Origin of the sequence: Achromobacter sp. 2789STDY5608621 (genome assembly GCF_001299375.1) — a bacterium.
Classification (GTDB): Bacteria; Pseudomonadota; Gammaproteobacteria; order Burkholderiales; family Burkholderiaceae_B; genus Achromobacter; species Achromobacter insuavis.
Genome location: NZ_CYTU01000004.1, coordinates 36,515 through 81,433, shown reverse-complemented (window position 1 = coordinate 81,433; position 44,919 = coordinate 36,515). Strand labels below are relative to the sequence as shown.

Sequence of the window (44,919 nt, the reverse complement as noted above, 5' to 3'; positions counted from 1 at the left end):
GCGCCGATGGAAGTCGGGCAGGCGCGGCACCAGCCAGGCGCTTGCCAGGGTCGGCACGCTCGACAGCGTCAGCCGCAGGCGGCGGTCATCGGCGCGCAGTTCGGCGCTGAGCGCCTCGATGGCCTGCAGCGGCGCCAGGCCGCCATCGTAGAGCTTGCGGCCGGTCTCGGTCAGGGTCAGCCCGTGGGCGTTGCGGCGCATCAGCGGCTGGCCGAAATGGGCTTCGAGGCGGGCGATGGCGCGGCTGACGGCGCCCTGGGTCACGCACAGGGTTTCGGCCGCCAGGGTGAAACTGCCCAGGCGCGCCGCCGTCATGAAGGCGTGCAACTCGGACATGGACGGCGAATGCAGGCGCATGGCGCGGCGGGTTCCGGGAGGCCGCGGGCGCGGCTTCAGCATGAGCGTTGGTAATGAAGGCGTGCAATATAGTCGTTTGAAAGCGGATCGTAAAGTTCGGACACTGGCGGCCTCGCAGCAAGACCTGCACCTTTCCCGGAGTCGCTCCATGTCCCGCCGCTTTTTCGGCTGTTCCGCGCGCATCGCGCTTGCCGGCGTCTGCGCCGCGCTGTCTTTCGCCGGCCCGGCGCAAGCCGCCGACTATCCTTCCCGTCCCATCAAGCTGGTGGTGCCGTTCGCCGCGGGCGGTTCGACCGACATCGTGGCGCGCCTGGTGGCCGAGTACGCCGGCCGCGACCTGAAGCAGACCATCGTGGTCGAGAACAAGGCGGGCGCGGGCGGTTCGCTCGGCATGGAGCAGGTGGCGCGCTCGACCGCCGACGGCTACACCATTGGCATGGCGACGATGAGCACGCACGGCTCCAATCCGGCGGTCTACCGCAAGATGAACTACGACCCGCTCAAGGACTTCGAGCCGGTGGCCAATGTGCTGGCCGTGCCCAGCATCTTCGCGATCAATCCGCAGATCCCGGCCAGGAACATGGCCGAGTTCGTCGCCCTGGCCAAGGGCCAGGCGGACAAGTACAGCTTTGCCTCGCCGGGCGTGGGCTCGCTGGGCCACGTGAACATCGAGAACTTCATGATGCTGGCCGGCATCAAGCTGCTGCACGTGCCGTACCGCGGCGCGGGCCCGGCGCTCAATGACGTGATGGGCGGGCAGGTGGACGCGATCACCGACAATCTGTCCTCGACCCTGCCGCAGGTGCTGGGTGGCAAGCTGCGGCCGCTGGCGGTGCTGGGCGCCGAGCGTTCGCCGCTGCTGCCGGACGTGCCGACCTACATCGAGCTGGGCTACCCCGACATGGGCACGGGCGGCTGGTTCGGCCTGGTGGCGCCGGCCGGCACGCCGCCGGCGGTGATCGAGCGCCTGAACCAGGCCGTGCGCGCGGCGATGCAGGATCCCGAATTCCGCAAGAAGGCCGAGGACGTCGGTGGTACGCTGATGCCGACCACGCCGCAGGAATTCAAGATCCAGATCGAACAGGCCCTGGCGCGCTACGCCAAAGTCGCCAAGGCCGCCAACATCCAGGCTGACTGAACGATGACAAACGCCGACTTCCAAGCCGTTTCCGTGCACGCCCCGACCGCGCCCGCCTTGCCGCTGGTGTGTGATTCGCCGCACAGCGGCGAGCAATACCCCGCCGATTTCGGCGCCGCGGCCAGCCTGGCGCAGTTGCGCCAGGGCGAGGACACGCACGTGGACGCCTTGTGGTCGGCGGCGCCGGCGCTGGGCGCCACGCTGGTGGCGGCGCACTTTCCGCGCGTCTACATCGATCCCAACCGCACGCTGCGCGATCTCGATCCGGAGCTGCTGGCCGAGCCGTGGCCGGAGCCGCTCGACCCCGGCGAGAAGACGCGCCTGGGCAAGGGCCTGATCTGGCGCCGCATGGACAAGGCCACGCCGATCTACGACCGCAAGCTGACGCTCGAGGAAGTGCGGCACCGCATCCAGGCGTACTACGAGCCGTACCACGCGGCGCTGGCGCAGGCCATCGAACAGGCGCAACGCGATTTCGGCGCGGTCTGGCACCTGAACCTGCATTCGATGCCGAACGATGCGTATGAGCGGCTGGGCCGCGAGAGCGCGCATCCTTTGGCGGACTTCGTGCTGGGCGATCGCGACGGCACCACCTGTGAGCCGGAATTCATCGCGCTGATCGAGACGGCGCTGCGCGACCGCGGCTACACGGTGGCGCGCAACGATCCCTACAAGGGCGTGCAGCTGATCGCGCAGATCGGCCAGCCGGCGTTGAACCGCCACAGCCTGCAGATCGAGATCCGGCGCCCGCTGTACATGGACGAGGTCACGCGCGAGCGCAACGCGGGCTTCGAGCCGTTGCGCGCGGACCTGTCGCAGGTGTTGGCGCAGGTGGCGCGGTATGTGCAGTCGCGCACGGCGGCGCTATCGTCGACAAAATAGACTCGGTTGAATATTGTGTGGTTGCGCGGCCGCGATTGATGTGTATCAATCGCGGCCGCCGCGCATGCGCTTAAGTTTCCGGGTGGCGGGCCGTTGTCGCTAACAACGAGCTGCGCCGCCGATTGGCGCAGCCTAAAGGAAACCGGTATGGCCGAGAAGATCATCAATGGTTTTTCCGTCGTGGCGTACGCGACGCAACCCGAGGGGCGGATTCCGGCGCGCGCCTTCCTGGAAACCCGACGGTTGCCGGCCAAGGGCGATGCCGCGGCCAAGCCCGCGCCGCAAGCGGATCAGGTCGAGGACGGCGAGACGCAGGATGACGCGGATGAACCGGAAAGCCTGGCCTTCGAGATTTTCGTGACGCGCCGTTTTCGCGGCGCGGTCGAAGCGATGTCGGCGGCGCGCAACGCGCTGGATCGCGTCAAGTCCGTGGATGAGCACGGCGTGCCGGATCACCTGCCGGACTGACGCCGTCCGTGGGCCGGGGCGGCCCGGCAGGCTGCTTGCGCGTCCCGATGCGCGCTGGCGGCGCGGCCGCCGCCCATATTGTTATCCCCACTTTGTATTTGTCGAACGCCTGAGCACGGGCCGATGATGCCGCATGGCAAGCATCGCCATTCACAGTCTGCTCAAAAGGAAGGTTGATGAATACGAACGTCCAAACGCGCGCCAATCCGGCGCGCGGTATTTCGCGCCGCTCGTTGCTGCGCGCGGCATCCCTGGCCGGCCTGGCCGCGCCGCTCGGCATGCTGGGATCGCGGGTGCTGGCGGCCAATGGCGCGCCGCGCACCTACAAGATCGCATGGAGCCAGACCGCGGTGTGTCAGTCGCCGGTTTCGGTGGCGCTGGAGCGCGGCTTCTTCGACAAGTACAACCTCAAGGTCGAGCGCATCAATTTCAGCGGCTCCACCGATCAATTGCTCGAAGCCATCGCCACCGGCCACGCCGATGGCGGCATCGGCATGGCGTTGCGCTGGCTCAAGCCGCTGGAGCAGGGCTTCGACGTCAAGCTGGCGGTGGGCACGCATGGCGGCTGCATGCGGCTGCTGACGGCGGCGGATTCGCCGGTCAAGAGCGTGCAGGACCTGAAGGGCCGCCGCGTCGCGGTGTCGGACCAGGCCAGCCCGGTGAAGAACTTCTTCGCGATCCGCGTGGCGCAGCTGGGCATCGACCCGGAATCGGTGGACTGGCGCCAGTATCCGCAGGATCTGTTCGGCGAGGTGCTGAGAAAGGGCGAGGTTGATGCGATCGCGGGCGACGATCCGCTGATCTACACGCTGCGCGAGGACAACAAGCTGCGCGAGATCGCCACCAACATCGAGGGCGACTACGAGAACCGCACCTGCTGCGTGCTGGGCCTGCGCGGCGACCTGGTGCGCAACGACCCCGAGTCGGCCGCGGCCATCACGCGCGCGGTGATCGACGCGCAGCGCTGGACCGCGTCCAATCCCGACGAGACCGCGCGCATCTTCGCGCCGTATGTGCCGGGCAAGGTGCCGGCCGAGCGCGTGGCGGCGATCCTGCGCAGCCACAGCCATGGCCATGCGTCGACCGGCTCGGCGCTGCGCGAGGAGATCGTGGGCTATGCCAAGGATCTGAAGACGATCAAGGTGCTGAGCGCCAATCTCGACATCAACAAGTACGCGCAAGCGGTGGTGCCCAATGTCCTCGGCTGACGCGCTGGCGGCGGGCGGGTTGCGCGGCGCGCCGGCCGTCGCGCAACCGTGGCGCCTGTGGAAGACCGGCGTGGTCGCGGCCGCGCTGTGGGCCGCGGTGGGCGCGGTGACGCTGCGCTGGCCCAATGTCGAGGTGGGGTTCGTCTCGTGGGGCTATACGCGGGAATTCGGCATCGCGGCGCTGGCGCTGGCGGCGTTGCTGCTGCTGGTGGCGGTGGCCGGCGCCGGCCAGCGCCGGCCGGTGCGGGCGCTGCATCGCGGCGGGCCGTGGCTGGTGCTGCTGGCGCTGGCGGTGGGGGCGTGGGAGATCGCGACGGCCAAGCTGGCGTGGCTGCCCAGCCCGTTCTTCGCGCCGCCGCAGTCGCTGATCGAAGTCTACGTGACCGACTACAAGCGGCTGGCGGACAGCCTGGGCAATTCGCTCTGGCTGCTGTTCAACGGCTTCGGCCTGGGGGCGGCGGCCGGTTTCCTGACGGGCGTGGCGATCGGCTGGTCGCGCGGCCTGGGGTACTGGGTGCATCCGGTGCTGCGGTTCCTGGGGCCGGTGCCGTCGACGGCGTTGCTGCCGATGGCGTTCTTCTTCTTTCCGTCGGGCTGGTCGGCGGCGGTGTTCCTGATCGCGCTGGCGACGTGGTTCCCGGTCACGGTGCTGACGTGGTCGGGCGTGGCCGGCGTGAACCGCGCCTATTACGACGTGGCGCGGACCCTGGGCGCGAGCGAGTGGTTCCTGGTACTGCGGGTGGCGATTCCGGCGGCGTTGCCGCAGGTGTTCGTCGGCCTGTTCATGGGCCTGGGCGCGTCGTTCTCGGTGCTGGTGGCGGCCGAGATGATGGGCGTCAAATCCGGGCTGGGCTGGTACCTGTCGTGGGCGCAGGGCTGGGCTTCGTACGCCAATCTATACGGCGCGCTGATCGTGATGGCGCTGGTGTTCTCGGGCCTGATCACCTTGCTGTTCGTGGGCCGCGACCGCCTGCTGGCGTGGCAGAAGGGAGTGGTGAAATGGTAGCGGCGCCGCAGGACGCGGGAACGGCCGGCGCGGCGCGCGGCGCGGCGCTGGCGGTGCGGGGCGTGAATCATCGCTTCGACCTGGATGGCGCGGCGCTGCCGGTGCTGGACGATATCGACCTGGAGGTGCGGCCCGGCGAGTTCGTCGCGCTGCTGGGCCCCAGCGGCTGCGGCAAGTCGACCCTGCTGCGGCTGGTGGCGGGGCTGGAGCCGCCGGCGCAGGGCGATCTGCTGGCCGATGGCGAGCCGATCGACGGGCCGTCGCCGTCGCGCATCGTGGTGTTCCAGGATCCGACGCTCTATCCCTGGCGCACGGTGTGGCACAACGTGGCGCTGGGCCTGCAGGCGCGCGGGCTGCTCAAGACCGAGCGCGGGCGGGTCGATGACGCGTTGCAGCGCGTCGGGTTGACGGCGTTTGGCCAGGCCTATCCGCACCAGCTGTCGGGTGGCATGGCGCAGCGCGCGGCGCTGGCGCGCGCGCTGGTCAACGATCCGCGCATCCTGATCCTGGACGAGCCGCTGGGCAAGCTCGATTCGCTGACGCGGATCGCGATGCAGTCCGAGCTGGTGGAACTGTGGCAGCGCAGCGGCTTCACCGCCTTGCTGGTGACGCACGACGTGGAGGAGGCGCTCTTCATGGCGTCGCGCATCATCGTGCTGAGCGAACGGCCGGCGCGGATCAAGGACGAGATCGTCAACGACCTGCCGTATCCGCGCCATCGCGGCGATCCGCGCCTGGCCGAGTTGCGCCGCCGCGCGCTGGCGCTGTTGGGACTGGATGCGACGTGGTGAGCAACGCGGGGTTGGCGCTGGCCGTCGCGGCGGCGCCGGCCGGCATGCTGGCGTGCTTGGCCGCCGCGCGCCGGCGCCCGGACGGCCATGCGATCGCGGTTGGCTTGCCGTTGTCCGGGTTGGCGGCGCTGGCCCTGGCGGCCGCGATCGGCGTGGTGGCGCTGGGCTGGCAGCGGACGCTGGGCGCGCCGGGGCTGTTGGGGTCGCGGCTTGGACACCTGGCGCTGACCGCGGCGGCGGTGCTGTTGCTGGCGGCGCTGGCCGCCGCCTGGCTGCACAGCCGCGCGCCCGAACGCGCGGCGCGGCCCGCGTGGCGCCGGGCCGGGTCCATGTTGCTGGGCGCGTTGGCGCTGCTGGCGGCGTTGCTGGCCGCGGCGATCGCCTGGCAGCCGGACGAGGCGCTGGCGATCGCGCATTGGCCGTTCGCCTGGCGCTACGACGCCGACCTGCCGGTCAGTGGCCATACCTGGCGCCGCCTGTGGCTGGCGCTGGGGCTGACGCTGTTGGCGCTGGCGTTGTTGACCGCGGCCCTGTTCGCGCGGCGTGGCCGGCTGGTGTTGCTGACGGCCGCCGCGGGGCTGCTGGCCAGCGCCAGTTGGCCGGCGCCGCGGCTGCTGCTGACGGAGGCGACGCATACGTCCTATCAGCGGTCGCCGCTGGTGTTTTCGGATGACAACCTGCAGCGGGGCGCGCGTCTTTACCAGACGCATTGCGCCGCCTGCCACGGTGCGCGGGCGGATGGCCGCGGCGTGCTCGCGGCCGGTCTGCCCGCCTGGCCCAGCGTGCTGGGGGCGGCGCTGTTCGACAACCGCCTGGAGGGCGAGCTGTATGCGCGCCTGGCGCGCGAGGGGACGGCGCACGGCGGCGCGATGCAGGCGCCGGGCGAGGCGCTGACGCCGGACCAGATCTGGCAGGTGCTGGATTATCTGCGGCTGCAGGCCTACGGCGCCGGCGGCGGCGCGGGCATGCCGGCGATCCCGGCGCCGGTGGTGGCGCTGACCTGCCGCGACGGCCGCGCCGCCACGCTGTCGGGCCTGCGTGGCCTGCCGGTGCGGGTGGCGGCCTTCGCTCCTGGCGCGCCGCCGGAACCGCAGGATCCGCGCCTGCTGACCGTGGCGTTGACGCGCGGCGGCGCGCCGGCGGCGGACGCCGATTGCGTGGCGGCGGACGCGGCGGCATGGGAGGCCTATGCGCTGGCCGCGGGCGTGGCGCCGGCTGACCTGGCGGGCGCGCAGTTCATGGTGGACCGGCGCGGCTGGCTGCGGGCGCGACGGCTGCCGGGCGCGGCGCCGGCCTGGACCAGCGCCGACAACGTCTGCGGTCCGGGCGGCCGCATGGAGAACGCTTCGGCCCAGGGGCTGGGCGCGCTGCTGCTGGCGATGGATCGCGCGCCCATCGAGATTCCGGATACGCGGCGCAGGCAGTGATGCGCCATCGCCCGGCGTGGCGGCCGGGCACCTTTTTTCCTTTCCCTTTCACTAACGCGAGGCAGGCAAGATGAGTACCTTGAATGAATACCTGGGCCAGAAGCGCGAGGCGGTGCTGGCGCGCAATGCGCGTGATCCGGGCACGGTGACGCCGGTGAAGCTGCGCGCGCATGTCAGCGCCGAAGGGCGCAGCGGCGTGCGCCGCATCCGCATCCGCGACCATCAGGTGGTGAGCGACAGCCCGGCGGATTTCGCCGGCTACGACCTGGGGCCGAGTTCGCCGGAACTGCTGCTGGGGTCGCTGGGCAGTTGCCTGACGCATATCTTCCTGATCAAGGCGGCCGAGCTGGAATTGCCGCTGGAATCGCTGGAGGTCGAGATCGAAGGCGACCTGGATCCGCGCGGCGGCAAGCCGGGCTACGAGAAGGTGCCGTTCTTCCCGCACAACATCCGCTATACGGCGCACATCGTGTCGCCGGCCGATCCGCAGGCGGTGCGGGCGGTGCACGAGGCGGTGGAGCAGTGGTGCCCGATCCTCAACCTGCTCAAGCAGCCGCAGCCGCTGGAAGGCAGCGTGCGGCATACGCGGCCGGGGGCTTGAGCGGCGGCCATTCGCACCGCGCGCGCTGGCGCGTCAGGCGGCCCGGCCGACGGGCCAGGATTCAGGTCAGCGAGCTGCGCATCAGGATCTCGGTCAGCGCCCGGGTGGGCTTGTTGGGCGCGGGCGCCGAGATGACGATGAACTCCACCTGCGGCAGCGCCGGCAGGGCCAGCGCGCCGGCCGGCGCCGCCAGTCCGGCGGTGGACAGGTGCGAGGGCTGCACGGTGATGCCCAGGCCGGCACGGGCCGCCGCCTGGCAGCCGGCGTAGCCGGTGCTGGTGCAGACGATCTGCCAGCTGCGGCCGGCGCGCGCCAGCGCGTCCAGCGCCAGGGTGCGGGTGACGCTGGGCTCGCGCAGCAGGATCAGCGGCAGCGGCGCGTCGGGCGCCAGGCGCAGGCCTTCCTTGGCGCGCCACAGCAGGGCTTCCTTGTGCAGGGTCTGGCCGCGACGGTCGCCGCGGCGGCGCTTGCCGATCATCACGTCCAGGCCGTTGTCGTCGAGCAGGCGGTAGAGATCGCTGGTGACGCCGATGGTGATGTCCAGCTCCACTTCGGGATGCGCCTGGCGGAACGCGGCCAGCACGTCGGGCAAGGGCCCCATCGCCAGGTCGTCGGAGGTGCCGAGCCGCACGCGGCCGCGCAGCCGCGGGGCGTCGAACAGCCGCTCGGCGCGTTCGTGCGCGTCGAGGATGATCTCGGCGTGCACCAGCAGGCTGCGGCCGTCGCTGGTCAGGGCCAGCGAGTGGGTGTCGCGCAGGAACAGGCGGCGGTTCAGCGCCAGCTCCAGCTGGCGGATGTGCTCGCTGACGGTGGGCTGGGTCAGGCCCAGGCGGCGCGCGGCCTCGCTGAAGCTGGGCGAGGCGGCGGCCGCGGCGAAGGTCTTGAGCCAGAGCGGATTGAGCATGGCGGCCTGCCTATAGGGAATTCCGATAGCAGTTAAAGTAACCAGTGGCCTTCACGATAGCAAGCGCCGCGCCTATAGTTTCCGCGACCTTCCCGGAAACTTCCCGCCATGCGCCGCTTCCTGCCCGACCAGTTCACCCTCATCCTGATCGCCACCGTGGCGTTCGCCAGCTTCTTTCCCGCCGTGGGCAAGGGCGCGTCGTTCATGATGGTGGCCAGCAACCTGGCCATTTCGCTGCTGTTCTTCCTGCATGGCGCGCGCCTGTCCACCGACGCGATCGTGGCCGGCGTCAAGGACGTGCGGCTGCACGCGCTGATCCTGGGCTGCACCTTCATCCTGTTCCCGGCGCTGGGGCTGGCGCTGCGGGCGCTGTTTCCCGGGTTGCTGACGCCGGCGCTGTGGCTGGGCGTGATCTTCGTGTGCACGCTGTCGTCGACGGTGCAGTCGTCCATCGCCTTCACCTCGATGGCGCGCGGCAACGTGCCGGGCGCCATCTGCGCGGCGACGGCTTCCAACCTGCTGGGCACGGTGCTGACGCCGCTGCTGGTGGCCGTGCTGCTGCATCGCCAGGGCGGCGGCCATGGCCTGGCCGACGCCGGCCGCATCCTGCTGCAATTGCTGTTGCCGTTCGCGGTGGGCAGCCTGCTGCGGCCGTGGATCGGCGCCTGGGCGCAGCGCAACAGCCGCGTCCTGTCGAAGGTGGACCGCAGTTCGATCCTGCTGGCGGTCTACACCGCGTTCAGCGAAGCGGTGGCGCAGGGCATCTGGCACGCGTTCCCGGCGATCGACCTGGCCACCATGGTGCTGGTCAATGCGCTGCTGTTGGGGGCGGTGCTGCTGATCACGACCTGGGGCAGCCGCAAGCTGGGGCTGTCCAAGGAAAACGAGATCACGTTGGTGTTCTGCGGCTCGAAGAAGTCGCTGGCGTCCGGCATTCCGCTGGCCACGGTGCTGTTCGGCACCTCGCAGATGGGTATCGTCGTGCTGCCGCTGATGATCTTCCACCAGATGCAGCTGATGGTCTGCGCGGTGCTGGCGCGCCGCTATGCCGATCGCGCCGAGCCGGCGCAGACGGCCGCGCCGGCCCGCGCCTGACGCCGCGGCGGCCCCCGCCTGACGGGTCAGCCGCCGCTGGCGAGCGGCTGGATCTTGCCGCTGGGTTGCCAGTAGACGGCGCCGTCGCGCTCCTGCACCGTCAGCACCGTGAGGCGGCCGTTCTTACAGGGGCCGCCCACGCACAGGCCGGTATCGGGCTGATAGGTGGCGCCGTGGCGGGCGCACATGATCAGGTCGCCGGCGCGCGTGAAGAAGCTGCCTTCCCAATCGAGTTCGACGCCCACGTGGGCGCAGCGATTCAGATAGCCATGGACCCGGTCCTGGTAACGCACGAAGAACGCCGTGGTCTGCCCCGCGCTGTCGGAGACCGGCAGTTTGACGCCCAGCCCGCCATTGACCAGGTCGGTGGCGGCGCAGACGCGGACTTCGGGAGCGATACGGGAATCCTGCATGGAAGGCCTTGGAATCAAAGGGTGCGATCTTGGGTCAGGGGGCGGGGCTTGTCAATCGGCCGGCGCGGCGGTGTTTTCCTGCTGCCGCGCCCACATCGCGGCATACAGGCCGCCCGCGGCCAGCAAGTACGTATGGCGGCCGCGTTCGGCGATGCGGCCATCCTCCAGCACCATGATCTCGTCGGCGTCGGCCACGGTGGACAGGCGGTGGGCGATGATGAGCGTGCTGCGGCCGCGGCTGACCTCGCGCAGGTTGGTCTGGATGTCGCGTTCGGTGCGGGTGTCGAGCGCGCTGGTGGCTTCGTCGAACAGGAAGATGGCCGGGTCCTTGAGCAGGGTGCGGGCGATGGCTACGCGCTGCTTTTCACCGCCGGACAGCTTGAGGCCGCGCTCGCCCACCATGGTCTGGTAGCCGTCGGGCATGGCCATGATGAGGTCGTGGATGTGCGCCAGCCGGGCCGCGTGCTCGATCTCGGCGTCGGAGGCGCCGGGCCGGCCGTAGCCGATGTTGTAGCGGATGGTGTCGTTGAACAGCACGGTGTCCTGCGGCACCACGCCGATGGCGGCGCGCAGGCTGGCCTGGGTGACGTCGCGGATGTCCTGGCCGTCGACCAGGATGGCGCCGGCGTCGGCGTCGTAGAAGCGGAACAGCAGCCGCGCGATGGTGGACTTGCCCGCGCCCGAGGTGCCCACCACGGCCACGGTCTTGCCGGCCGGCAGGGTGAAGCTCACGCCCTTGAGAATGGGCCGGCGCTCGTCGTAGCCGAAGCGCACGTCGCGGAACTCGACTTCGCCACCGGCCACGCGCAGCGGCTGCGCGCCGGGCCGGTCGGCCACTTCGCGGTCCTGGCCGAGCAGCTCGAACATGCGCTCCATGTCGATCATGGCTTGCTTGATCTCGCGGTAGATGAAGCCGAAGAAGCTGAGCGGCGAGTACAGCTGCAGCAGGTAGGTGTTGACCAGCACGAAGTCGCCCAGGGTGTAGCGGCCCTCGGCGATGCCGTTGGCGGCCATCCACATCACCAGCGTGAGGCCGGCGGAGATGATGACGGCCTGGCCGACGTTGAGGATCGACAGGCTGACCTGGCTGCGCACGGCGGCGCGTTCGTAGCGGGTGAGCGAGGCGTCGTAGCGGCGCGCTTCGTGTTCCTCGTTGCCGAAGTACTTGACGGTTTCGTAGTTCAGCAGGCTCTCGATGGCCTTGGTGTTGGCCTCGGAGTCGGTTTCGTTCATCTGCCGGCGGAACTTGGCGCGCCATTCGGTGACGGCCAGCGTGTAGGCCATGTAGAGGATCACCGTGGCGCCCGTGGCCAGCGCCAGCCAGGCGTCGAACATCTTCCACAGCACGATACAGACCAGGCCGATCTCGAAGAAGGTCGGCAGGATGTTGAACAGCAGGAACGACAGCAGCGTCTGGATGCCCTTGGTGCCGCGCTCGATGGCGCGGGTCAGGCCGCCGGTCTGGCGCGTCAGGTGAAAACGCAGCGCCAGGCCGTGCAGGTGGCGGAAGATGCGCAGGCCGACCGAGCGGATGGCGTGCTGGCCGACGCGGGCGAAGAGGGCGTCGCGCAATTCGGAAAACAACAGGGACAGAACGCGCGCGCTGCCATAGGCCAGGATCAGGCCCAGCGGCACGGTCACGCTGCCCGGCGCGCCCTGGCCCAGGGCGTCGATGGCGTGCTTGTACAGCAGCGGCGTGTAGACGGTGGCCGCCTTGGCGGCGAACAGGCACAGCAGCGCGGCGACGACGCGGGCCTTCAGGCCGGTCTGGCCGGGCGGCCAGAGGTAGGGAAACAGGGTGCGCAGCGTGGCGAAACCGCCACGGCCGGGCGTGCGGGAGTCAGGGGTTGTCATAGGGGCGGCAAGGGCAAATGGCGTGGGCCCGCGCGGGGCGCGGGCCGGGTATGGAGGCGATTATCCGGCACCGGCGCTATTATTTAACTGAAAACCCCTGGGACGGATGGGCCACGCGCAGGCCGCTCCCGGGGGTTTTCCATCCGGTTTTCGCATGCGGGCGCAGCAGGGCGGGCCCGTCATCCACTGTCGACCAGGCGTACGCCCGGCAGCATTCCTGGTCGCGCGACCTGGCGCGTTTTCGCCGTGCAAGTGTTGCGTTGCAAGCTTCGGAGGGTCATATGGCGAAGGTACCCACAGTCAAACTGAACGACGGCAGCAAGATTCCGCAATTGGGCCTGGGCGTCTGGCAGGTGCCGGACGAGCAGGCCGCCGCCAGCGTCAAGGAGGCGCTGGCGGCGGGCTACCGTTCGGTGGACACTGCCGCGATCTATGGCAACGAATCCGGCGTCGGCGCCGGCCTGCGCGCGGCGGGCGTGGCGCGCAAGGATCTGTTTGTCACGACCAAACTGTGGAACGACAGGCATGGCTTCGATTCGGCCCACGAGGCCATGAACGATAGCCTGGAAAAGCTCGGCCTGGCCTATGTGGACCTGTACCTGATCCACTGGCCGGTGGCGGGCAGCGAGAAGTTCGTCGACGCCTGGCGCGCGATGATCGAGATGAAGGAGGATGGCCGCGCGCGTTCGATCGGCGTGTCCAACTTCACGCGGGCCAACCTCGAGCGCCTGATCGACGCCACCGGCGTGACGCCGGCGGTCAACCAGATCGAACTGCACCCGGGCTTCGCGCAACGCGAGCTGCGCGCCTTCCATGACAAGCACGGCATCGCCACCGAGTCGTGGAGCCCGCTGGCGCAGGGCGGGGTCACCAAGGAAAAGACGATCGTGGACCTGGCGCGCAAGCACGGCAAGTCGCCGGCGCAAGTGACGCTGCGCTGGCACTTGCAGCACGGCCTGATCGTGATCCCGAAGTCGGTGACGCCGGCGCGCATCCGCGAGAACATCGACGTGTTCGATTTCGAATTGTCGAGCGCGGAGATGGCGGCGATCGACGCCATCAAGGAAGGGGCCCGCCTGGGGCCCGATCCGGAGAAGTTCGGCAAGTGAGGCGCGCGGCGGCCGCGGGCCGCCGGCTCGCTACGCGTCGGGTTGCGCGGGCGGGAAGAACCAGTAGCGCACGATGACCACCAGCAGGATGGTCAGCGCGGTCCAGGAGGCCCAGTGCCAGCCGCCGGTGCCCAGCAGCGCGGCCAGCAGGCCGAAGACGCTGAGCACGCCCAGCAGGATCGGCACGCCCCAGACGAACAGGAAGCCGCGGGAGGATTTCTTGCTCATGCGGGGCTCCGTTGCGGGGTGGCGGCGGCCTGGTGCTTGCGCACCAGCTCGGCGATGCGGGCCTCGGTGGCGCGGCGGCGCGCCAGCCACAGGTAGAGGCCGCTGACCAGCACCACGATGGTGATCAGGTCGAGCACGGCCCAGATGATCTTCAGCGGCAGGCCGCCGTAGTCGCCGAAGTGCAGCGGACGCGACAGCTCCAGCGCGGTCAGATACCACGGCATCTTGGCGACGGTGGTCAGTTCGCCGTTGCGGCCGTCGATCAGGACCGGCGTGTTCATCTTGGAGGTCAGCGGCGTGGCGCCGCGCATCCAGGCGATGTAGTGGTGCGGGCTGCCGAAGGCGTTGCCGGGGAAGGCGATGAACGACACTTCGTTGCCCGGCAGGGCCTTGCGGGCGGTGTCCGCCGCGGCCTGGGCCGAGGACAGTTCGGCCGGCACGCCCTGGCCCTTGTAGGGTTCGAGGATGCGCACCAGCTCGGTCGATTGCCACAGCCGGAACAGCGGCGTGGACAGCTCGTTGATGACGCCGGTGAAGCCGACCACGAAGGCCCACACCAGGGTCACGATGCCGAGCAGGTTGTGCAGGTCGAGCCACTTCAGGCGGGTCGAGCGGCCGGCGCGCACGGTGCCGAATTCCAGCTTCTTCATGAAGGGGCCGTAGAGCACCACGCCCGAGACGATGGCGATGCAGAACAGCAGCCCCATGAAGCCCAGGAACAGTTCGCCCGGCAGGCTGGCGAACAGGTCGACGTGCAGCGACAGCATGATGCCCATGAACGAGAAGCGGTCCTGGGTGTAGAGCGGGCCGTCGAGCAGCACGTCGCCGGTGCGGCCGTCCATGCGCACGGCGTGGCCGGAGACCTGGCCGTCGCCGGGCTTCTTGGCCATGCCGACGTAGACCTGGGGTTCGTCGGGGTCGAAGAACAGGTAGTCGACGACTTCGCCGGGGTACATCGAGCGGGCCTGCGTGACCAGCTTGTCGAGGTTGGCCGGCGGCGTCGAGGCGGGCACGTCGGACAGCGGCTTGGCGTCGTCGAGCCAGTGTTCGATCTCGTGGTGGAACACCAGGGGCAGCCCGGTCAGGCAGATGATGAGCAGGAAGATCGTACAGACCAGACTGGTCCACTTGTGGACCAGGTACCAGGTTTTGATGGTGGAGGCGGCGGTCATGGCGACGGCGGGGCGGCTCGCGCGGCCCCCTTCAGGTTGGATTTTGGGAAAGACGGAACATTATCACGAATAATAGCTATTCTCGTAACGCCGTTCATGAGATCGCGCGTGAAAGCCCGGTGTAATCGGGGACTGATAAAAGCGGGTTAAAAAGAAACATGGGCCCGATTGGGCGGGCTGGATCATCATGCAGCAACGTTTTCTGAAAGTGCCGCGCAACGAGCAGGGCCGCGATTTCGCGGTGGGCGACGTGCACGGCTGTTTTACCCGCCTGCAGGACAGCCTGGGGCGGATGGGGTTCGACGCCAGCCGCGACCGGCTGTTTTCCGTCGGCGACCTGGTCGACCGCGGGCCGGAGAGCGAGGCCGCGCTGGATTGGCTGGCGCAGCCCTGGTTCTTCGCGGTGCAGGGCAACCACGAGGACTATGCGGTGCGTCACGTGCGCACCGGGCAGGTGGACGTGGTGAACTGGCGCGGCTACGGCGGCGGCTGGTTCCTGGACCTGCCGGCCGACCGCCAGCAGGTCTACGCCGAGGCCTTCGGGCAACTGCCCATCGCGATCGAGGTGGAAACCTCGGCGGGCCCGGTGGGGCTGCTGCACGCGGACTGCCCGGTGCTGTTCTGGCCGCGCCTGGAATCGGCGCTGCAGGACCGCTACAAGCGCACCAGCGCGGCCTGCCAGTGGTCGCGCGAGCGGCTGCGGCAACTGGACCGCACCGGCGTGCGCGGCGTGCGCGCCGTGGTGGCGGGCCACACGCCCGTGGCCGCGCCGCTGGCGCTGGGCAACGTCTATCACATCGATACCGAGGGCTGGAAGGACGGCTACTTCACCTTCCTCGACCTGGAAACGCTGCAGGCCTGGCCGTGCGCGGTGGTGACCGAGCCGGATACGGAAGCGGTCCGCTGACGCGGGCCGCGCGCGCTCGATCCGGCCGCGCCTACCAGCGGTAGGTCGCGGTCGCCAGCACCGTGCGCTGATCGCCATAGCGGCAGGCGCCCGCGCTGCAATTGCTGAGATAGGTCTTGTTGCCGAGGTTGCGCACGTTCAGCGCCAGGTTCCAGCCCTGTACCTGGTAGCCGATCATCGCGTCGAACAGCGTGTAGCCCGGCAGCTTCTGGGCGGCCGACTCCTGGTAGCCCCAGTTCGGTCCGGTGTAGCGCGCGCCCAGGCCGATCTTGATGCCGGATGCGAAGCGGTAGTCGGTCCACAGCGCGATCTGGTTGCGCGACACCGCCTGCATCTGCTTGCCGACTTCGCTGGGCGTGCTGCTGGCCGTGACCTCGGCCTTGGGCGTGTACGTGTAGGCGGCCACCACGTTCATCTGCGGCAGCGGCCGGAATGCGGCTTCCAGCTCAAGGCCGCGCACCTGCACTTCGCCGGTCTGCTTGGGCAGGAACTCGGGCGTATAGGTGATGTAGTTGTGGCGCCGCAGGTCGAACACCGCCGCGCTGTAGCGGCTGCGCCCGCCGGGCGGCTCGTAGCGGATGCCGAGTTCGTACTGGCGCCCGGTTTCCGGCCGCATCGGGTTGTTGGTCACCGGGTCGATGGTGGCGGTGGGCGAGAACGATTCAGCGTAGCTGAAGTACGGCGCGATGCCGCTCGGATGCAGGTAGACCAGGCCGGCGCGCTTGCTGAAATGGTGCTCGGAGATCTTGGTGCGGGAGCCGTCGATGTTGCTGTCCACGTCCGCGCTGGCCTTGTCGTAGCGGCCGCCGAGCGTGGTCACCCAGTTGCCCCATTTGATCTGGTCCTGCAGGTAGAAGCCGGTCTGGGCCAGCCGGGTGGTGGCGTCGAACCAGGGCGCGGCGGTCTCGACCGGGCTGCCGTACGACGGCGAATAGCCGTCGATGGGCGCGACCACGCCGTCGTTGTAGGTGCGCTGGTAATTGCGCGAACGCTGGTAGTCCAGTCCGAACAGGAAGGTGTGGGTCCAGTCGCCCAGGGCGACCTTGGCCTGCGCCTGGTTGTCGATAGTGAAGAGCCGCGCGTTTTCCTGGCTGCCGAACGGGAACCGTTCCAGCAGGCGGAAGTTGGCGGGGTCGTCCGGGTTGGCGGGGTTGACCGTGGCGAAGCCGCCGCGCACGTAGACCTGGCGGTAGTCGACGCTGGTGTAGCCGTAGCGCGTGTTCTGGCGCACGGTCCAGGTGTCGTTCAGGCGGTGTTCCAGCAGATAGCCGACCATCCACTGTTCCTGGTTGAAGCGGTCGAAGCCCGGTTCGCCCACATAGGTATTGCGCGAGAATTTCCCGTTCGGATTGGGCAGCTGCGTGCCGATCTCGGGAAAGCTGCCGTAGGAACTGCCGTCGCGCACCCGCAGATAGTGCGACAGCAGGGTCAGGGTGGTGTCGCTCGACGGCTTGAGGGGCAGCGCCGGCGCGATGAAGAAACGGTCGTTGGGCAGGCCGCTGGCGGGCAGCTCGGCGTCGCGCGCCAGGCCCGTGATGCGGTAGAGCACCTTGCCGTTGTCATCCAGCGGGCCCGAGAAATCGCCCGCCACCTGGCGCCGCGAATGGTCGCCGACCTGCGCTTCCAGCTCGTGCAGCGGTTCTTCGGTGGGGCGCTTGCTGACGACGTTGATCATGCCGCCCGCGCCGTTTTGCCCGTACAGCACCGAGGTCGGGCCGCGCAGCAGTTCGATGCGCTCGGCGCCGTAGACCTCGGTCTGCCATACCGCCCAGCTGTTGTTGTTGCGCAGTTGCAGGCCGTCCAGGTAATAGCCCGGCGTCTGCGCATCGAAGCCGCGGATGATGGTCCAGTCAAAGCGCGTGTCGGCGCCCCATGGCAGGGTGTTGATGCCCGGGGTGTAGGCCAGGCTTTCCTTCAGGCGCGAGGCGCCGGTTTCGCGGATGAAGTCCGCCGTCACGACCGAGATGGACTGCGGCGTTTCGAGAATGCTGCTGTCGGTCTTGGTGCCGGTGGCGCTGCGGCTGGCCACATAGCCGTCCACCGGGCTCCAGGCCGTCTCGGGGCGGCCGGTGACGGTGACCGCCGGCAGCGTGGCGGGGCTGTCGGCGGTGGGCGCCGGGCGCAGCGTATAGGCGCCGTTGGCGCCGCGCACGACGCGCAGGCCCTGGCCCTGCAGCAGGGTGGCGAAGCCGTCCTGCACGGAATAGGCGCCGGTCAGGCCGGGGCTGGTCTTGCCGCGGGTCAGGGCGCCGTCGGCCGACAGCTCGATCCCCGCTTCGCTGGCGTAGCGGGTCAGGGTCTGGTCGAGCGGACCGGATGGGATCTGGTAGGTGCGCACCGGTGTCTGCGCCCCGGCGGGCGCAGGCGCTACCTGGGCTGGCGCCGGCGAGGTGGCCAGGAGGGCGCCGCCCAGCGCCAGGCAGAGCGCGGTGCGGCGCGGGAGCAGGCGGGGGGCGGTGGGCCGCGCGGAGAGGGGCGCGGTGATGCGGAACGGAGAGGAAAGGTGGCGGCTCGCCATCGGGTCGATCCCAGAAAGTACGGAAGAAAGTGTTGCGACTGCTATGTCTTCCGGACGAGCGGGCGATTTCCTCAATGCCGCGCCAACAAAAATTGCAACAGGGGCCAGGGCTTGCGCGGGGCGCTTCTGGCGGTCGATGCGCCCTAGCGTGATGCCCTGGGGCCGACGGTGACCCAATAGCGGCTGAACGTGTGAATGTCGACCGGCACGCCCAGCGTCAGGTTGTGCAGGGCGCGGTCGGTGTCGCGCAGGGGGAAGACCCCGGTGACGCGGAGGTCTGCGACGGCCGGGTCGCAGCGCAGGAAGCCGCTGCGGTAGCGGGCCAGCCGCGCGGTGAAGTCCGCCAGCCGCATGTCCTCGGCCAGCAGCACGCCGCGCGTCCAGGCGGCGTCGGCCTCGCGCGCCGCGGCGGGCGGTTCGGCGCGCTGCGGGTCGAAGCGCGTGCGCTCGCCCTCATGCACCCGCAGGACCGCCTGGGTGGCCGCGCCGGGATAAACGTCGACCGCGCCCTGGTAGACCGCCAGGTGCGCCTGCGGGCCGGCGTCGCGCAGGGTGAAGCGGGTGCCCAGCGCCTGCACCATGCCTTGCCGGCTCTGCACGCGCAACGGCCTGTCCTGGGCATCGACAGCGGTCGACACCAGGATTTCCCCGGCCAGCAGCAGGATGCGGCGCTCGTGGCGATCGAAGCGCACGTCGATGGCCGAGCCGCTGTCGAGCACGACGCGGGAGCCATCGGCCAGGGTGATGTCGCGGATCTCGCCGACGGCGCTGCGGTGGTCGGCGGTCAGCACGCCCCAGCGCCCGCTTTCGCGCCAGAGCAGGGTGGCCCCGGCGGTGGCGGCCGCCGCGATGCCCAGTGTCCGCAGCGCTTTGCGGCGCGCGGCATAGGCCTGCGGACGGGCGTCGAGCAGCACCGTGCGGGAGGCCGGCTCGGAGACCCCGGCCAGCTTGGCGTCCATGACCTGCAGGCGGCGCCAGGCGCGCAGGTGGTCGGGATGGGCGGCCAGCCAGGCGTCACAGGCCGCGCGGTCGGCCGCGCTGGCCTCGCCCGACCACAGCCGCGCCATCCAGGCCGAGGCGCGGCGCACGACCGCGGGATCGATCGCCGGCCCCTGGCCGGCGGCCGCGTCAGTACGCGCCATCGTAGAGGGCCTGGTAGCACGCCAGCAGCGCCGCCGCGACGTACTTCTCGACCGAGGAGACGGACACGTGCAGCCGTTCGGCGATCTCGCGGTAGCTCAGGCCGTCGAGCTTGCACAGCAGCAGCGCCATGCGGACCTTGGGCGGCAGCTTGTGCAGGATGGTGTCGACTTCGATCAGGGCCTCGACCGCCAGGGCGCGGACTTCCTCGGACGGCGCCAGCGCCACCGGCAGCGCGGCGATGGCCTCGAGGTAGGCGGCCTCGATGCCGCGGCGGCGGTACAGGTCGATCAGCAGGCCGTTGGCGATCTGGGTCAGGTGGCGGCGGGACTGGTCCGGCTGCGGCGTGGCGCCGGAGGCCAGGATGCGGACGTAGGTGTCGTGCGCCAGATCGGCGGCGTCGAAGGCGTTGCCCAGCCGCTTGCGCAACCAGCCACGCAGCCAGCCGTGGTGGTCACCGTAAAGCACTTCGATGGGCTGGGGGGAGGTCCCGGTCGCGGACATGATGGACTGGCGTGGCGTTGGCGCGGCGCATTCCATGATCCGGAATGCGAATTATTCCGGATCATAGTTGATCCGCGCGCGCGCCGGCAAGCCGGTCTTTCCCGGGCGGATCGGCCCGTGCTGGACGGGCCCGAAGGAGGATCGGGGAGACTAGAGCGGCCGCGCGGCCAGCGGCCCGGTGCCGTTGACGGCGCTGGCGCGGGCGGGGATGTCGGCGTCGACGCGCGGCACCGGGATCGGCGGGATCGGGGTGTTGCCGCCGTCGCCGCCCGGGTTGCCCCCGGAAGCGCCGCCCAAGGCGCCGCCCAGCGTGCCGCTGCCGGCGGCCGGGATCGGAATCGGCTGCGCCACCGGGGCCTGCTGGCCCGGCGCCGGCTGTGCGGACGCCGGCTGTGCGGGCGCCTGCTGCGGCGCGCCCGCCTGGGGCTGAGTCGCCGGCGGCAGCGTCGCGCCCGGCGCGGGCAGGGGCCGCACCGAGTTGTCGACGCCGTCGGTGGAACGGTTGTTGTTGAGAAAGTCGGTCAGCGGGTCGCCGCTGGACAGGTCGAGCGAGGCCACCGCCTGGCCCGGCGGGAATTCGTTGAAATAGTATTCGCCGTTGTCCACCAGCAGGCCGTCGGGACGCGGCGCCGGCTTGGTCTCGGGCACGCCCTTGAGGGCCGGCTGCATGTAGTCGAGCCAGGTGGTCAGCGCCAGGCCGCTGCCGAATTCGTTGGTGCCCAGCGACTTGGGCTGGTCGAAGCCCATCCAGACCGTGGTGGCCAGGGTGGGGGTGAAGCCGGAGAACCAGACGTCGACCGCTTCGTTGGTGGTGCCGGTCTTGCCGCCGATGTCGTTGCGCTTGAGCACCTGGTGCGCGCGCGCCGCGGTGCCGCTGGTGGTGACGCCGCGCAGGATGTCGTCCATGACCCAGGCGGTGCGCGGGTCGATGGCGCGCGCGGCGGCGTCGCCCGCCACCACCGGCTGCGCCTGCATCAGCACGTTGCCCGAGCGGTCGGTGACCTTGTCGATCAGGTAGGGCGTGACGCGGTAGCCGCCGTTGGCGAACACGCTGTAGCCGTTGACCACCTGCAGCGGCGTGGCGCCGCCGGCGCCCAGGCCCAGCGGCAGCACCGCCGGCCAGCGGGCCTTGTCGAAGCCGAAGCGGGTCAGGTAGTCCTGCGCGTACTGCGGGCCGATGGCCTGCAGGATGCGGATGGTGACCATGTTCTTGGACTTGTACAGGCCCTGGCGCAGCGTCAGCATCGGCTCGTAGCGGTTGCCGTCGTTCTTGGGCTGCCAGTCTTTCGAGCCGGTCTGGGCGGCGGTCAGCATGAAGGGCTGGTCGGAGATCTGGGTGGCGGGCGTCAGGCCGCGCTCCAGGGCCGCCGCGTAGACGAACGGCTTGATGTTCGAGCCCGGCTGGCGCCAGGCCTGGGTGACGCGGTTGAAGGTGCCGCGGTTGTAGTCGAAGCCGCCGATCATGGCGCGGATGGCGCCGTCCTGCGGCACCATCGACACCAGCGCCGCCTGCAGCGCCGGCATGTTGATGATTTCCCAGCCGTCGCCGTTCTTGTGGATGTAGACCACCGAGCCGCGCTGGATGCGCTGGCTGTCGCTGGCCTTGGGGTTGAGCGCGCGCGCCACCACCGACAGCGCCTTCTTGTCGGAGATGGTGATGATGTCGCGGGCGCTGCGGGCCACGGTCACTTCCTGCGGGCTGGCGGCCAGCACCACGGCGGCGAGCAGGTCTTCGCTGTCGGGCGTCTTTTCCTGCACGCCGTCGAGCAGGTCGTCGAGCGCCGCGGGGTCCTTCTCGACGCCGTCGGGCAGTTCGATCTGGTCTTCGGGGCCGGGGTAGGGCGCGCGGCGGGTGTAGTCCATCACGCCATCGCGCACGGCGCGGTAGGCGGCTTCCTGGTCCTTGGAGTCGATCGTGGTGTAGACGTCGATGCCCTTGGAGTAGGTCTGCTCCTGGAACACGCCGTACATCAGCTGGCGCGCCAGTTCGGCCGGGTAGTCGCCGTGGATGGCGAAGCCGCGGGTGCTGGAGCCGTCGGCGCCGCGGATGACCAGGCGCTGCTTGAGGGCCTCGTCGGCCTGTTCCGGGGTCAGGTAGCCCAGCGTCTTCATGCGGCCCAGCACGTAGTGCTGGCGGATCTCGGCGCGCGGGAAGTTGGTGATGGGGTTGAAGCGCGATGGGGCCTTGGGGATGCCGGCCAGCATCGCGGCCTCGGCCGGCGTCACTTCGGACAGCGGCTTGCCGAGGTAGGTGCGCGAGGCGGCGGCGAACCCATAGGCGCGGTGGCCCAGGTAGATCTGGTTCATGTAGAGCTCAAGGATCTGGTCCTTGGTGAGCTCGGATTCAATCTTGTAGGTCAGCAGCAGTTCGTAGAACTTGCGCGAATAGGTCTTCTCGGACGACAGGTAGAAATTGCGCGCCACCTGCATGGTGATGGTGCTGCCGCCCTGGGTCTTGGATTGCTTGACGAGGTTCACCAGCACCGCGCGCACCATGCCCATCCAGTCGACGCCGCCGTGCTGGTAGAAGCGGTCGTCCTCGGCCGACAGCACCGCCTGGCGCATCACCGGCGGGATTTCATCGAAGCGCAGCACGTTGCGGTGTTCTTCGCCGTATTCGCCGATCAGGACCTTGTCGGCGGTGTAGATGCGCAGCGGCACCCGCGGCCGGTAGTCGGTCATGGCGTGCAGGTCCGGCAGGCTGGGCCAGGCGATCGCCAGCGCCAGGCCGACCAGGACCGCCCCGCAGACACCGAGGCCGGCGACGGCGACGGCGGCTTTGACGAGGAGTCGTTTCCAGGGAAAGCCCGATTTGCCGCCCGGGGTGGCGGAGGATTGCTGGGGGGTGCTCATTGCAGGCGATTCTAGGGCAGAACGCTATAGACCGGCGACGGCGCCGGAAGGTTTCGGTAACCAAACTTGCCCGCGGGGAGGAACCGGCGGGTGGGTCAAGGATATGGGGACGGGTTTGAGCATACGCGCTGCGCGGGTTTCGCGCAGCGCGACATGGCAAGCGCGCGCTGAAATGTATTGCGCGCCGTGACAAACGGCAAGGCCGGTTGCAGATGTCATGGCGCTTCCGCCCGCAGATAGCGCTGCGGCGGCGCGCCCAGCGCGCGGTGGAACATGGCGCTGAAGGCGCTGGGGCTGCGGTAGCCCAGGTCGGCGGCGATGCGCGCCACCGGCACGCCCAGCGACAGGCGGCAGACCGCGTCGGCCAGGCGCACCTGCTGCACCCACTGGCGGTAATTCAGTCCCAATTCAGCCTGGAACAGCCGGATCAGCGTGCGCGCGCTGGCGCCGACCTCGCCGGCCCAGTCCTCGATGCCGCGCTGCAGGCCGGGGCGGTCGAGGATGGCTTCGCAGATGGTCTGCAGGCGGCGGTCGCGCGGCCAGGGAATCTGGATCGGCACCACGCGGGCGGCGGCCAGTTCGGACAGGATCAGCGCGGCCACCTGTTCGGCGCGGCCGCCCAGCGGATAGTCGATGGGCTCGGCGGTCAGCGCCAGGATCAGTTCGCGCAGCAGGCCGCTGACCTCGATCACCTGGCACTGCGGCCAGTAGGCCCGCGCGGCGTCGGCATGGATGTACAGCGAGCGCATCGAGACCGCGCCGATCATGTCGACGCCGTGCGGCACGCCGGCCGGCACCCACAGCGCGCGCAGCGGCGGCAGGGCCCAGAAGCCGCTCGGGGTGGTGACGTGCATCACGCCTTCGACGGCGTAGATGAGCTGGGCGCGCGGATGGGAGTGGGCGCCGGTGCGGGCGCCGGCGGTGAATTCCTTGGCCATCGCCGTCACGCCGCGGGGACGGTCCTGGTAGTCCTGGGCGTCGATGCTGCGGGCGGGGTCGAGGCGGGCGGGCCGGGTTGGCATGGTGTCACTTCCGACAAAAGGAGGAAGCCGGATTCATTGCGGGAAAAACGCTATTTTGTCACTTTCCCGACGAAAATTGTCAGGCGTGGGCGGGCCGGTGTTCCTACACTGTCTGGACGTCCGGCATGGGGTCGGACGCATTTCCGTTTCCTTTCGCCTTTTCCCTATCCATGAACTCCGCCCAGAATCCCGCCGCCGGGCTGCCGGACCGCGCCGCGTCGGCGCCGAACCCCGCCGTTGCCGACCCTTCCACCGCGTTCGCGGTGCTGGGCGCCATCAGCGTGGCGCACCTGATGAACGACATGATCCAGTCGATCCTGTTGGCCATCTACCCGATGCTGAAGGATTCGTTCAGCCTGTCGTTCGCGCAAATCGGCCTGATCACGCTGGTGTACCAGCTGGCGGCTTCGCTGCTGCAGCCGTTCATCGGTTTCTACACCGACCGCAATCCCAAGCCGTATTCGCTGCCGGTGGGCATGGGCTTCACGCTGGCCGGCCTGCTGCTGCTGTCGGTGGCGCCGTCGTTCGGCTGGCTGCTGGTGGCGGCGGTGCTGGTGGGCACGGGCTCGTCGGTGTTCCATCCGGAATCGTCGCGGGTGGCGCGCATGGCCTCGGGCGGACGCCACGGGCTGGCGCAGTCGCTGTTCCAGGTGGGCGGCAACGTCGGCTCGGCGCTGGGGCCGCTGCTGGCGGCGCTGTTCATCATCCCGCACGGGCAGCGCAGCGTGGCCTGGTTCTCGCTGGCGGCGCTGTTCGGCATCGTGGTGCTGACCGGCATCGGCCGCTGGTACAGCGCCAACCGCGTGCGCCTGAAGCCGCGCGCCCGCCGCGAGGGCAGCGGCCACGGCCTGACGCGCAACCAGGTGCTGGGCGCGCTGGGCGTGCTGGGCCTGCTGGTGTTCTCGAAGTACTTCTACCTGGCCAGCCTGAACAGCTATTTCACCTTCTACCTGATCGACAAGTTCGCGCTGTCGGTGCGCGAGGCGCAGCTGTACCTGTTCCTGTTCCTGGCCGCGGTGGCGGTGGGCACGGTGGTGGGCGGGCCGGTGGGCGACCGCATCGGCCGCAAGATCGTGATCTGGGTGTCGATCCTGGGCGTGGCGCCGTTCACGCTGTTGCTGCCGCATGCCAACCTGTTCTGGACCGGCGTGCTGGTGGTCATCATCGGCGTGGTGCTGGCGTCGGCCTTCTCGGCCATCGTGGTGTATGCGCAGGAGCTGGTGCCGGGCAAGGTCGGCATGATCGCCGGCCTGTTCTTCGGCTTTGCCTTCGGCATGGGCGGGCTGGGCGCGGCGGCGCTGGGCAAGCTGGCCGATGCCACCAGCATCGGCTATGTGTACCAGGTCTGCGCCTACCTGCCGCTGCTGGGCGTGGTGGCGGTGCTGCTGCCGAGCGTGGAGCGCAAGCGCGCCTGACGCCGGCCGCGCGCGGTCCGCGCCCCGGCAGGCGCCGCGGCGCGGACCGCGGCGTCAGGCGGCGGCGTTGGCCGCCTCGGGCACGGCGGCCAGCCGCGGGCGGGCGCTTTCGATGCCCTGGATCTCGCCGTCGTCGCCATGATGGATGACGGCCACGCGCGTGGCGCGCAGTTGCGCGATCTGGCGCGGCGTGACCGCGAAGCTCAGGGCCAGCCGGTGGTCATCCAGCGGCTTGATCGGCTGGCGCCGGTCCTTGCCGCCGAAGCGCAGGTGGTTGTAGGCGGCCCACAGCACCAGCAGGGCGGCGTTCAACAGGGCCAGCACGGCATAGCTGCCCAGCGTCTGCAGCGTGGGCAGGAAAGTCGGCCAGAGCGGCGCCTGCGGCCCGCTGGCCGCGCCGCGCAGGATGGCGGCGATGCCGGCGCCGAACAGGTAGACGAAGGCGAACCAGCCGACCGCGGTCAGCAGCAGGTCGAACAGATAGCCCGCGCGCGAGCGTTGCGTGGTGATGATCATGATGCGTCCGGTGATTTGATGCCGCGGTCGGGGCTGGTCCAGCGCGCGCGCTCGGCCTGCTTGCGCAGCATGACTTTGGGGAAACTGACCAGGGTGGTGAACAGGCTCACCATCCAGTAGGCCAGCGGGTACCAGATGACCCAATAGAGCGCGCGCCACAGGCCCGGCTCGTAGCGGCGGTCGATCAGGATGCTGATGGCGAACTGCAGCAGGCACACCATCGCCAGCATCATGCCGGTGAAGGCGGGCGGCATCAGGCTGGCGATGTGCATGTTGTTGGGCAGGGTCACGACCTGGCTGACGAGCCACAGCAGCACCGAGACGCCGAAGGCGAAGGCCCAGGCGGTCGACAGGCAGAATTCCAGCATCAGCGGCCACAGGCGGCGGTGGCGCCAGCTCCAGATCGAGCGCAGGTTCTTCAGGAACACCTCGGCGCCGCCCTGGGCCCAGCGCAGGCGCTGCTTCCAGATCCCGCGCAGCGTCTCCGGCATCAGGATCCAGCACAGGCCGCGCGGCTCGTAGAAGATCGACCAGTGGTCGCGCTGCAGCTTCCAGCTGATGTCGATGTCCTCCGTGATCATGTCCAGGCTCCAGTAGCCGACCCGGTCCAGCGCCGCGCGCCGGAAGGCGGCGACCACGCCCGATACGGTGAAGACCTGGCCGTAGACGCGCTGGGTGCGCTTGATCAGGCCGATGATGGAGGAGAACTCGCCCACCTGGATGCGGCCGATCAGGGTCGAGCGGGTGCGGATGCGCGGGTTGCCGGTGACCGCGCCCACGCGCGGGTTGTCGATCAGCGGCGCCACCAGGTAGGCGGCGGCGTCCGGGTCGAGCACCGCGTCGCCGTCGATGCAGACCAGGTATTCGCTGCGCGCGGTCAGCGCGCCCATGCGCAGCGCCATGGCCTTGCCCTGGTTCTGCGCCAGGTGCACCACGCGCAGGCGCGGATGCTGTTCGGCCAGGCGGTCCAGCATCGGCCCGGTGCCGTCGCTGGAGCCGTCGTTGATGGCGATGACCTCGATGTTCGGATAGCGCTGGTTGAGCGCCGCCAGCAGGGTCTCTTCGCCGTTGTCGGCCTCGTTGTAGCAGGGCACCAGGATCGACACCAGCGGATCGCCGGCCAGCGCCGGCGGCGCCGATCCGGGGCCCCATTGCCAGCGCCGTTCCCAGTGCCACCAGAAGTACAGGCCGCCGGCCATCCACATGCCGGACATGAACAGCGGGTAGAAGAAGACGAAGCCCAGCAGCGCCTGGCCGGTCAGCATCATGGTGAAGCCGAACGGCGCGCCGAGCACCGCCAGCAGGATAATCAGGGCAATCAGACGGTCGATCATCGGAGGGGATACCAGGCTTCGGAGATGGCGGGCCGGATGCCTTGCAACCGGGGCTGGTCTTGCGAGAAATCGTCGGGGTAGTAGCCGAAGCTGCGCGCGCCGCGCAGTTGCAGGCGCTGCATCCAGCCGGCCAATACCGCGGTGTCGATGGGCGTGGCCTCGGGGCGGCCGGGGCCGGTGCGCCAGTCGCGGGCCTGCAGCTCGAACACGGTCCGGTCGAGCGCGCCGGGGCGCCGCGCCACGGCGTCGACCAGCCGGTCGAGCCAGGCGTTTTCCCGGCCCTTGGGCACGTTCTCCATCAACGGCATGGCCATCGGCGCGGTCCAGTCGTAGGCGCCGAGGAAGTCGTCCAGGTTCTGCGCGAACCAGGTTTCCGACCGCGGCTCCAGGATCGGCATGGCGAAGATGTTGCGGGCGGTCTTGATCTGCGGGCCGCGCACGGCGCGCACGCGGTCGGTCAGCTCGGCGGTGAAGTCGACCAGGGCGCGGCTCTTGAAGCGCGTCCAGCGCTGCAGCGTGTCCGGATCGGCGCGCAGCTGGCCGATGTCGGCGGGCAGGCCGGCGGCGCGGTAGGCCGCCAGCGCGCCGGGGCTGGCGTCCTCGAAGTCGGACAGCACGGCGTCGTCGTGGAACAGGATGCCGTCGAAGATGGCATGGCGCGCCAGGTCCTCGTACAGGTCGCCGATGCGGGCCCGCGCGGTGGCGTCGAACGGTGACAGGCGGCGGTACTGGTCCGGATCGGGCCGCGCCTCGGTCTGGCCTGGCTGCCAGCGCGTGACGCGCGGGATCGAGGCGTCCAGGTCGTAGGCGAGCACCGGCATCCAGGCGTACACCATGACGTTGGCGCGGTTGTGCAGCTGCCAGGCGGCGCGGTTGAACAGGTCGGCGCGTACCGGCAGCCAGCGGTTGGGAAAGTAAACCGACCGCACCAGGCCGTCGCCGGTGGGGTCCGAATACGCCTGCAGGAACACGGTGTTGATTTGCAGGTCCAGGATGCGCTGCACCAGTTCGCCCAGGTTGCGGTCGGTCTGCGCCGGGTCCGGGTCGTAGACGTAGTCCAGGTCGACGTGGGCCACGCGCATGAACGGCGCGGCCTCCATGCCGACGATGCTGTTGGCGAAGGGCTTGAGCGGCGGATCGCTGGCCAGCAGCATGCGCGGCGTGGACATCAGCCGGTCCAGGCGGCCGGGGCCGTCTTCCAGCGTCAGCGCCAGTTCGTAGCCGTTTTCCGCGGCGATGCGCAGCGTGCTGCCGCCCTCGGCGCCGTAAGGCCAGACCCAGACGCGCGGCTTCCTGCCGGTGACCTGTTCGATCTTGCGGCTGATGGCGCGCACGTCGCCGCCCATGCGGGCGTCGAACTCGGCCTCGCTTTCGTAGCGGCCGGTCTTGGCGTCGTAGGCGCGGATCGCCGCGGCCGGTTCGGTATTGCCTTGCGGGTTGGCCAGGGCGCCGTAGTGCGAGGCGTCGGTGTGCGCCGCGATCTCGACCAGGCCGGAGCGGGAGATGGCGCGGATTTCGTCCCAGTCCAGGAAGCGCTTGCGCGGTTCCGGGCTGCCGCCGAAATCCACCGGCTTGCCGGCCGGCGTGTCCATCCAGGTGCCCACCGGCGCCAGCAGCGCCGGCCAGCGGTAGGCCTTCAGGATCGGCAGCACGCGGGTGTAGAAGCTGCGGTAGCCGTCATCGAACGACAACAGCACGGCGCGCTCGGGCAGTGGCTTGCCGCCCTGGCGCGCGGCCAGGATCTGGTCGACCGAAACGGCCTGGTAGCCGTTCTCGCGCAGCCAGGCCAGCTGGTCGACGAGGCGGTCGGTGCGCACGCTCAGAAAGGCCTGGTCGGGGTCGTCGTCCTCGACGTCGTGGTACGCCAGCGCCAGGAAATTCCCGGGCGCCCAGGGTTTTTCGGCGGCGGCCACGGGCCGTTCGGCGGGCGGCGTGTAGACCGGGATGTCCTTGGCGCAGGCGGTCAGCGCCAGGATGGCCAGCAGCAGCAGGGCCGCCAGCAGGAGTCGGGTGGGTAGCTTGAGCAACATGGCGGTCTCAGAAGCGGTAGGCAAGGTCGAACACGATGCGCAGTTCGCGCTCGCGCTGGCCGTCGTACGGGCGGCTGATGCCGGTGACCATCGCGCCCATGTCCAGGACGTCGTTGGCGCGGTAGCGCTGGCCATAGCCCAGGGCGATGACGCCGCCGGTGCCGTAGCCCTGCTGGGTGTAGCTGCCGGCGCCGACGGTGCCGATCTGTTCCCAGGCGGTTTCGTAGCGGCGGTACAGCGTGTGGGTCAGGCGCACGCCGGGCAGCGCCATCAGGTCCGAGCGCGGGTTGTAGTAGGGCGCGTCGTCGCGGCTGTTGCGCTGGGTCGACAGGTCCAGCGTCAGATCGGCCTTCAGGTGCGGGGCGGTGTAGACGCGCTCGCGCCCGTCCAGCCCCAGTTCCCAGCGCTGGTTGCCGTCGGAAAAGCGCGACGGCGACAGCGACAGGGTCCATTCGCGCCGCTCGTTGGCGCGCCAGCGCACGAAGCCGGTGAGGCGGTTGGAGGTGATGTCGTTGGTCAAGGCCCGCAGCGGGGTCTCGCGCGACAGCAGTTCGCCCGAGCCGCCCACCTGCCAGTGGTCGTCGATGTCGTAGGCGGCGGACAGGCGCAGGCCGGGTTTGACGCCGTGGCCGTAGCTGTGGGTCGAGACTTCGCCCTCGACCGTCAGGTCGCGGCCGCGCCATTCGACGCCGGTGCGCAGCCAGCGGTAGTTGCCGCGTCCTTCCTCGAAGTCGCCGGTGGCGTAGCCGCCGCCGCCGAAGGCGCGCCAGTTGTAGTCGATCGGCGGCGAATACAGCACCGCGTCGATGCCGAAGTCGCCATTGCCGTTGACCGGGCTGTCCGAGGCCAGGCCGCGGTAGCCGCTGATGCGCAGCTCGGCCTTGTTGTGGACTTCCCATTCGCGCGCCAGGCGGCGGCTGGTGAGGTTCTCCGGCGCGCGCGTCAGGGTGTCGGCCGAGAGGGCCTCGGCCTGGCGCCATTCCTGCAGGTCCATGGCGGTGAAGCCCTGGCCGTTCTCGACCGACAGCGCGCGCGGCGCCAGGGTCTCGGCCAGTTTCAGCTCGCGTTCCGAGGCGCGCGGCAGGTCGCGGCGGCGATACAGCGAGGCCAGGTCGGCGCGCAGCGTCGAGTTGTTGGGGGCGTTCTCGACCATGCCGCGCAGGCGCTGCTCGGCGGAGACCGTGTCGTCGGCCAGCTGGCGCGCGGCCGCCACGGTCTGGGCGCTTTCGAGCTTGAGGTCGTTGGGATTGCGGGTGGCCTGGCCCTTGAAGTACAGCCAGGGCGCGTAGCCCGATTCGATGGCGTCGGTGACGGCGTCGGTCCGGTCGAATTCCTCGGCTTCGGCCAGCGCGTAGTACAGGCCGGTCTCGGTGCTGAGGCGGTCTTCGGCATCGTCGTCGCGGTTGGCGCCGTCGGCGCCGACCTGGCGGTAGAGGTCGCGGGCCTTTTCCGGCTGGCGCAGGTACAGGTAGGCCGAGGCGACATCGTTCAGCGCATAGCGCGGCACCGCCACGTCCTGGGCGCGCAGGGCCTCGTATTCGCGCACCAGGTCGGCCATGCGGACCCGCGCATGCAGCGCGTGCAGGCGGTCGATGCGGGCGCGCAGCACGTCCTGACGCGCCGGCTCGCCCAGGGCTTCCCAGGCGGGGATCAACGCGTCGTAGCGCGCCAGCGCGCGGTCGGCGATGGCGAAGCGCTCGGCCTCGGCGCGCGTCGGCATGGCGGCCAGCCGGACCTGCTGGGCCAGCGCGTCGCCCTCCAGCCGGCGCAGCTGCGCGGCGTCGAACAGGTCGGGATGCTGGCGGGCCAGGTCCAGCGCCGGCTGCGCCAGGCGGGCGCGGCTGAGGGCGTCGATGTATTCGCGCAGCACGTAGGGCGTGCCGGGCGCGATCGCCAGCGCCTGGTCGGCCTGGTGCAGGGCCTCGTAGGGCTGGCGCAGCCGCGCGTGGACGTAGCCCAGCGCCAGGCGCGCGTCGGCGTCGCGCGGCGCGCGCTTGACCCAGGCCTGGCCGGCGGCGAGCGCGGCCTCGGTCTGGCCGGCGTCGGCCAGGGTCATGATCTCGCCGGCGGCGAATGCGGTCTGGCCGGGATGGCGGCGCAGGCCGGCGCGGTAGGCCGTCAGGGCCTCGGGCCAGCGGCGCAGGTCGCGATAGGCGCGCGCCGCCGCCAGCTGGATGTCGGCGGGCACGGCGGCGGCCGGGGGCAGGGATTCGTAGGCGGCGACCGCCTCGGCGGGTCGGCCGGCCCAGCCGGCGATGACGATGTGGTCGTAGACCGCCTGACGTCCGGCGCCCGCGCCCTGGCGCAGCATGGCCAGCGCCGGTTCGTAGTCGCCGGCGCGGGCGCGCGCGATCAGCGCGTCATAGTCGGCGTCGGGGGCGGCCAGCGCCAGGGCGGGAGCCAGCAGCGCGCCGGCCGTGAAGGCGCGCAGCGCCATGGCGGCGGCGCGCGGTCGCGGGCCTGCCTGCGTGGCGGGGGCCAGGTCGGGGCCCGCCTGGCCCCCGGGGGGCATTGTTCCTTTCAGCATCCGTAGTACTTCCGCAGTTGCGACGAGGGCGCTCAAGGCTCCGCCGGCCGGACGCGCGGGTCGCGTTGCCGAAGGCGCGGCGCGGACGCGAGGGGGCGCCGGCGGCGGATGGATGAGCGTTGGGTAGTGACTGCGCGGCGCCCGCTGCGGGGACCTTCGCACTCGCGCAAGGGAGTGCATGGCTAGTACGCGCCACGCCCGTGGGGCGTGGTTGTGGCGCTTCTGGCGGCGCCGTCAACAGGCCGAACTTTATGGGTTTTCGGCCAATCCAACTGTCAATTAGTGCAAAGGGTGGGCCGTTGTTACGAAGCTTGACGTATTCTCTGTGCATACCGCGCAACCGTCGTGGCGGTATGCCGGTATTGGGGCAAACCTGGTACGGAACGTTGTGCGCGCGACGGAAAAGGTTCGCATGGCTCGCCATGCAGGTAACAAAAAACGTCAAAAGTGCAGGTCTGTAACGTGTCCCCGACCCTGCATCCGGTGCAACATCCTAGCGACGGCGACCGCCCATGAAGGCGCGAGCCGGCAAACAACATGACGACTTCTTTATTTTTCCTGGTGTGGGGGCTGGCGACGGCTCTGGCGCTGCCCTTGCTGCTGCCGCTGCAGGCGCGCGGCGTCGGCGGCGTGCGGGCGTTCACGATCGCCAACGGCCTGGCGGTGCTGTCGCTGCTGGCGTATGCGTCGGCCGACATCATGCCGCCCGGCGCCTATGTGATGGTGTCCAACGCCGCCTGGCTGGCGTCGGTGAGCCTGGTGTACGTGGGCGTGCGGCAGTTCTTCGGCCTGCGGCCGCTGGCCGTGCGCGCGGGCCTGGCGGCGGCGCTCTGTATCGTGGCGATGGCGGCGATGCTGTACCGCCAGGACAACCTGGTCGGCCGCCTGGTGGTGTTTTCCACCTTCACCTGTGTGCTGATGATCGCCACCGGCGGCGTGGTGTACCGCCAGCGCCAGCGCATCCAGACCCCCGGGGTGGTGCTGTACGTGCTGCTGGCGATAGCCGGCCTGGCGTTGCTGCACGCCCTGCGCGTGGTGGTGTATGGCAGCGGCTGGGTGTCGGTGTCGTCGCTGCTGGATCCGGCGCCCTGGGGCCTGTTCTTCATCGTCTGTGGATCGGTGACGGTGCCGGCGCTGTTCCTGGCCTTGCTGTTGCTGATCCAGACCGTGCTGTCGGAGCGGATGCAGGCGGCGCTGACCTTCGACAGCCTGACGGGCGCCTATTCCCGCCGCAGCATTCTCGACGAGCTGGAGCATGAACTGCTGCGCTGCGAGCGCGGCGATGGCCGGCTGGCGGTGCTGGTGCTGGACATCGACCACTTCAAGTCGATCAACGACCGCCATGGCCATGCGACCGGCGACGCCGCCCTGCGGCATTTCGCGCAGGCGGTGCCCAAGGCCGTGCGCGCCAGCGACCGTTTCGGCCGCCTGGGCGGCGAGGAGTTCGTGCTGCTGATGTACGGCTGCGACGCCGCCTGTGCGCTGGTGCAGGCGCAACGCGTCTGCGATGCCTTGCGCGATTCGCCGCTGTACCTGCAGGGACAGGCGCTGCGCATGACCGTCAGCGGCGGCGTGGCGACATTCCAGCCGGGCGACACCGCCGATGGCATCCTGGCCCGCGCCGACCTGGCGCTGTACAAGGCCAAGGAACTGGGGCGCGACCGCGTCGAGATGGCCTGGAGCGGACGGATGACGGGCCGCCAGCAGGCGGCCCGGGAGCAGGGAGGGGAGGGTGCCGCGCGGGACAGCGCCACCCAGGAAGGCGGCGCGTTGGCCGCCGAGGCCTCCAACCTTACGGCTTGAGGTGCTCGGTGAAGAACTTCTCCATCGCCGCGTAGAACTCGAACTTGTTTTCGTCGTTGTGGAAGCCGTGGCCTTCGTTGTCCTTGACCATGTATTCCACTTCGACGCCGCGCGCCTTGAGCGCCTTGACCATCTGGTCGCTCTCGTCCTTGTTGACGCGCGGGTCCTTGGCGCCCTGGGCGACGAAGAGCGGCGTCTTGATCTTGTCGGCGTGCAGCGCCGGCGAGGTGGCGGCCAGGCGGTCCTTGTCGCGCACCGGGTCGCCGACCATGTCCTGCATCTTGTCCAGCATCGGCTTCCAGTAGGGCGGAATCGACTTCATGAACGTGAACAGATTGGACACGCCGACGTAGTCGACCGCGGCCGCGTACAGGTCGGGCGTGAAGGTCACGCCGGCCAGCGTGGCGTAGCCGCCGTAGCTGGCGCCGTAGATGCCGATGCGCTTGGGATCGGCGATGCCCTGCTTGACCAGCCATTGGACGCCGTCGGTGATGTCGTCCTGCATCTTCAGGCCCCACTGGCCGAAGCTGGCTTCCCAGAAGGCGCGGCCATAGCCGGTGGAGCCGCGGAAGTTCATCTGCAGCACGCAGAAGCCGCGGTTGGCCAGGAACTGCACCTCGGGGTTGTAGCCCCAGCCGTCGCGCGCCCACGGGCCGCCGTGCGGGTTGACGATGCACGCCAGGTTCTTCGGATCGCGCCCGGCCGGCAGCGTCAAGTAGCCGTGGATGGTGAGGCCGTCGCGGCTCTGGTAGCTGATGGGCTGCACCCGCGACATGTCGGCCTCGGGAATGGCCGGGTTGATGTCGGCCAGCTTGCTGAGGGTGTCGGCGCGGGCGTCGTAGATGTAGCGCGAGCCCGGGGTGCGGTCGTTGTAGGCGGCGACGATGAACTTGTCCTCGTCGCGGTTGCCGCCCTGGATCATGAACTGGTAGCCCTCGAGCTGGGCTGACAGTTTCTTGAACAGCGTTTCGGTCTCGGCGTCGAAGAACTTGTATTGCGGCTTGTCGGTCTGGTACGAGGCGACCGTCAGCACGCGGCGCTTGCGCGAGAAGCCGGCGGCGTCCAGGTCGACCGTGTCCGGGGTGAAGATCTCGTCTTCCTTGTCGGGGCTGGCCGGGTCGATGACCACCAGCGCGAGCTTGTCGCGGCCGCGGTTGGACAGGGCGTAGAACTTCTTGTCGTCGAAGGTGAAGAAGGCCGGGCTGACGCTGGTGCGGTAGTCGGTGGTGAAGAGCGGGCGGAATGCCGAGGCTTCGTTGTCGCGGTAGAGCAGGGTGGTGTTCAGGCCGTCGCTGGTGACGGCGGCGCGCACCTTGCCGGCGTGGTCGGTCTGCCAGCCGACAATGTTGCCGGGGTTCTGCGCCACCAGCACGCCGGCGCCGGTGTGCACGTTGACGCGGTAGACGTCGAACACCTGCGGATCGCGCTGGTTGTGGCTGATGAGGATGTGGTCGGGATCGTCCTCGAGGTCGTCCTCGATGCTGGCGCGCACGCCTTCATACGGGGTCAGGTCGGTGACCTTGCCGGTCTTGGCGTCCACCGCCAGGACGTGGAAATTCTCGTCGCCGCCGAAGTCCTTCTGGTAGAGCACCACGTCGGGGCCTTTCCAGAAGAAATTGCTGATGTCACGGGCCGATTCGCTGGTCAGCTTGCGCGGCTCGCCCACGGGCTTGCTGCCTTCCAGGGACTGGACGTAGATGTTCATGCGCGGCGGCTTGCCGTCGACGCTGGTGGGCTGCATGAAGCCCAGGGTCTTGCCGTCGTCGGCCAGGCGGAAGAAACCGCGTTCCGGATTGCGGAAGAAATCCTTCAGGGGGTAGGCCCGGGGCGGCTGCGCCGCGGCGCTGGCGCCCAGCGAGGCGCCGACGATACCGGCGGCCATAAGGGTGTGTTTCATGAATGAGAGCAAGGCATACCTCCGACGGTTCCACCCGGCCGCCATGCGCCGCCGGACTCGTCGATAATGCCATAGCCGCGGCCGGGGTGTCGAACCGGTCGGGCCACTTATGCCGGTGTCCCGTTTGCGGGATAATCGCGGCTATCAATCTGGAGAAATACATGGTTCGGAATCTGGTCGCGGCGTCGGCGCTGGCCTTGGGCCTGGCGGGCTGCTCGCTGGGCATTTCGCAGGACGGCTCGTCGCCGCACAGCGAGTTCAAGGCGCCCGTTGCCTTCAAGGACGCCTATGCCACCACGGTGCGCCAGGCCAACGCGTGCCTGCGCAGCACCGACAACGCCTATCGCGTGGTGTCGAGCCTGGACGAGGGCGCCCAGTCCGCCGTGGTGCGGGTGCTGGCCCCGTACAGCGACAACGAAATGACCCGGGTCGACCTGAAGGCGGCCGGTCCCAAGACCACCGAAACCCGCATCGTGATGTGGGGCAAGGGCACCTGGGACGCGGCGGCGATGCGCGCCATGCAGGACGCGATCTACTACGGCATGAGCTCGTGCGCCAGCTACATGCCGCTGGATCCGCGGCCGACGGTGCCGCCGTCGCGCGATTTCAAGAAATAGGCCTGTTCGCGCCCCGTTTGCCGGGGCGCGCGGCGCCGTTCAGTCGCCGCCCGGGCGGCGGCGGATGATCTTGAACGTGGCGGTGGCGCGGGCCACCAGTTCGCCGTCGGCGCGGCGGATGTCGCCTTCACAGAAGGCGATGGAGCCGCCCCGGCGCAGGCAGCGCGCCTCGATCACCAGGTCGCCGGTGCCCGGCGACAGGAAGGTGGTGTTCATGTCGATGGTGGCCATGCCCTCGGTGGCTTCGGCCGAGCCGCGCGCCGCGGCGCTCAGGGTGAAGTCCAGCACGCTCATCAGGGTGCCGCCGTGCACGTCGCCGCGGCTGTTGGTCAGGTCCTGGCGCCACGGCAGCGAGGTGCGGGCGTAGGCCGGCCCGATCTGCTCGGGCACCAGGCCCAGAAAGCGCATGAAGGGAATCGCCAGGCCGAAATACTCGCCCGGAGCGGGGGTTGCGGAGACAGTCATGGAAGTGGCTATGCGGGGAAAGGGAACGACGGGAATTTGGCGGTCATAATATCCACTTTTACGCCGCCGGCCCGAGCGGATTCGGCGGCCGTGGCCGTTTTTTCCGGTGACCGTACTTTTCGCGCCCGCCCCGGCGCCATGCGGTCGCCGATCCGTTTTTCACCAACATGAGCGACGTCAGCCGCAAGATCGTACACATCGACATGGATGCGTTCTACGCCTCCGTGGAGCAGCGCGACAACCCCGAGCTGCGCGGCCAGCCGGTGGTGGTGGCGTGGACCGGGCCGCGCTCGGTGGTGTGCGCGGCGTCCTACGAGGCGCGCCGCTTCGGCGTGCATTCGGCCATGTCGGCGGTGCGCGCGCAGCGGCTCTGTCCGCAGGCGGTCTACGTGCCGCCCGACTTCAACCGCTACCGCGAGGTGTCGCGCCAGATCCGCCAGATCTTCGCCCGCCATACCGACCTGATCGAGCCGCTGTCGCTGGACGAGGCCTACCTGGACGTCACCGTCAACAAGCTGGGGCTGCCGTCGGCCACCGAGGTGGCGCAGGTGATCCGCCAGCAGATCCGCGCCGAGACCGGCCTGACCGCTTCCGCCGGGATCGCGCCCAACAAGTTCCTGGCCAAGATCGCGTCCGACTGGAACAAGCCGGACGGCCAGTTCGTGATCCGTCCGTCCAAGGTGCTGGAATTCCTGCAGCCGCTGCCGGTGCGCAAGGTGCCGGGCGTGGGCAAGGTGACGCAGGCGCGCCTGGAACAGCTGGGCATCCAGACCGTGGGCGACCTGGCCACCCATGGCGTGCAGGAACTGGAGCACTACTTCGGCCGCTACGGCCGCCGCCTGTACGAGCTGGCGCGCGGCATCGACGAGCGCGAGGTGCAGACCGACCAGCCGCTGCAGCAGGTGTCGGCCGAGACCACGTTTTCCGAAGACGTGCGGCTGGACGCGGTTGGCGAGGCCATCGACCGCATGGCCGAGAAGGTCTGGAGCCAGGCCCTGAAGAAGGGCGCCCTTGGCCGCACGGTGGTGCTCAAGCTCAAGACCGACCGTTTCCGCATCCTGACGCGCAGCCAGACCAGCCCGCATCCGCCGGCCTCGGCCGCCGAGCTGGCGGCGCTGGCGCGGCTGCTGTGCGAGCGCGTCGACCTGCCGGCGCAGACGCTGTACCGGCTGGCCGGCGTGGGCATGAGCAATTTCGCCGACCCGCAGGAACAGACGCGCCAGCCGGATCTGTTCGGCGGCGCGTTCTGAGGCTGAGGGGAGCGGGACGGACGCCGGTTCAGGCGCCGTCGAGTTCGCGCTTGATGGAGGCGTTCTTGATGGCCTTGCGGCAGCGCCCGAGGTAGGCCGGGTCGCCGCGCGAAGCCAGGCCCAGTTCCAGCAGCAGCCAGTCGCGCAGCCGCGCGTCGCCGTGCTTGAGCTTGGGATCCATGGCGTCGACACGCGCGAACAGGGCATCGAATTCCTGGACATCGCGCGTGGCGCCGGCGGCTTTTTCACGGACGCAGAAGGCGGGCACCAGCAAGCCCAGGCCGTCGCCGCTGTCGGCCGTGGCCAGGTCGGGGTGTTGCGCCAGCGCGGCCCGCAGCGCGTCGTAGGCGCCGGCGTCGATGACCGGTTGCAGCGCGTATTCGCGGCAGGCGGCGCCGATGCGCTTGTTGTCGCACAGGTCGAGGGCCGCCTGCAGGCCGTCGCGAGCGCTGACGGCGGCCACCAGCCGGCTCTTGATCGTGTCGATCTCGTGGCGTTCGCTGCGCGTGTTGCATTGGGGCAGCAGCTTGAGCGCGGCGGCGGCGTCGCCCTGGTCGGCCGCGTCGCGCAGCAGGATGCGGTAGCCCTGGTAGCGGTTGTCTTCCTCGCGGAAGATGTGGGTGACGCGCAGCAGCTGGATGTAGGGTTCGGCCGCGGCGGCGCGCGCCGCCTGGCTGGCGCCGTCGCGCAGGGCCTGGGCCAGCGCGTCCTCGATGATGTGCAGGGCGACGTGGTTGAAGACGATGTCGTCGCGCAGCGGCGCGATGGCCTGCGCCATGGCGGCGGGCGGCAGGCGCGCGGCCTGGAACAGCAGATACAGGCAGCGGGTGTAGTCGAGCGTGCCGTCCGCGTCGCCGGGACGGCCATGGCTGCCGCGCCACAGGCCCAGCGTCACCGGGCGCGCCTCGCGGTAGCCGAGCGGCGAACCGCCGCCCGCGCCCCAGCCGTGGCCGTTGTCCGGCTCGGCGGCCAGGCGCTCGATCACGGGGGCGATGGCCTCCGACAGGCGGCGCAGGGCCGCGGGGTCGGACTGCAGCGGATCGGGCAGGGTGGCGTCATAGCGCGACTCGAAATGCTGCCGCGCCAGGTTGATCGCCGCCACGCAGTCGCCGATCGCCGCGCGCAGCGGCGGGGCAATGGCGTCCAGGGCGGCGGCGTCGGCCATGCTCAGGCGAGCCGGCCCTTGACCTGCTGCGACAGCGCGGTCATGTCGGCGCGGCCGGCCAGCGACTGCTTGAGCAGCGCCATGACCTTGCCCATGGCGGGGGCGCCGGTGACGCCCTGGGCGGCCACTTCGGCCAGCGCGGCGTCGATGGCGGCGGCCACTTCCTCGGGCGTGGCGGCCTGCGGCAGGAATTCCTGCAGCACGACCAGTTCGGCCTTTTCCTGCTCGGCGGTCTCGGTGCGGCCGGCCTGCTCGAACGCGGCGATGGATTCGCGGCGCTGCTTGACCTGCTTCTCGATGATGGCGGTGATCTCGGCGTCGGTCAGGTCGCGGCGTTCGTCGACTTCCTTCTGCTTGACGGCGGCCAGCAGGAAACGCAGGGTGGCGAGGCGCTCGGTCGCCTTGGCGCGCATGGCGTCCTTGACGGCGTCGGAGAGGCGGGTCTTGAGCGTAGCGGTGCTCATGGTTAAACCTTTGTGGTGTTGCGTTGAAGGGGCAGTGTAACCGTGGGGCGGCCATCCGTGGGATGGCCCCGGCGGGCGCGGATTTTGTGCGTGGCGGCTTAAACATGTATTATTAATGCATCTTTAAAAAGGATGGCCCCGGCGCCATCCGCCGCGCAAGGAGCAGTCGATGTTGAGCCCGCAGATCCGCGCCCTGGTCAAAGCCACGGCCCCCGTCCTGAAAACCCATGGCGAGGCCCTGACCCGCCATTTCTACGCCCGCATGTTCCAGCACAATCCGGAACTCAAGCATGTCTTCAACCAGGGCCATCAGGCGGGCGGCGAACAGCAGCAGGCGCTGGCCGGCGCGGTCGCGGCCTATGCCGAGCACATCGACGACCCGTCGGTGCTGGCGCCGGTGGTGACGCGCATCGTCCACAAGCACGTCAGCCTGGGCATCCGGCCCGAGCACTACGCCATCGTCGGCAAGCACCTGCTGGCCTCGATCCGCGAAGTGCTGGGCGAGGCCGCCACCGATGAACTGGTCGACGCCTGGGCCGCCGCCTATGGCCAGCTGGCCGACATGCTGATCGCCGCCGAGGCGCGGCTGTACGCCGACTCGGCCGCCAAGCCGGGCGGCTGGACCGGTTGGCGCGCCTTCCGCGTGGTCGGCAAGCAGCCCGAAAGCGCCGAGATCACCTCGTTCTACCTGGCGCCGGCCGATGGCGGCGCGGTGCCGGCCTACCGGCCCGGCCAATATGTCTCGGTGCGCGTCTATGTGCCGGAGCTGGGGTTGATGCAGCCGCGCCAGTACAGCCTGTCGGACGCGCCGGGCCAGGACCGCCTGCGGATCTCGGTCAAGCGCGAAGCGGGCGGCGCGCATGGCCCGGCCGGGCGCGTGTCCAACGCGCTGCACGACCGCCTGGAGGAAGGCGGCGTGCTGGACGTGGCGCCGCCGCAGGGCGACTTCCACCTGCGCGAGGACGGCGAGGCGCCGGTGGTGCTGCTGAGCGGCGGGGTGGGGCTGACGCCGATGGTGTCGATCCTGAACCACCTGGTGGCCTCCGGCGATGCGCGCCAGATTCGCTTCGTGCACGGCTGTCGCAATGCCGCGGCGCACGCCATGAAGGACCACGTCAACGACATCGCCGCGCGCCGCGGCAACGTGCGCAAGGCGGTGTTCTACGAGGAAGTCGGCGGCGCCGACCGCGCGGGCCGCGACTATGACCACCATGGCCGGGTCGACCTGCGCGCCATTCGTGACGAGGCCATCGTGCCGGACGCCGACTACTACCTGTGCGGCCCGTCCGGTTTCATGCGGGCGCAGCGCGCAACGCTGCTGGAACTGGGCGTGACGCCCGACCGCATCCACGCCGAGGCCTTCGGCAGCGGCGGCGCGCCGGCCTGACCGGTGTATCCTGGCGCCCATGCAACTGACCCGATTCACCGACTTCGGCCTGCGCGTGCTGATGTACCTGACGCAGTGCCGCGACCGGCCCGCGGCGGTCACCATTCCGGAGATCGCCACGCGCTTCGACCTGTCGCGCAACCACCTGGTCAAGGTGGTGCACTTCATGTCGCAGCGCGGCTGGGTCAGCACGACGCGCGGCAAGGGCGGCGGCCTGGCGCTGGCGCGCCCGGCGGCCGAGTACCGGCTGGGCGATCTGGTGCGTGAACTGGAACAGCAAGGGCCGCTGATCGATTGCCGCGAGCCGCCCTGTGCGCTGGACGGCGCCTGCCGCCTGGCGGGCGTGCTGGCGCAGACCCTGCAGGCGTTCTATGACGCCCTCAACGGCTATTCTTTGGCCGACCTGGTGCGCGATCCGACCGCCGCCGCCATCATCAAGCTGCATCGCGCCGCCTGAAGGACGCGCCGGCTGCGCGCCGGTGGGCGTGGGCGTGGCCGTTGGCCGCGAGGCCGGTCCATGAGTCCGGTCCATGAGCCGGGGTTATGGGTGCTGGGGCTTTGGTGATTTGCGGTCATCCGTCCCCCGCTTCAGAATAAGACCGTCGCCATTTTCTTATCGGGATGCAGGCTATGCGCGTATGCGTGATCGGCGCCGGGGTCGTGGGCGTGACCTCGGCTTATTTCCTGGCCCGCCAGGGCCATGAGGTCGTGCTGGTCGACAGCCACGCCCATCCGGCCGAGGTGTCCAGCTACGCCAACGGCGGCCAGCTCAGCTACAGCTATGTCGCGCCGCTGGCCGGGCCGGGCGTGCTGCCGAGCGTGCCGGGCTGGCTGCTGCGCGAGGATTCGCCGCTGCGCTTCCGGCCGCGGCTGGACCCGCACCAGTGGCGCTGGTGCCTGCGGTTCGCGCTGGCCTGCCGCGCCTCGGTGGCGCGCGAGTCCACCGCGCAACTGCAGGCGCTGTCCTTCCTCAGCCGCGACGCCATGCATGCCTTGCTGGAACAGGAAAACCTGGAATTCGGCCACCTGCGCAACGGCAAGCTGATCGCCTATCGCAGCGCGGCCCTGCTGGACAAGGCGCGCGCGCTGGTCGCCTACCAGGCGGCCCATGGCGCCGAGCAGCAGGTGCTGGACGCCGCCCAGACGCTGCAGCGCGAGCCGGCGCTGGCCGGCATGGGCGCCAGCCTGGCCGGCGCCATCTACACCCCGAGCGAGGAAGCGGGCGACTGCCGCCAGTTCACGCAGGCGCTGTTCGAACGACTGCAAGCGCTGCCCAATGTGCAGTGCGCCATGTCCAATCCGGTCGCCGGCCTGCAGCGCGAAGGCCGCCGCATCGTCGCCGTGCACACCCAGGACGGCGACATCGGCGCCGACGCGGTGGTGCTGGCCACGGGCATCGGCACGCGCGCGCTGCTGCAGCCGCTGGGCCACGACGTGCCGCTGTATCCGCTCAAGGGCTACAGCCTGACCGTGCCGCTGGCGGACGACGACGCCGTGGCGCCGCGCATCAGCGTCACCGACTACGAGCGCCGCATCGTCTATGCGCGCGTCGGCGGGGTGCTGCGGATCGCGGCCATGGTGGACATCGGCAGCGCCAATGCCGACATCGATCCGGCCCGCATCGCGCTGCTCAAGCGCCAGGTGCGCGAGGCGTTTCCGGCGCTGGACCTGGCGCAGGCGATACCCTGGGCCGGGCTGCGTCCGGCCACCCCCACCGGCAAGCCGCTGATCGGGCGCAGTTCCGCCGCCGACAACCTGTGGCTGAACATCGGTCAGGGCGCGCTTGGCTTCACCCTGGCCTGCGGCAGCGCCGCGCTGTTGACGGCGCAGATGGCGGGGCTGGAGACGCCGCTGGATCCGCTGCCGTTCCGGCCGTGAGGCCGGGGCGAAACTTCGCGGGCCTTGGCGTTCCAGGCCTCCACTCCCCATACAAGCCGACCCGGGGCATGCCGGCATCGGGAATGTCCATTTCGAGATAGTCCCTGCCTATTCATCGGCAGACGGGCGCTCGCACGCTCAATAGGATACCGGTCATCCGCCACCTGCGCGCCGCCGCGCGCCGCGGCGGAGAGCCGATTCCCATTCTGCGAGTGATCCCATCATGTCCTACCTGTTCCCATTGTTCGCCATCCTGTTCTGGGCGGGCAATGTCATCGTGTCCAAGATGGCGGCCAGCGCCATCTCGCCCACCGCCATCACCTTCTACCGGCTGATCCTGGCGCTGGCGATCATGGGCCTGTTCACGGCCGTGCCGGCCTGGCGCAACCGCAAGGTGATCCTGCGCCACTGGCCCAAGCTGGCGCTGTACGGCGCGCTGTCGTCGGCGCTGTTCCAGGCGCTGTCGTACCGCGCCGCCGAAACCACCACCGCCACCAACATGGCCATCCTGACCGCGCTGATCCCGCTGCTCAGCATGCTGCTGAGCGTGGTCATCCTGCGCGACCCGCTGACGCTGGGCATGGCGGCGGGCGGGGCGCTGTCGTTCCTGGGCCTGCTGTACCTGGTGGGGCAGGGCGAGATGCTGAGCGTGTTCCAGCACGGCATCCACGTCGGCGACGGGCTGATGCTGCTGGCGGCCTTCTCGTACGCGCTGTACGGCGTGCTGCTGCGCCACTGGAAGGTGCCGCTGCCGGCGTGGCAGTCGACCTTCGTGCAGTCGATCTTCGCGCTGCTCTACATGCTGCCGCTGTACCTGCAGGTGCCGGCCGCGCAGGCGGCGCTGGACGCCAAGACCATTCCGCTGATCCTGTACGCGGGCATTTTCTCGTCGGTGCTGCTGTCGTTCCTGTGGATCGAAGGCGTGCACCGCCTGGGGCCCAACCGCTGCAGCATCTTCATCAACCTGCTGCCGCTGTTCACCGCGCTGGCCGCGTTCGTGCTGCTGCGCGAGCAACTGCGTTCGTACCACCTGCTGGGCGGCGCCGTGACGCTGCTGGGCGTGCTGCTGGCGCAGACGGTGCAGCGGCCGCTGTTCGGCCGTGGCCGGGCGGCCGCGTTGGCCGCCGGCAAAGCCTGAGGGACGCGGGCCCGGCGCCCGCGTCCGTCCGGGCCGGCGGACAAGCGTCCGCCGGATTCACTCCCGTTCAAGACGCGCGCCGGTCGCCGCCGCATAGTGAGGCGCTTTGACCGGAGCGTCCATGAGCCTTTTCCAGAAATCCGCCATCGCGCTGGCCCGCAGCCCGGGCGTGGGGCGCGCCATGCGCGCACTGGCCGCGCGCACCTCGCTGGCGCGGCGCTTCGTCGGCGGCGCCGACGTCGCGCAGGCGGTGCGCACCGCCGTCCGGCTGCGCGAGGCGCACGGCATCCGCGCATCCCTGTTCTACCTGGGCGAGTACGTGGCCGACGCCGATGCCATCGAGCACAACACGCGGCAGGCCATGCAGGCCTGCGCCGCGCTGGGCCAGGCCGGGCTGGACGTGCACGTGTCCATCGACCCCACCGCCATCGGCTACATGCGCGGCGACGAGCTCGGGCGCGGCAATGCGCGGCGCATCGCCGCCGCGGCGCGCGAGGCGTCGGTGGGCGGCCGCGACTGGGTGGTGCTGGACATGGAGGACTCGGGCCTGCGCGAGCGCACCTGCGCCTTGCATCGCGAGCTGTTGCAAGCGGGCCTGCCCGCCGGATTGACGCTGCAGGCGCGGCGTCTTGGCACGCCGGCCGACCTGGCCTGGACGATCGGCCAGCGCACCTCGCTGCGGCTGGTCAAGGGCGCGTTTCCCGAACGCGCGCTGGACCATGCCGGCCGCGCCCGCATCGACCAGGCCTACCTGGATGCCGCCGCCATCATGCTGTCGCCGGCGGCGCGCGAGGCCGGCTTCCTGCCGGTCTTCGGCACTCACGACGACCGGCTCGCGGGCGCCATCATGGCGCTGGCGCGCGAGCGCGGCTGGGCGCCGGAGGCGTTCGAGTTCGAGATGCTCTACGGCGTGCGGCCGGATTGGCAGCTGGCGCTGCGCCGGCTGGGCTACACGGTCCGGGTCTATCTGCCGTTCGGCCAGGACTGGTGGCCCTATGCCGCGCGCCGCATCGGCGAACATCCGCGCAACGCCTGGCTGCTGGCGCGCTCGCTGAACACGGAAGGGCGCTATTTCGGGTAGCCTGTCGCCAGGGCGGCCGGCGCTGGCGGCCGCGTCCCCTCAGTCCTGCCCAGGCATCTTCCCATGGCGGTTTCCCAACACATCTGGCATTGCGGCGCGAGCCTGCCCGGCGACGTGCTGATCGCCGACCTGCGCGCCTATCGCTACGAGGCGCACTTCCACGACGCCTGGTCGATCGGCGCCATCGCCCGGGGGCGTTGCGCCTTCACCGTGCACGGCCGGCCGTTCGAGGCGGGCGAGGGCGACCTGGTGGTGATCGCGCCGGGCCAGGTGCACACGGGCGGCACGTCGGCCGGTTTGCTGGCCTATCGCATGGCGTATATCGAGCCGGACTGGTTCGAGGACCATGCCCGGG

At 69.9% G+C, this 44,919-nt stretch carries 40 protein-coding genes; 21 read left to right on the top strand and 19 right to left on the bottom strand.

Annotation, left to right across the window (positions count from 1 at the left end):
• Positions 1 to 357: LysR family transcriptional regulator (locus tag AOZ53_RS06190; protein ID WP_156333302.1), on the bottom strand; the 357-nt coding region annotated here is incomplete at its 3' end.
• A gap of 148 nt (positions 358 to 505) precedes the next feature.
• Between AOZ53_RS06190 and AOZ53_RS06185 the strand changes: the two genes are divergently transcribed.
• From AOZ53_RS06185 to AOZ53_RS06150, 8 genes are all read left to right on the top strand, one after another.
• A complete protein-coding gene (locus AOZ53_RS06185; protein WP_054474756.1) occupies positions 506 to 1,495 on the top strand; it encodes a Bug family tripartite tricarboxylate transporter substrate binding protein in 990 nt (329 codons plus the stop codon).
• 3 nt (positions 1,496 to 1,498) lie between these two features.
• Positions 1,499 to 2,377: an N-formylglutamate amidohydrolase gene (locus AOZ53_RS06180; protein WP_054487278.1), complete on the top strand. Its 879-nt coding sequence runs from the start codon at positions 1,499 to 1,501 to the stop codon at positions 2,375 to 2,377.
• A 147-nt stretch (positions 2,378 to 2,524) separates the two neighbouring features.
• Positions 2,525 to 2,845 (top strand): hypothetical protein, encoded by a 321-nt coding sequence (locus AOZ53_RS06175; protein WP_054432330.1) that lies wholly within the window; start codon positions 2,525 to 2,527, stop codon positions 2,843 to 2,845.
• A 176-nt stretch (positions 2,846 to 3,021) separates the two neighbouring features.
• Positions 3,022 to 4,053: an ABC transporter substrate-binding protein gene (locus AOZ53_RS06170; protein ID WP_054487276.1), complete on the top strand. Its 1,032-nt coding sequence runs from the start codon at positions 3,022 to 3,024 to the stop codon at positions 4,051 to 4,053.
• Entirely contained in the window at positions 4,040 to 5,059 is a 1,020-nt protein-coding gene (locus tag AOZ53_RS06165) for an ABC transporter permease (RefSeq protein WP_054432328.1), read from the top strand. The genes AOZ53_RS06170 and AOZ53_RS06165 overlap by 14 nt, the downstream gene beginning before the upstream one ends.
• Positions 5,053 to 5,850, top strand: a complete 798-nt coding sequence (locus AOZ53_RS06160) for an ABC transporter ATP-binding protein (protein WP_054432327.1) — start codon at positions 5,053 to 5,055, stop codon at positions 5,848 to 5,850. Before AOZ53_RS06165 ends, AOZ53_RS06160 begins: the two co-directional genes overlap by 7 nt.
• Positions 5,844 to 7,277, top strand: coding sequence for a c-type cytochrome (locus tag AOZ53_RS06155; protein WP_231690576.1), 1,434 nt, complete (start codon positions 5,844 to 5,846; stop codon positions 7,275 to 7,277). The genes AOZ53_RS06160 and AOZ53_RS06155 overlap by 7 nt, the downstream gene beginning before the upstream one ends.
• A 70-nt stretch (positions 7,278 to 7,347) precedes the next feature.
• Complete coding sequence (locus AOZ53_RS06150; protein ID WP_054474752.1) at positions 7,348 to 7,878, top strand: OsmC family protein; 531 nt, start codon at positions 7,348 to 7,350, stop codon at positions 7,876 to 7,878.
• 61 nt (positions 7,879 to 7,939) lie between these two features.
• On the opposite strand, the gene AOZ53_RS06145 is transcribed toward AOZ53_RS06150, so the two are convergent.
• Complete coding sequence (locus tag AOZ53_RS06145; RefSeq protein WP_054474751.1) at positions 7,940 to 8,782, bottom strand: LysR family transcriptional regulator; 843 nt, start codon at positions 8,780 to 8,782, stop codon at positions 7,940 to 7,942.
• Positions 8,783 to 8,890: 108 nt separating this feature from the next.
• On the opposite strand from AOZ53_RS06145, the gene AOZ53_RS06140 reads away from it, so the two are divergent.
• Positions 8,891 to 9,877 carry a bile acid:sodium symporter family protein gene (locus AOZ53_RS06140; protein WP_054432324.1) on the top strand — a complete coding sequence of 329 codons (987 nt, stop codon included), beginning with the start codon at positions 8,891 to 8,893 and terminating at the stop codon, positions 9,875 to 9,877.
• A gap of 26 nt (positions 9,878 to 9,903) precedes the next feature.
• Here the strand turns inward: AOZ53_RS06140 and AOZ53_RS06135 are convergent, their stop codons facing one another.
• Both AOZ53_RS06135 and AOZ53_RS06130 read right to left on the bottom strand, forming a co-directional pair.
• A complete protein-coding gene (locus tag AOZ53_RS06135) occupies positions 9,904 to 10,290 on the bottom strand; it encodes a Rieske (2Fe-2S) protein (protein WP_054432323.1) in 387 nt (128 codons plus the stop codon).
• A 51-nt stretch (positions 10,291 to 10,341) separates the two neighbouring features.
• The gene (locus AOZ53_RS06130; protein ID WP_054487274.1) at positions 10,342 to 12,144 is read right to left on the bottom strand and encodes an ABCB family ABC transporter ATP-binding protein/permease; all 1,803 of its coding nucleotides are present in this window, start codon (positions 12,142 to 12,144) and stop codon (positions 10,342 to 10,344) included.
• A gap of 281 nt (positions 12,145 to 12,425) precedes the next feature.
• On the opposite strand from AOZ53_RS06130, the gene AOZ53_RS06125 reads away from it, so the two are divergent.
• Positions 12,426 to 13,253: an aldo/keto reductase gene (locus tag AOZ53_RS06125; RefSeq protein ID WP_054487272.1), complete on the top strand. Its 828-nt coding sequence runs from the start codon at positions 12,426 to 12,428 to the stop codon at positions 13,251 to 13,253.
• Between the two features lie 30 nt (positions 13,254 to 13,283).
• Here the strand turns inward: AOZ53_RS06125 and AOZ53_RS06120 are convergent, their stop codons facing one another.
• Together AOZ53_RS06120 and AOZ53_RS06115 are read right to left on the bottom strand one after the other, a co-directional pair.
• Positions 13,284 to 13,481: a hypothetical protein gene (locus AOZ53_RS06120; RefSeq protein ID WP_054474748.1), complete on the bottom strand. Its 198-nt coding sequence runs from the start codon at positions 13,479 to 13,481 to the stop codon at positions 13,284 to 13,286.
• On the bottom strand, positions 13,478 to 14,653 hold the full coding sequence (locus tag AOZ53_RS06115) for a PepSY-associated TM helix domain-containing protein (RefSeq protein WP_054474747.1): 1,176 nt from the start codon (positions 14,651 to 14,653) through the stop codon (positions 13,478 to 13,480). Before AOZ53_RS06115 ends, AOZ53_RS06120 begins: the two co-directional genes overlap by 4 nt.
• Positions 14,654 to 14,840: 187 nt before the next feature.
• On the opposite strand from AOZ53_RS06115, the gene AOZ53_RS06110 reads away from it, so the two are divergent.
• Positions 14,841 to 15,560 (top strand): metallophosphoesterase, encoded by a 720-nt coding sequence (locus AOZ53_RS06110; RefSeq protein WP_054487270.1) that lies wholly within the window; start codon positions 14,841 to 14,843, stop codon positions 15,558 to 15,560.
• 31 nt (positions 15,561 to 15,591) lie between these two features.
• Here AOZ53_RS06110 and AOZ53_RS06105 read toward each other — a convergent pair whose 3' ends face one another.
• The 5 genes from AOZ53_RS06105 to AOZ53_RS06085 form a co-directional block, all read right to left on the bottom strand.
• A complete protein-coding gene (locus AOZ53_RS06105) occupies positions 15,592 to 18,078 on the bottom strand; it encodes a TonB-dependent siderophore receptor (protein ID WP_156333286.1) in 2,487 nt (828 codons plus the stop codon).
• Between the two features lie 143 nt (positions 18,079 to 18,221).
• Complete coding sequence (locus tag AOZ53_RS06100) at positions 18,222 to 19,220, bottom strand: FecR domain-containing protein (RefSeq protein WP_054432317.1); 999 nt, start codon at positions 19,218 to 19,220, stop codon at positions 18,222 to 18,224.
• Positions 19,207 to 19,722 carry a sigma-70 family RNA polymerase sigma factor gene (locus tag AOZ53_RS06095; protein WP_054487268.1) on the bottom strand — a complete coding sequence of 172 codons (516 nt, stop codon included), beginning with the start codon at positions 19,720 to 19,722 and terminating at the stop codon, positions 19,207 to 19,209. The genes AOZ53_RS06100 and AOZ53_RS06095 overlap by 14 nt, the downstream gene beginning before the upstream one ends.
• A gap of 150 nt (positions 19,723 to 19,872) precedes the next feature.
• Positions 19,873 to 22,575 carry a penicillin-binding protein 1A gene (locus tag AOZ53_RS06090; RefSeq protein WP_054487266.1) on the bottom strand — a complete coding sequence of 901 codons (2,703 nt, stop codon included), beginning with the start codon at positions 22,573 to 22,575 and terminating at the stop codon, positions 19,873 to 19,875.
• 215 nt (positions 22,576 to 22,790) lie between these two features.
• Positions 22,791 to 23,597, bottom strand: coding sequence for an AraC family transcriptional regulator (locus AOZ53_RS06085; RefSeq protein WP_054432314.1), 807 nt, complete (start codon positions 23,595 to 23,597; stop codon positions 22,791 to 22,793).
• 170 nt (positions 23,598 to 23,767) lie between these two features.
• Between AOZ53_RS06085 and AOZ53_RS06080 the strand changes: the two genes are divergently transcribed.
• A complete protein-coding gene (locus AOZ53_RS06080; RefSeq protein ID WP_054432313.1) occupies positions 23,768 to 25,012 on the top strand; it encodes an MFS transporter in 1,245 nt (414 codons plus the stop codon).
• Between the two features lie 54 nt (positions 25,013 to 25,066).
• On the opposite strand, the gene pgaD is transcribed toward AOZ53_RS06080, so the two are convergent.
• The 4 genes from pgaD to pgaA are packed head-to-tail and all read right to left on the bottom strand — an operon-like array spanning position 25,067 to position 31,404.
• Positions 25,067 to 25,528, bottom strand: coding sequence for a poly-beta-1,6-N-acetyl-D-glucosamine biosynthesis protein PgaD (pgaD, locus tag AOZ53_RS06075; RefSeq protein ID WP_054432312.1), 462 nt, complete (start codon positions 25,526 to 25,528; stop codon positions 25,067 to 25,069).
• Positions 25,525 to 26,862, bottom strand: coding sequence for a poly-beta-1,6-N-acetyl-D-glucosamine synthase (pgaC, locus tag AOZ53_RS06070; RefSeq protein WP_054487264.1), 1,338 nt, complete (start codon positions 26,860 to 26,862; stop codon positions 25,525 to 25,527). The genes pgaD and pgaC overlap by 4 nt, the downstream gene beginning before the upstream one ends.
• Entirely contained in the window at positions 26,859 to 28,892 is a 2,034-nt protein-coding gene (pgaB, locus tag AOZ53_RS06065) for a poly-beta-1,6-N-acetyl-D-glucosamine N-deacetylase PgaB (protein WP_054487262.1), read from the bottom strand. The genes pgaC and pgaB overlap by 4 nt, the downstream gene beginning before the upstream one ends.
• A gap of 7 nt (positions 28,893 to 28,899) precedes the next feature.
• Positions 28,900 to 31,404, bottom strand: a complete 2,505-nt coding sequence (gene pgaA, locus AOZ53_RS06060; RefSeq protein WP_231690575.1) for a poly-beta-1,6 N-acetyl-D-glucosamine export porin PgaA — start codon at positions 31,402 to 31,404, stop codon at positions 28,900 to 28,902.
• Between the two features lie 552 nt (positions 31,405 to 31,956).
• Between pgaA and AOZ53_RS06055 the strand changes: the two genes are divergently transcribed.
• Complete coding sequence (locus tag AOZ53_RS06055) at positions 31,957 to 33,222, top strand: sensor domain-containing diguanylate cyclase (protein ID WP_054487260.1); 1,266 nt, start codon at positions 31,957 to 31,959, stop codon at positions 33,220 to 33,222.
• On the opposite strand, the gene AOZ53_RS06050 is transcribed toward AOZ53_RS06055, so the two are convergent.
• Positions 33,212 to 35,119 carry a S9 family peptidase gene (locus AOZ53_RS06050; RefSeq protein WP_369816790.1) on the bottom strand — a complete coding sequence of 636 codons (1,908 nt, stop codon included), beginning with the start codon at positions 35,117 to 35,119 and terminating at the stop codon, positions 33,212 to 33,214. The two genes, AOZ53_RS06055 and AOZ53_RS06050, sit on opposite strands and share 11 nt — an antisense overlap.
• 161 nt (positions 35,120 to 35,280) lie before the next feature.
• Between AOZ53_RS06050 and AOZ53_RS06045 the strand changes: the two genes are divergently transcribed.
• Positions 35,281 to 35,736, top strand: coding sequence for a BPTD_2524 family lipoprotein (locus AOZ53_RS06045; protein ID WP_054432307.1), 456 nt, complete (start codon positions 35,281 to 35,283; stop codon positions 35,734 to 35,736).
• Between the two features lie 39 nt (positions 35,737 to 35,775).
• On the opposite strand, the gene AOZ53_RS06040 is transcribed toward AOZ53_RS06045, so the two are convergent.
• Positions 35,776 to 36,201, bottom strand: coding sequence for a PaaI family thioesterase (locus AOZ53_RS06040; protein WP_054432306.1), 426 nt, complete (start codon positions 36,199 to 36,201; stop codon positions 35,776 to 35,778).
• 167 nt (positions 36,202 to 36,368) lie between these two features.
• On the opposite strand from AOZ53_RS06040, the gene dinB reads away from it, so the two are divergent.
• The gene (dinB, locus tag AOZ53_RS06035) at positions 36,369 to 37,451 is read left to right on the top strand and encodes a DNA polymerase IV (protein WP_054432305.1); all 1,083 of its coding nucleotides are present in this window, start codon (positions 36,369 to 36,371) and stop codon (positions 37,449 to 37,451) included.
• 28 nt (positions 37,452 to 37,479) lie between these two features.
• Here the strand turns inward: dinB and AOZ53_RS06030 are convergent, their stop codons facing one another.
• Both AOZ53_RS06030 and AOZ53_RS06025 read right to left on the bottom strand, forming a co-directional pair.
• The gene (locus tag AOZ53_RS06030; RefSeq protein WP_054487258.1) at positions 37,480 to 38,616 is read right to left on the bottom strand and encodes a hypothetical protein; all 1,137 of its coding nucleotides are present in this window, start codon (positions 38,614 to 38,616) and stop codon (positions 37,480 to 37,482) included.
• 2 nt (positions 38,617 to 38,618) lie between these two features.
• A complete protein-coding gene (locus AOZ53_RS06025) occupies positions 38,619 to 39,080 on the bottom strand; it encodes a GatB/YqeY domain-containing protein (protein ID WP_054432303.1) in 462 nt (153 codons plus the stop codon).
• A 169-nt stretch (positions 39,081 to 39,249) separates the two neighbouring features.
• On the opposite strand from AOZ53_RS06025, the gene hmpA reads away from it, so the two are divergent.
• The 6 genes from hmpA to AOZ53_RS05995 form a co-directional block, all read left to right on the top strand.
• On the top strand, positions 39,250 to 40,467 hold the full coding sequence (gene hmpA / locus AOZ53_RS06020; RefSeq protein WP_054474736.1) for an NO-inducible flavohemoprotein: 1,218 nt from the start codon (positions 39,250 to 39,252) through the stop codon (positions 40,465 to 40,467).
• 19 nt (positions 40,468 to 40,486) lie between these two features.
• Positions 40,487 to 40,924, top strand: a complete 438-nt coding sequence (locus tag AOZ53_RS06015) for an Rrf2 family transcriptional regulator (RefSeq protein ID WP_054432301.1) — start codon at positions 40,487 to 40,489, stop codon at positions 40,922 to 40,924.
• Between the two features lie 173 nt (positions 40,925 to 41,097).
• Entirely contained in the window at positions 41,098 to 42,345 is a 1,248-nt protein-coding gene (locus AOZ53_RS06010) for a D-amino acid dehydrogenase (protein WP_054432300.1), read from the top strand.
• A gap of 223 nt (positions 42,346 to 42,568) precedes the next feature.
• Positions 42,569 to 43,483 (top strand): DMT family transporter, encoded by a 915-nt coding sequence (locus AOZ53_RS06005; RefSeq protein WP_054487255.1) that lies wholly within the window; start codon positions 42,569 to 42,571, stop codon positions 43,481 to 43,483.
• A gap of 121 nt (positions 43,484 to 43,604) precedes the next feature.
• Positions 43,605 to 44,564 carry a proline dehydrogenase family protein gene (locus AOZ53_RS06000; RefSeq protein ID WP_054487253.1) on the top strand — a complete coding sequence of 320 codons (960 nt, stop codon included), beginning with the start codon at positions 43,605 to 43,607 and terminating at the stop codon, positions 44,562 to 44,564.
• Positions 44,565 to 44,627: 63 nt separating this feature from the next.
• The coding region (locus AOZ53_RS05995) for an AraC family ligand binding domain-containing protein (RefSeq protein ID WP_197286452.1) at positions 44,628 to 44,919 on the top strand (292 nt) is incomplete at its 3' end.

Coding starts and splice junctions, on each gene's coding strand:
- AOZ53_RS06185 (WP_054474756.1), top strand. CDS start 506: ATGTCCCGCCGCTTTTTCGGCTGTTCCGCGCGCATCGCGCTTGCCGGC.
- AOZ53_RS06180 (WP_054487278.1), top strand. CDS start 1,499: ATGACAAACGCCGACTTCCAAGCCGTTTCCGTGCACGCCCCGACCGCG.
- AOZ53_RS06175 (WP_054432330.1), top strand. CDS start 2,525: ATGGCCGAGAAGATCATCAATGGTTTTTCCGTCGTGGCGTACGCGACG.
- AOZ53_RS06170 (WP_054487276.1), top strand. CDS start 3,022: ATGAATACGAACGTCCAAACGCGCGCCAATCCGGCGCGCGGTATTTCG.
- AOZ53_RS06165 (WP_054432328.1), top strand. CDS start 4,040: ATGTCCTCGGCTGACGCGCTGGCGGCGGGCGGGTTGCGCGGCGCGCCG.
- AOZ53_RS06160 (WP_054432327.1), top strand. CDS start 5,053: ATGGTAGCGGCGCCGCAGGACGCGGGAACGGCCGGCGCGGCGCGCGGC.
- AOZ53_RS06150 (WP_054474752.1), top strand. CDS start 7,348: ATGAGTACCTTGAATGAATACCTGGGCCAGAAGCGCGAGGCGGTGCTG.
- AOZ53_RS06145 (WP_054474751.1), bottom strand. CDS start 8,782: ATGCTCAATCCGCTCTGGCTCAAGACCTTCGCCGCGGCCGCCGCCTCG.
- AOZ53_RS06140 (WP_054432324.1), top strand. CDS start 8,891: ATGCGCCGCTTCCTGCCCGACCAGTTCACCCTCATCCTGATCGCCACC.
- AOZ53_RS06135 (WP_054432323.1), bottom strand. CDS start 10,290: ATGCAGGATTCCCGTATCGCTCCCGAAGTCCGCGTCTGCGCCGCCACC.
- AOZ53_RS06130 (WP_054487274.1), bottom strand. CDS start 12,144: ATGACAACCCCTGACTCCCGCACGCCCGGCCGTGGCGGTTTCGCCACG.
- AOZ53_RS06125 (WP_054487272.1), top strand. CDS start 12,426: ATGGCGAAGGTACCCACAGTCAAACTGAACGACGGCAGCAAGATTCCG.
- AOZ53_RS06120 (WP_054474748.1), bottom strand. CDS start 13,481: ATGAGCAAGAAATCCTCCCGCGGCTTCCTGTTCGTCTGGGGCGTGCCG.
- AOZ53_RS06115 (WP_054474747.1), bottom strand. CDS start 14,653: ATGACCGCCGCCTCCACCATCAAAACCTGGTACCTGGTCCACAAGTGG.
- AOZ53_RS06110 (WP_054487270.1), top strand. CDS start 14,841: ATGCAGCAACGTTTTCTGAAAGTGCCGCGCAACGAGCAGGGCCGCGAT.
- AOZ53_RS06105 (WP_156333286.1), bottom strand. CDS start 18,078: ATGGCGAGCCGCCACCTTTCCTCTCCGTTCCGCATCACCGCGCCCCTC.
- AOZ53_RS06100 (WP_054432317.1), bottom strand. CDS start 19,220: ATGGCGCGTACTGACGCGGCCGCCGGCCAGGGGCCGGCGATCGATCCC.
- AOZ53_RS06095 (WP_054487268.1), bottom strand. CDS start 19,722: ATGTCCGCGACCGGGACCTCCCCCCAGCCCATCGAAGTGCTTTACGGT.
- AOZ53_RS06090 (WP_054487266.1), bottom strand. CDS start 22,575: ATGAGCACCCCCCAGCAATCCTCCGCCACCCCGGGCGGCAAATCGGGC.
- AOZ53_RS06085 (WP_054432314.1), bottom strand. CDS start 23,597: ATGCCAACCCGGCCCGCCCGCCTCGACCCCGCCCGCAGCATCGACGCC.
- AOZ53_RS06080 (WP_054432313.1), top strand. CDS start 23,768: ATGAACTCCGCCCAGAATCCCGCCGCCGGGCTGCCGGACCGCGCCGCG.
- pgaD (WP_054432312.1), bottom strand. CDS start 25,528: ATGATCATCACCACGCAACGCTCGCGCGCGGGCTATCTGTTCGACCTG.
- pgaC (WP_054487264.1), bottom strand. CDS start 26,862: ATGATCGACCGTCTGATTGCCCTGATTATCCTGCTGGCGGTGCTCGGC.
- pgaB (WP_054487262.1), bottom strand. CDS start 28,892: ATGTTGCTCAAGCTACCCACCCGACTCCTGCTGGCGGCCCTGCTGCTG.
- pgaA (WP_231690575.1), bottom strand. CDS start 31,404: ATGCCCCCCGGGGGCCAGGCGGGCCCCGACCTGGCCCCCGCCACGCAG.
- AOZ53_RS06055 (WP_054487260.1), top strand. CDS start 31,957: ATGACGACTTCTTTATTTTTCCTGGTGTGGGGGCTGGCGACGGCTCTG.
- AOZ53_RS06050 (WP_369816790.1), bottom strand. CDS start 35,119: ATGAAACACACCCTTATGGCCGCCGGTATCGTCGGCGCCTCGCTGGGC.
- AOZ53_RS06045 (WP_054432307.1), top strand. CDS start 35,281: ATGGTTCGGAATCTGGTCGCGGCGTCGGCGCTGGCCTTGGGCCTGGCG.
- AOZ53_RS06040 (WP_054432306.1), bottom strand. CDS start 36,201: ATGACTGTCTCCGCAACCCCCGCTCCGGGCGAGTATTTCGGCCTGGCG.
- dinB (WP_054432305.1), top strand. CDS start 36,369: ATGAGCGACGTCAGCCGCAAGATCGTACACATCGACATGGATGCGTTC.
- AOZ53_RS06030 (WP_054487258.1), bottom strand. CDS start 38,616: ATGGCCGACGCCGCCGCCCTGGACGCCATTGCCCCGCCGCTGCGCGCG.
- AOZ53_RS06025 (WP_054432303.1), bottom strand. CDS start 39,080: ATGAGCACCGCTACGCTCAAGACCCGCCTCTCCGACGCCGTCAAGGAC.
- hmpA (WP_054474736.1), top strand. CDS start 39,250: ATGTTGAGCCCGCAGATCCGCGCCCTGGTCAAAGCCACGGCCCCCGTC.
- AOZ53_RS06015 (WP_054432301.1), top strand. CDS start 40,487: ATGCAACTGACCCGATTCACCGACTTCGGCCTGCGCGTGCTGATGTAC.
- AOZ53_RS06010 (WP_054432300.1), top strand. CDS start 41,098: ATGCGCGTATGCGTGATCGGCGCCGGGGTCGTGGGCGTGACCTCGGCT.
- AOZ53_RS06005 (WP_054487255.1), top strand. CDS start 42,569: ATGTCCTACCTGTTCCCATTGTTCGCCATCCTGTTCTGGGCGGGCAAT.
- AOZ53_RS06000 (WP_054487253.1), top strand. CDS start 43,605: ATGAGCCTTTTCCAGAAATCCGCCATCGCGCTGGCCCGCAGCCCGGGC.